This is a genomic window from Kribbella sp. NPDC051620, from assembly GCF_044453825.1.
Taxonomy (GTDB): Bacteria; Actinomycetota; Actinomycetes; order Propionibacteriales; family Kribbellaceae; genus Kribbella.
The window spans coordinates 549875-602288 of record NZ_JBITDB010000003.1 but is presented as its reverse complement, the minus strand read 5'-3'; the positions used below and the strand labels follow the sequence as shown (position 1 = coordinate 602288).

Sequence of the window (52414 nt, the reverse complement as noted above, 5' to 3'; positions counted from 1 at the left end):
GTGCAACAGAGGGTCCCCGGTCGGCTTGTGGTTGCTTTGGGTGCCGGGCTGATAGCTGACTGGGTGCTGTGGGCAAAGGCCAAGTGCAACGGCGAAGTGCATCAAGCAAGAGCGACAGACAAGAGCGAGACAAGAGCGACAGACAAGAGCGACAGACAAGAGCGACAGACAAGAGCGACAGACATTCCCGGCCGGCGCGGTGGTTGAGGCGGTGCCGGGGCGACAGGTGGCGGTGGGCTAGCTGTTTGCGAGGTCGTCGGCATTGGCTACGGCAATTTGCTGCCTGGTTGGCGATGCGAGCAAGGGTCACTGAACCTGCCGCCGGTGCTGAGGGTTGAGGCTGTGTCTGGGTGCGCGATGCGGCGTTGGGGGGACTGGACGCAAGGTTCGTCAATAGTTGCCCCTGCACCAGTTGTCTGGCTGGAGATGCCTGGAAGGCTGCCGCAGCTTCGCCATCGCGGGCCCCGCGCGTTCCGGTCTCCGTTCGTTCGCCGAGGCCGGCATTCGGCCGCGCGTGGCCTGGAACGTCGGTGCGCTGCCCAATCAACCTACAGGTGTTCGGTCGATGTGAAGTGGTGAGGAATTCACCTTGTGGATAAGGGCTTTCCGGCCCGAAACTGTCGGCGGCGTCGTCTAGCCTTGTGGGTATGGATGATCGGGCGGTGGAGACGATGAGCGGCGACGAGCTGCTGTCTGACTCCGACGCCATTGAGGAAGCGATCGAGAAACTGCTCGCCCGCCGCCACCAGGTCCTCCACCGCATGGACGAGATGAAGTACGCCCAGGAGATCGGTGCACACGACACCGCCCGGCTGATCGAGAAGCGTTACCGCCTCGACCCGGCCGAGGCCCGCCGCAGAGTCCGGTTGGCCGTCGCGCTCCCGAAGTACCCGGCCGTCGCCGGCGCGCTCCCCGCCCCCGGAAATGTCATCGCCGACGACGCGGTGGTGCTGTTTTCGGCGCAGGCCGACGCGATCGTGTCCGCGTTGGAGAAACTCCCGAAACGCGCCAACGTCCCCGTGGAAGAACTGGACGCGGCGACCGGTCAGATGGTTGAGGCGGCTCGGCATATGAGCCCTGGTGATCTGCGCAGGATGGGTGAGCAGGTCCGCAACATCCTCGACACCGACGGTCCCGAGCCGCGCGAGGACGCTGCCCGTGCCCGCGAAGAGGTCTGGCTGGCCAAGGCCGAGGGTGGTGTGAAGTTCGGCGGCTATCTGGCCGGTGAGAACGCCGAAAAACTCCAGACCGTTCTCCAGGCCGGCGCGAAACCCCACAAGACCCCCGACGGCGACCACGACCCCCGGCCGCGCGGCAAACGCCAGGCCGACGCCCTGGTCGACGCCCTCGACATCGCGCTGGCTTCTGGTGACCTGCCCACCCGCGGCGGCATCAGGCCGCACATCGCGGTCACGATCGACCTGAACGACCTTCTTGAGGCGGGGAGACACGCGACCGGTGACCTGACCTACGGCGACGGCCTGTCCGCTGCCGCGATCCGCCGGTTGGCGTGTGACGCCGGAATCATCCCGATCGTGCTCGGCTCCGACAGCCAGCCGCTGGATGTCGGGCGGGAGTTCCGGTACGTCACCAACGGCTTGCGTAACGCGTTGAACCAGCGCGACAAGGGCTGCGTGATCTGCCATGCCCCGCCGATCTATTGCGATGCGCATCATCTGACCAGCTGGGCCGATGGTGGTGTCACCAGCCTCGCCAACCTGGTGTTGCTCTGCCGCGTCGACCACAACTCGCTGCACGACGGCCACTGGACCATCACCATCATCGACAACCAGGTCCACGTCACCCGCCCATCCTGGGCCGACCCGCCTGCGCGAAGTACCGGGCGAAGACTCGACCAGCCCAGTACCACCTCCGCGACCGCACCCGCGGCGGGAGCCACTGAGACCTGGTCACCGTCCACCACCACGGACACACCACCCGCGACCACGACGGCCACAGGCCCCTGGCCTCCAACAGCCACAGGCCCCTGGCCTCCAACAGCCACCACGACCACATCACCTGCGACCACGGCGGACATTGATCCCTGGCCTTCGACAGCAGCTACAACCCCACCGCCCACGCCCGCGGCGGGCGCTGAACCTTGGTCTTCAACAGCCACCACGGACGCGCGACCTGCGGCGGTGGCCACTGAGGCTTGGCCGTCGTCCACCAGCACGGACGGACGGCTCGTGCCGATGGAGGCTGAGTCCTCGCTCTCACCGACTGATGCGGAGGTCGATGGCAGTACCGATGCCAAGCCGGCCACGACATCCGTGCGGGCTGCTGCTTGTGGGCTGGCTTCGGGTTCGGCTCAGGTACCGGGACCGAACTGGACCTACGGCGGTGATGCTGGCTGGATCACCGCCGAGGAAACGGCAGCGCTCGATCCCTGGGGCGAAAATGCCGGCAGCGAAGGAACTCCGCCCTCCACACCGGGACCGACAACCATCCGCACGCGGGGCGGGTTCACCGACGCCCCGTGGACCACCCCCGAAGAAGCAGCCGCCCTCGACCCATGGGGTGACCGGCCTGGGGGTGCCGTGGCCTGACGATGGGCCACGCAAACTCGCGGGTGAGGATCGCGTCGTTGGACCCTGTGCATGCCGGCTGAGGTCAGCGCCTGGGCCTTCGATCGGGTGCAGTTGTCCGCCCCCGGAGTGGCGGTGGTGGTAGAGCGCCGTCGCGAGATGCCCGTCGGAGCGGTGTTCTCGGTAGGCCGTTGAGGCGCATGGAGGTTGGTGGGTGCATGCCGTGGGTCGGGGATGGCGGCGGCCGACCTTGATCGGACTCGAGGAGGCGTCCGCCCTTGATCCATGGGCAGGATCGAGACGATCGTCGCCAGCACCAGCACCAGCACCAGCACCAGCACCAGCACCAGCACCAGCACCAGCGCCAGCGCCACTACCAGCGCCAGCACCAGCACCTGTGTCAGCGCCAGCTCCACCACCAGTGTCAGCGCCAGCGCCAGCCCCAGCCCCAGCCCCAGCCCCAGCCCCAGCCCCAGCCCCAGCCCCAGTGTCAGCGTCAGCGTCAGCTCCACCACCAGTGTCAGCGCCAGCTCCAGCGCCAGCCCCAGCCCCAGCCCCAGTGTCAGCGTCAGCCCCAGCCCCAGTGTCAGCGTCAGCGTCAGCTCCAGCTCCAGATCCAGTGTCAGCGCCAGCGCCAGCCCCAGCCCCAGCTCCAGCTCAGCGTCAGCTCCAGTTCCAGTGTCAGCTCCAGCGCCAGTGTCAGCGCCAGCTCCACACGCAGCGGCGGCGCCAGCGCCAGCTCCAGCGTCAGTGTCGGCGGGGGCGGCAATTGCGCGGGCGTGGGAACTGGACGGCTCGAGGCGCGGGCCGGGCTGGTCAGGTACCGGCTTCGACCGGGGCTGGGTCCGCTAGGTGGGCAACGGCGGATTCTTCACGCTGGTCATGCAACGAGCCCTGCCAAACCGACCCGACAGCCGTGCCGGCATGGAACGGTTTGCTGATGTCGCGTGGACCGGCGCGCACAAGCTGGTCGGGGCGTTGGAGGTCTTCAGCGAGATACAGGTGAACGATCGGCGGTGTCTCGACGCCGGTGCGCGCCCGAAGGAGCGGACGCTTTGGATCCGTGGAGTGACAGGTCTGGGGTGCGGGACATCGGACCCAATACAGGCCGCCTGATGTCGGGGCTGGTGCAGGCAGGCTGGTGTCGGGGGCAGTGCGCGTTGTCTGAGTTGGCCTGGGGTTGTGGGCTTTGCGGGTTGGTGGGGACCGCTGTCACGGCGGCGGCGGGGAAGGTGCGCCAGGGGTGTGAGTCAGCCGGTGGAAGGAAAATCGGCTGACGTTTGGAGGGGGAGGAATTACTCTGACGGCATGGCTACTTGCCTCTGTGTCTAGTTGTGGACTCGCTTTCGCGCCAGAAGTGTGTCCAGTAGGTATTACAGAGAGTAGTCATCATGATCACCGTTCGCGGTGTGGATATTCGGGTCGGGGCACAGTTGCTGCTGGCCGATCTTTCCTTTCACGTCAGTCGTGGGGACCGGATCGGTCTGGTCGGGCGTAACGGTGCTGGTAAGACGACGCTGATGAAGGCGCTCGCCGGTGAGGATCGGCCGGCGGCCGGGACCATCGCGTGCACTGGGTCTGTTGGGTATTTGCCGCAGGACCCGCGGGCGGCTGACCCTGACATCAGCGTGACCGCGCGCATTCTGTCCGCGCGCGGACTCGACGAAGCAGTGCAGCGACTGCGGAAGGCTGAAGCGGTCATGAGCACCGCGACGGGCGAGGCTCAGGAGCGCGCAATGGCCGCGTACGCACGCGCCGAGACGCAGTTCCAGGCGGCTGGAGGTTACGCGGCCGAGGCGGAAGCGGCCAGGCTTGCCGCGGGGGTTGGGTTGCCGACGCGGGCGCTTGAGCAGCCGGTCGGGGAGTTGTCGGGCGGGCAGCGGCGCAGGGTCGAGTTGGCGCGGATTCTGTTCGCCGAGCACGACACGTTGTTGCTCGATGAGCCGACCAACCACCTGGACGCAGACTCGGTCGGCTGGCTGCGGTCGTTCCTGCTCGGGTACGCCGGTGGGCTCGTCGTGATCAGCCACGACCGCGACCTGCTCGCCGCGACCGTCAACCGCGTCTTCCACCTCGACCCGAACCGGACGACGATCGACATCCACAACACCGGCTGGAAGAAGTACCTGACCCAGCTGGAGCTCGACGAGCGTCGTCGTACCCGCGAACGCCACACCGCCGAGCGCAAAGCCGCTGTCCTCAACGCCCAAGCCGACAAGATGCGCGCCGGCGCCTCGACCGCGATGGCCGCCAAGAACATGGCCAGGCGGGCCGAGAAGCTGCTCACCGACCTCGAGCCGGTACGCCGAACAGCCCGAGTAGCCAAGATCCGCCTACCCGATCCGGCACCCTCCGGCCGCACCCCACTCACGGCCAACGGGCTGACCAAGTCGTACGGCGCTCTGCAGGTGCTCAACGGCGTCGACCTGGCCGTCGACCGCGGCAGCCGACTGGTCATCCTCGGCCTCAACGGCGCCGGCAAGACGACCCTGCTCCGGATCCTGGCCGGCCGCGAACAACCCGACAGCGGCCAGGTCGTGCACGGTCATGGGCTGCGACTCGGCTACTTCGCCCAAGAGCACGACACGCTCGACCTGGCCAGTACCGTCCGGCAGAACCTCTCGACAGTCGCGCCCGGCCTGACCGACGGCGAGGTTCGCAACGTCCTCGGCTCCTTCCTCTTCACCGGAGACGACGCGGACAAGCCTGCCGGCGTACTGTCCGGCGGCGAGAAGACCCGACTGGCCCTGGCCGGCCTGGTCCACTCGGGTGCCAACGTCCTGCTCCTCGACGAGCCGACCAACAACCTCGACCCAGCGTCGCGCAAGGAGGTACTAGGTGCTGTCGGCAACTACCCCGGCGCGATCATCATGGTCACCCACGACGAGGGCGCCATCGAGGCCCTCCGGCCGGATCGCGTACTGATCCTGCCGGATGCCACCGAGGACCTCTGGACCGACGACTACCTGGATCTGGTCTCCCTCGCCTGACCCACGACAAGCGACTTTGAGCACCCGGCAGTCACCACATCGCGAGAAGCGTGACCGCTGGGTGCTCAAAGTCGGGGTTCAGCGGCCCTGGAGTGACTTCACGTTGTCGCCGAAGGTCCAGTTCTTCGAGCCGTCCCAGTTGATCGACCAGGTCATCAGGCCCTTGAGTTGGCCGTTGAAGCTGTTCCATGACTGGGAGACGAGCGACGGCGACATGTACCCGCCACCGGCGCCGTTCTGCGCGGGCAGGCCGGGTACCTGCTTGTCGTACGGGACGCGGATCGTGACGCCCTGGATGACGAGGCCGGTGTTGAGGCAGGTCGTCTGGGCGACGAAGCCCTGCACGGTTCCCGCGGAGTACGAGTCGCCCGAGCAGCCGTACATGCTGCCGTTGTAGTACTGCATGTTCAGCCACCACAGCCGGCCGTTGTCGGCGTACTTCTTGATGATCGGCAGGTACGAACCCCAGATCGACCCGTACGTGACGCTGCCCCCGGTGACGTACGCCGTCTCGGGCGCCATCGTCAGCCCGAAGTTCGACGGCATCTGCGCCAGTACCCCGTCGATGATCCGGATCAGGTTGGCCTGCGAGGTGGACAGCTGGCTGATGTTGCCGCTGCCGGTCAGGCCGGTCTCGATGTCGATGTCGATGCCGTCGAAGTTGTACTTCTTCAGCAGCGGCACCACCGTCGCCACGAACTTGTCGGCGACGGCGGACGAGCTCAGGTCGATCCCGGCGGCCGCGCCACCGATCGACATCAGGATCGTCTGCCCGGCGGCCTTCGCCGCGCACATCTCAGCAGGGGTGGCGACCTTCACGCCCGCGTCCATGCCGTCTTCCCACTTCACCGTGCCGTCGGACAGGATCACCGGGAACGCCGCGTTGATCACGTTGTACCCGTGTTGCGCGATCCGCGAGTCGGTGATCGGCGTCCAGCCGAACGGCGGGTGCACGCCGTTGGACGAGCCGTCCCAGTTCTCCCAGTACCCGTGCAGCACCTTCCCGGCCGGCCGCGACTTCACCGGACAGGTCGTCGACCCGGGCGGCGGCGTAGTGGGTGGCGTCGTCGGCGGAGTGGTCGGAGGTGTTGTAGGAGGCGTTGTGGGTGGGGTCGTAGGAGGTGTGGTCGGGGGAGTGGTGGGCGGAGTTGTGGGTGGGGTGGTCGGCGGGGCGCCGTCGCATGCGCCGAGGTCGAGCCAGAGGGAGGCGGCCGCGACCGGGTTCCAGCCAGAGCCCGGCGGCGCGGTGTGCGCCTGCCGGGCCTGGTACGTCCTGCTCTGGTACGTCACCTTCGAACCGACGGCGTAGGCAACCCCTTCGGCCCACGCGGGCGCAGTACAAGCTGCCTGTACGGCCGCCTGCGCCGACTGACCGGCCTGGACCGCCACCACCCCGGCCCCTGCGAGGAGCAACCCCGTTGTGATGGCACCCGCGAGCAAACTGCCGAGCCGTCGGTTCATGGCCACTCCGATCTAATACGCAAGGACCTTTCTTTTATTCACGGTAGGGGTTGGGCCGATCGCCTGCCACGACATGTCGGAAACCCGCCATCAGCGCAGGCCGAGCTCGGAGCTGACCCAGGCCAGCCGGTCGTCCTTGGCCTGCTGGGTGAGGAAGTGGTCGGACTTCTCGTAGAGGCTGACCTTCGCGTCCGGTTTCGCCGCGCTGAAGGCGGCCCGTACCTCCGGCGTGACGAAGATGTCGCGGCCGGCCCACTGGAAGTAGACGTCGTAAGCGCGCGCGACGTTGTCGACCGGGTCGAGGCCGGCGAACACCTTGCGGTAGGCAACGGCCTGGTCGGGCTCCAGTCCCAGCCAGTAGGTGTCGAACCAGTTGGCCCAGGTCGCATCGCCCGCCATGAAGACCATCGCATGGGCCCGCTTGGCGATGAGAGACGCGTACATCGCGCCGTAATCGTGCCCGATGACGGCTGTGCGCCGTGAGTCGACGCCGTCTTGCGCGAGCAGTGCCTGGTACGCCGCTTCGACCGCCGCGAGCTGATTGGTCACCTTCACCCGATCCGTCTCGTCGCCGACCGGGTCGGCGCTCCACGGGAACGTGAGTTGCGGCAGGATCGCGACCGCGCCCTTGCTCGCCAGCGCGACCGCCTCGGACAGGAACTCGGTCCGGTTCTGCGTCGAGCTCGGCGGTTCGAACCAGTGCAGGTAGAGCGCCCCGACCAGGCTCTGATGCTTCTTCGCCACCGGCCTGACCAAGTACGCCGTGACCGGCGCCTGCCCATGTACCGGGATCTGGATGTCCGTCACCACCACCGGCTGCGGCTTGCGCGCATCCGTCGCCGCCGAAGATGCCCCGGCTGCCGCCACCCCGAGCAACAGCGCCCCGATCATCGTCGCCACCGCGAGTCTTCTCATCGCCCACCCCTCGCAATCTATCAGTTGATAAACTCTCTTAACAACTGACGACCGTAGAGCGGCTGGGCCGAGCGGTCAAGACGGTGGAGGATGTGCGGAATGAGCAGCGTGCCGGCGACCGACCCCTGGCTGGGGTTCGTGCTGGACCTCTGCAACACCTACGACCTGCTCGAGGACCCGCCCGACCGGCTGACCATCCCGCTCGTCGCGCGCCTCGCCGCCCACCACGAGCTGACGGACCCTGGACTCACCGACGCCGACCTCGAGCCGGTGCGCGCGGTACGCGACCGCCTCTACCGGGTCTTCGCCGAGGCTGACGCGCAGGCCCAGTACGGCGTACTGAACGAAATCTTCACCCGGTACGGCGCAACGCCACGTCTTGTCCCCGGCCCACGTCTCGCGGCGACAGGTGGCGACGACCCGGTCGCGCGACTGGCCGTATCGTCCGCGGACGCCCTCGCCCGAGCGATCGCGGACGGTGCCGCCGACCGACTCCGGACCTGCGCCGCCGACCCTTGTCGCTGCGTGTACGTCGACCGCACCAAAGCCAACCGCCGACGCTACTGCTGCGAACTCTGCAACGACCGAATAGCCTCCGCCGCCTACCGCAACCGCAAGAGCTAGCGGCATATCAACCCACGGGTGGAGGCCGGAGATCCATCCGGGTCACACCCGGAGACCGACGTACCGGCGGCCGAATCCGACGACGCTGGAGTCATCCGGCTGGAGCATCCAGCCGGAGCCGTCCAACTGGAGGCTTCCGACCGGAGGCATCCGGCTGGGGTCGGAAATGGGTGCCGGATTTGCCGGTTATCGTCGGAAGGACAGTGCAATGTCGGTCAATCTTTTGCTGGGCATCCTGATCGGGGTCCTGGTCGTGGTCCGGGTGATGGGCCGTCAACTGCGCGGTTCGATGGTGACCCAGCGGTCGCTGGTGGTGATGCCGCTGGTCCTCGTAGTCGTCGGTCTGCTGTCGGCTCGCGACGCCTTCAACACCGCCTCGCCCGGCGAACTGGCCTTCTTCGTCTTCGACGTCGCCGTCCTGATCCTGATCGGCCTCGCCCGCGGCGCCAGCACCCAGCTGACGGTCCGCGACGGCGGCCTGCACCAGAAGGGCACCGCTGCCACCTTGGTTCTGTGGCTGCTGACCATCGGCATCCGGGTCGGCGCAGGCTTCGCCGGTGCGGCGATGGGCCTCAACGGCTCCCTCACCACAGCCGCTCTCCTGCTGACCTTCGGCCTGAGCATCGCGGCCCAGAACGTCGCCGTCTACCTCCGCGCCCAGCGCCTGCACATCCCGCTGGCAGCCGAACGGGCATGATGTTGCCCATGACCATCCCGGACCGGTCGACCCCCGAACGTCCAGTGGGCGTTCAGGGGTTGCCGTCTGCCACCTGGCAGCGGGTCGTCGATCTCTGGGGATCGCCCGGCCTCGCCACGTTGCTGCGGCTGGTACCCGCGGTCCTGGTGGTCGTGACGGTGCCCCTCGCATGGGGCTCACCCGAGACCAGGAAGTTGCCCTTGGCCCTTATTTTGGTGCTGGCGGCAATCATTGTCGGCGGCAACTTGATGATCATCCGATACGGCGAGAAGTCGACCGAGCGTACCGCCGGACTACTCGTCTTCGTGGTGGTCGGATCGCTGCTCTGGTACGCGCTGCCGAACAGCGCGCTGATCGTCCTGCCGTTCTGGGCGGTGCGAGCCGCCGTGAGGTATCACCGACCCGGCCGCGGTGAAGCGCTGGTAATCCTGCTGGGCATTCTCGGCGCCAGTCTCCCGGTGCTCGCGGCGAGCGGTTCGCCCAGCGGCGCGATCGGTATCGCGATCGGCGTGATCGCCCTGCTGCTGGCCTCCACCAACCGTCGCGCACGGGAAGAGCAACTGGACGAACTCCAGGTATCGCTCGCCCGCAAGCAGGCTGCGATCGAGGAGCACAGTCGCGCTGCAGCATTGGCCGAGCGCGCAAGGATCGCTCGCGACGTGCACGACGTACTGGCGCATTCGCTGGCCGGCTTGTCGCTCAATCTGCAAGGCGCGCGGCTGATGCTGGTACGGGACGGCGCATCCGAGGAGGCGATCGAGCAAGTGACTCGTGCGCAAGGGCTGGCGGCGGACGGGTTGGCCGAGGCTCGTCGAGCGGTGGCGACGTTGCGAGAGGATTCGGTGCCCGACGCGCGGGCGATGGCCGATCTCGTCGCGGCGTACCGGCTGGAGACGGGGAGCGAGGCGACGTTCGACATCTTGGGGCAGTCGCGCGAGTTGGCGCCCGAGGCGATGGCGGCGCTGTATCGCGGATTGCAGGAGGCCCTGACGAACACCCGCAAGCATGCGCCGGGAGCGCCGATCGATGTCGTACTCCGGTACGCCGACGCCCACGTCGTCCTCACGGTCGACGACCACCCCGGCAAGCCGCCGGCCCGAGCCGTCAGCGGGGGCTACGGTTTGCTCGGGATGCGCGAGCGGGCCGAGCTGATCGGCGGCAGCCTCGAGGTCGGCCCGACGGATGACGGGTGGCGAGTTGAGTTGGTGATACCGGGATGAGCGAGCTGCGAATTGTGCTGGTGACGGCGGGATGAGCGCGCTGCGGGTGGTCGTTGCCGATGATCAGACGGTGGTGCGCGACGGGCTGGTGACGTTGCTGCGGTTGTTGCCGGGGATCGATGTCGTCGCCGCCGGGTCGGACGGGGTGGAGGCGGTTGAGCTCGTTGCGGAGTACAAGCCGGATGTTTTGCTGGTGGATCTGCGGATGCCGCGCTGCGATGGGGTGGAGGCGACGCGGCGGGTGCGCACGGAGTACCCGGGCACTGAGGTGGTCGTGCTGACGACCTACAGCGATGACGATTCGGTGCTCGGCGCGCTCCGGGCCGGTGCGCGGGGATTCCTCACGAAGGATGCTGACGCGGAGTCGATCGGTCGCGCGTTGCATGCGGCCGCGGCCGGGCAGTCGATCATCGACGGCGAGGTGCAGCGACGGTTGATCGAGGCAACGACCGCCGTACCGGTGCCGCAGGAGTCGGACGGTCTCACCCCGCGCGAGCTGGACGTCCTGCGACTGATCGCGGCCGGTCTGTCGAACACGGAGATCGCCCGCCGCCTGGTGGTCAGCGAGGCGACGGTCAAGACGCACATCAATCATCTGTTCGCCAAGGCCGGCTTGCGCGACCGGGCTCAAGCGGTCGCCTACGCCTATCGCCTCGGCCTCGGCTAGCTCGCCTCCGTGCCGCGCGAGTCCCAGATCAGTCTTCCGTCCGGTGCAAGGATGGCCGGGTGACTTCTTCTCTGAGTATCCGGCGCGGCGAGCTGGGCGACGTACCGGCTGTTCTGGGGCTGCTCGACAAGGCGACCGAGTGGCTGGTCGCGGCCGGGCGGACCGATCAGTGGGGGACCGAGGCGCACTCGACCAATCCGCGGCGGATCGCGCAGATCGAGGAGTTCGCGTCCGGTGACGGGCTGTGGGTGGCGTCGCTTGACGGACGGGTGGTGGGCGCGCTGGCCGTTGGCGATGCGATGTCGTATGTTCCGCCGGCGACCGAGCCGGAGCTTTACGTCCGTTTGCTCGTGACGGATCGCGCGCTGCAGGGCAGTGGCATCGGGACGGAGCTGCTGGATCATGCGCGGATGCTCGCGCGCGGTCTTGGCGTCGGGTTGCTCCGCGTCGACTGTTTCGGCGGTGGCGATGGGGCTCTGATCAGGTACTACGAGAAGCAGGGGTTCACTCGCGCGGAGCCTTTCGGAGTACCGGTCAGTGACTCGGTCTGGCCTGGTCAGGTGCTGTTCCAGCGGTTGTGATCTCGATCGGGCGATGGACGACGCCGTGCGCGTCGCTGCAGTGAGCGTCCTGTACATCGCCTGACGCGTGGTCGACCTGCAGCGTCGAGTGGGTCAGATGATGGCGGTCGGCGAGCAGCGTCTCGATCTGGCTGCGGATCAGGTGGCAGTCGAGCCCTTCGCTGACCAGGATGTGCGCCGACGCGGCCGGCTCGCCGGAGGTGATCTCCCAGACGTGCAGGTCGTGGACCTCGACCACACCCGGTACTGCGCACAGCTCGGCGCCCACGACAGCGGGGTCGATGCCGGCGGGGGCTGCCTCGAGGAAGATCCGGCCGGAGTCGCGAACCAGCCCGATGCCTGCCTTGAGCATCAGCGCGGCGACGATCAAGGCCGCGATCGCGTCGGCCCGGGCGAAGCCGGTGAGCAGGACGACGAGCCCGGCGATCGCGGTCGCGACGAAGGCGAACAGGTCGTTGAGGATGTGCTGGAACGCGCCCTCGACGTTCAGGCTGGTGCGGTTCGCCTTGCTGATCAGCCAGGTGGCGATCAGGTTCACCACGATGCCGACGACGCCGGTGATCAGGACGAGCGCGCCCTGGACCTCGGGCGGGTGGATCATCCGGTTGACCGACTCGTACACGAAGAACGCGGCGAGCAGCAGCAACGTGATCCCGTTGGCCTGCGCCGACAGGATCTCGACCCGCTTGAGCCCGTACGTGTACCCGCCCGCCGGCGGCCGCGCCGACAGCCGGATGGCGATCAGCGCGAGGGCGATCGCGGCCGCGTCGGTGAGCATGTGCGCCGCGTCGGTGATCAAGGCCAGCGACCCGGCCGCAAACCCCACGATCACCTCAGCCGCCATGAACGCCAGAATCAGCGCCAGCGCACCCCCCAGCAACTTCCGATCCGCATCAGCGCCAACCCCGTGCCCGTGCCCATGACCGTGCCCGGCGGCCTTGCCCGGCGCCGTACCGTGCCCGGCAACGAGCCCGTCCGGGGTGTCGTGCCCGGTGAGGTGCCCGTCCGGGGTGTCGTGGTCGGTGGTCATCGGGTTCGTTCCGGGTGGATGGCGTCGGTGTGTTCGGTGTGGGCGACGGCCAGGTCGACGAGCATCCGGACGTGGGCGTCGTCGAGCCGGTAGTACGCCATCCGGCCGTCGCGGCGTACCGAGACGACTCGGTGAGCGCGGAGCAGCCGCAGCGCATGCGAGGTGGCGGACTCGCTCATCCCGGTCACCGCGGCGAGATCGCAGACGCACAACTCGCCGTCCAGCAAGGCGACGAGCAGCTTCAACCGCCGAGGATCGCCGAGCAGCCCGAACACATCGGCCGTATCGACGACATCCTGCTCAGAAGGCATCCTGGCATGGACGGCCGCCACCCGCTCCGGGTCGACAAGCCGGACATTGCAGCCGTCGATCACCACAGGCGCTTGCACATCTGCAGAACTCTTCATATGTCCACTGTAGGCTATCCCTCCGTCCCCTGCCCATCACCGAGAGGAGCGTCACGTCGATACCCCCGACCGATCCACCGGAACCCCCGCCCCCCAAATGGTGACGCCCGAGGTCGGCGCGGCCCGGATCCTGACGCCCGATGCCGTCAACCCCGTCCCGTGGCGCAACGGAGCCGGCTCAACCCGGCAACTCGTCGACGACCCGGCCGGCTGGCGGCTCAGTGTCGCGGATCTTGAGCAGGATGCCGACTTCTCGTACTTCCCAGGCCTCGACCGAACCTTCCTCCCCCTCGTCGACGTCCTCCTGCTCATCGACGGCGAGCGCCGACCGGTGGCTCGCGGCACAGCTACCGAATTCCCCGGCGAGGCAACCGTGGCGATGGAACTGGTCGCCGGCCCCGGCCAAGCAGTCAACCTGATGACCATCCGGGGAAGCAGCAGCGGAGCCTTGACAGCGATCTCGCGACCGGAGTGGGAGCAACGCGACCGCGACCAGCCCGGGCTGTTCGTCGACCTGGGCGAGTTGCTCGTCGAGGTGCGGGTGCAGGTCTGTGGTGACTAGCCGAGCTTCAGCTCGTACTCGACCTGCGCGATCTCCTGGCCGTCGCCGAAGTCGCGGGTGGTGGTTGCGCCCGTCTCCGTGAAGCCTGACTTCGTGTAGAACCGGCGGGACTGGGGAGTATCGCGCAGAGTCCACAGGTGGACGCCGTCGAACCCCTCGGCCCGCAACCGGCGCAGCGTATCGCTCATCAACGCTGCTGCCACGCCCGTACCCCAGCCGTCCGGATGCGCGTAGAAGCTGTTGATCTCGGCGAAGCCCGGCCGGCTCGACGACGGCACCGACCAGGAGAAGGCCAAAACGCGTCCATCGACAGCGGCGACCAGTACCAGCCCTTCTGGCGACGCGACCCGCTCATGCCAGCGGGCCAACCGCGACTCGACCTGCTCCGCCGCAAACGACGCGTCGAAGAACGGCGCATAAGCCGCCTCCCAAGAGGCCGCATGCACCACCCCGACCGCCTCACCATCAACCGTCGTCGCCCGCCGCACCTCGATCATCCGCGCGCCCGCCTCAGCTTGCGAGGGACTTGAGGGCCAGCGACAGCCGGTCGGTCATCCAGTCCAGGTCGTCGGTCGTGATGACGAGCGGCGGCGACAGGCGGATGGTCGAGCCATGCGTGTCCTTCGCCAGTACGCCGTACTCCGCAAGCTTCTCGCACAGCGCCCGCCCGTTCCCGAGCGCCGGATCGAGATCCAGTCCGGCCCACAATCCGTGCACCCGCAAGCCGGCCAGCCCCTGCGCCCGCAACGGCTCCAGTCGCTCGCGCAGTTCCGGCTCCATCGCCAGCGCATGCGCCTGCAGCTCACCCGGCTCGAGCAGCTTGATCACCGCCCGCCCGATCGCCACCGCGAGCGGGTTCCCGCCGAACGTACTGCCATGCGTGCCCGGCGTGATCACATCCATCACCACCCGATCGGTCACCACGGCCGACAACGGCATGATCCCGCCACCGAGCGCCTTCCCCAGTACGTACACATCCGGTACCACGCCCGCCCGCGAGCAAGCGAAGGTCGCACCCGCCCGCCCAAGCCCGGATTGGATCTCGTCCGCCATCATCAGCACCTGGTTCCGGCTGCACACCGACCGAACCGCCGCCAGATACCCGTCCGGCGGCACGACGACACCAGCCTCGCCCTGAACCGGCTCGATCAGCACCGCGACTGTAGTCTCGTCGATCGCCGCCTCCAGCGCGGCCGCGTCGCCGTACGGGACCGACCGGAAGCCAGGCGTGTACGGCCCGAAGCTGTCGTGCGCCTCGGCGTCACCCGAGAAGCTGATGATGCTGATCGTCCGCCCATGGAAGTTGCCATCAGCAACGATGATCGTCGCCTGCCCGTCCGGCACGCCCTTGACCAGGTACCCCCAACGGCGGGCCAGCTTGAGTGCGGTCTCGACCGCCTCGGCGCCCGAGTTCATCGGAAGTACCGCGTCCTTGCCCGAGAGTGCGGCCAGCTCGGCGCAGAACGGCCCGAGCTGGTCATGGTGAAACGCGCGACTGGTCAACGTGACCCGGCCCAGCTGTTCCGTCGCGGCAGCGATCAGCGCAGGGTGCCGATGCCCGAAGTTGAGTGCCGAGTAGCCCGCCAGGCAGTCCAGATACCGCTGTCCGGACGTGTCGGTCACCCACACGCCTTCCGCCGTCGCGACGGTGACGGGCAACGGGTGGTAGTTGTGCGCGCCGTAGCTGTTCTCCAGCGCCATCGGATCAGTCATGGATCGGCCTCTCGGTCGCAAAGCTCAGACGACCAGAGCCTAGAGCCCAATCCGACCCAAGCCGACCCCAACCGTCAGATTGTCCGACATCTGGGCAATGTGCGGCCTGACTCACGGCAGCTCCAGTACCAGGTGCGGCTGGGCCCAGGTCACCCGGCCGCGGGGCGGCAGCAGTCCCACCCGCGTGGCGCCCATCGCGAGGTAGAACCCCTCCGCCGGCGGGTGCGAGATGATGTGGATCCGAGGGAGTCCGAGCGCCTTGGCCTCGACTCGCAGGTCGTCCATCAGCATCCGCCCGATTCCTGCCCCCTGCCGGTCATCGGCGACGAACAGGTAGTCCAGCTCACCCTCGCCCGGCCCAGCACGACCTGGGATCGCCAACGTGTAGAAGCCTGCGACGCCACGGTCGTCCTCCGCCACCCGGCCCGGGTTCTTCGCCAGGTACGCAGCGTCGATCGTCTGCTCCTCGATCATTGCCCGATACATGCCGTCGTAGGCGGCGGAGGTTCTGGCCAACCGGGTGAGCACGGGTCCGTCTGCTGCAACCGCGGCTCTCAAGGTCAACGTCACTCCGGCATCATATGCGACGCCGTCGCATCTAGCGATGGACCGGTGTGAGGTCTTGCCGTAGGCAGCGGAGTGTGCGGCAATGTGACTAAGTGTGACGACCGGTGAGCTGTGGGGGCGAATGGGCAATGGTCGCAGTGGTGGGGGAGCAACCGGCAGGAAGTGAGCCGGTGGAGCAGGAGGTTGTGGAGGAGGCGCCTGAGCCTGCCGACTTCCGGTGGGTGGGGGCGATCCTGGCCGCCCTGGCGGCGGTCTGGCTGGCGATGAACGAGATCAGCCTGCTGGCGGCGGGATTCCTCGCCGAGGGCGGCAAGTCGTGGGCGTTCAACGGCATGAGCGGACCGCTCGCCATGAAGCAGTACGGCGGCTGGCACGACAAGCTCACCGGCGAGCAACTGGACGACTGGTTGCCCTTGCTGGCGATCTATCTGGTGCTGGACCTCGTCTTCATCGCCATCTACGTGCCCGCCCTGCGACGCTTCATTGCCACAGGGCCAGTGCTTGTACTAGCTGGCCTCGACGTGGTGGAGAACATCCTCACGTACTGGCTGGGCAGCCAGCGCTGCGACGCGGGCGACTGTGTCCCGGCCGCGTCCGCGGTCATCCTGGCGGTGATCACGACGCTGAAATGGCTGGCGTTCCTCGCCATCGTCTACTTCCTGATCCGCGATCACTGGCAGACGATCAAAGCGGCCGTGCCGCGGATCCGCCGCGCGCTGTGGATCCAGCGCTTCAGCCTGCTCGCGTTCCTGCCGCTCGGCCTGCTCGCGATCGTGCCCGGCACCGACGTCCTCGACCAACTCCCGGACGTCCAGCGCAGCTGGCTCGACAACGGCACCGGCGTCGGCCAAGCGCTCATCGCCGCTTTCCTGTACTACGCGGTGCTGTTGCCCGCGATCTTCCTGCTCGGCCGGCTCCGCGCCGACTGGGCCGTCCGGCGAGTCCGCGGTGAGGACCACGAATGGCCCTTCTACAACCAGAACGGGGCCAAGCGCCGGCAGAACCTGGTGCTCTGGGTCGTCGGGCCGATCCTGTTGCCGGCGATCGCGGTCGTGATCGCTGTCTCCGGCCAGGGCGAGGTGTTCAAGCGGCGGCTGGTCGTGTTCTGTCTGATTCCCCTGCTGGTGCTGGGATTGTCGCGCCTTCTCCGGGACAAGCCCGGGGTACATCCGAAGGCGTTGCGGCCGGTCGGCAGCTGGTTCCCGCGCGACGTGATGATCGCCGGCGACATGATCTCGGTGACCGCTGTGTCGCTGGGTGGCCTGGGAATGGTCCGCGCCTTCGCCGCCCTGGCGGCAGGCGATGCGGTCGGGTTGTTCGATTCGTCGTACGCCGTGCATCCGACGGTGGCGCTCGTGACCGGCGTGGTGCTGGCGATCGGTACCTGGCTCGTCTCCTGGCCGGTGCTCAAGGCAATCAAGCGGTGGGGGCAACCGGAGACGACCGGCGTACTCGGCTGGTACGGGCGGATCGCGACGCCTGGCGTGAACCCGAGCGGTGCGACCGTGGTCGACGTGGCGCCGCGGAGCAAGGTTCGGGCCGGGTTCGTGCTTGGTGCCAGTGCGGCGATGCTGCTGCTGGGGTCGTTCCCGAGGCGGTTCGCTGACGTTCTCGGCGTACTGGCGTCGACCCTGCTCGCGTTGGCGACGCTGGTGATCCTGATCGGGGTGATCGTCGCCTATGCGCAGGAGCGGCAGCCGCCCGAGATCTTCCAGACCAAGTGGTTGCGGATGCGCGCGACACCGATCATCAGCCTGCTGGTCTTCGCGATGGTGGCGACGGCGCTGATCGGCGGCAAGACCGAGGTGCATCCGTTGACGGCCACCGCGGCGCTGCCTGATCGGCCGAGTATGCAGCAGGCCTTCGATGCATGGGTGGCTCAGCCGGGCTGCACGGTGCCGTTGGATGGTGGGCTCAGGCTGCGGCCGATGATGATGGTGGCCGCGGAGGGTGGTGGCATCAGGGCGACGTACTGGACTGCTTCCGCGCTCGAGCGGCTGAGCATGACGGGCACTGGGTGCGCGAAGAATTCGGTGCTGTTCTCGGGTGGGGCGAGTGGTGGCGCGTTCGGGCTGACCGTTGCGCGGTACACGGACAAGCCGTTGACGGCGGTCAAGGCGATGGCGGGGCATGAGGCGCTCGGTGCTGCGACGATCTCGCTGATGTCGAGTGATCTGCTGGCCAGTATGGCGGGGTTGCGGTTCGATGCGGCCGCGGAGTACCGGACGCCATCGCGCCAGCCGTTGGACCGGGCCGGGTTGATGGAGACGGCGTGGGAGCGGAAGGTTCCTGAGCTGCGGCGGCACTTCCTGCCGGATGACGGTAAGGCCGATGGTGCGATGACCGGGCAGCTGATTCTGACGACGTCTGCTGTTCGCAACGGGTGTCGCGCGTTGATGAGCCAGGTCGATCTGAGCGACGGAGCCCGTACTGCGGATGGCGCGCCGGTCTGTGGAGCCGGGGTGGCCGGGGCGCACGACTACGACCTCTTCGCGGAGTACGGCCGTACTGCGGAACGCACCGACGCGGGCTGCCTCGGCAACCCGCAAGCGCTGACCGCTGGGTTGCTGGCGTCGCGCTTCCCGTATGTGACGCCGTCCGGGGTGGTCGGCAGCTGTGGCGACCTCAAGCCGGCGCAATTGGTGGATGGCGGGTACACGGACAACACCGGCATCGGCACGATCGTCGATCTCGCGCCGTCGTGGGGTGCTGTAGTCCGCTCACACAACGACAAGGTGCTTGCCGACGGCACCGGGGAGGTCATCCTGCCGCTGGTCGTCTACATCGAGAACGGCACCGGCAAGGACTACAGCGTCGGCAACGACGACCCGGTCGACGGCATCGGCAACACCTTCAAACCCGGTACCAACCTGCCGGCCGTACCGGAACTGTTGGTGCCCCCGGCAACCAAACTCATCTCCGCCAAGGAGGACGGCACGAACGACCGCGCCCTGCTCCGGGAAGCCCGGGCAGCCGCGACCGCCCAGCTCTGCACGGAGTCATCCGCGTGTGCCACCCTCCACTCCGACCTACCCAACCTCGTCTACGTCATCAGCCAAAGCACCCAGCCGTCGCTGTCCGCCCCACTCGGCTGGACCCTCTCCCGATCCAGCCAGAACGACCTGGACCTGGATCTGACCCTGCAAGCCGAAAAGCAATGCGGCCCAGCCTGCCCCGGCTACGGAACCCTCCACGACCTCATCGCCACCCTGGGGCAGGACCCCGACGCATGATCGGCGCTGCCCGCGCGGACCAGCTTCAGCCGAAGATGGCGGCGAGGGCGGGCCAGCGGTCTGCCTTGCAGTAGACGGGGACGACCTCCAGCGGGACGTCTCGGGTAACCAGGCCGGGTTGGACGGGGTCGCCGGTCCAGACGTCGATCCAGTCGCCTTCGGGGAGGTACGTCGTCCAGGTGGTGGCCTCGGGTTCGAGGACCGGGTTGATGAGGAGGTCGTTGCCGAGGAGGTACTGGTGGGGGTGGTTCCAGATCTCCTCGTCGGAGGGGTGGTCGAAGAAGAGGGGGCGCATGAGGGGGCGGTCGGTGGTGATGGTGAGGGCGGCTTGTTCGGTCAGGTACGGGACCAGGCGTTCGCGGAGTTCGGCGTACCGGCGGAAGAGCGGGACGATGCGGTCGTCACCGGTGGTCTCGGCGACGTGCCACGGGGTGCGGTCGCGGAGGGGGAGTTGGTGATGGTTGAACTCCGAGTGGTACTGCATGATCGGCATGAAGACCGAGGCCGCGGCGGCGCGCAGGTAGAGCTCGGCGTCGGGGACCGGGCCGGAGAAGCCGGCTAGATCCCAGCCCCAGTAGACGATTCCGCAGGACGCCGCGGAGAGTCCGGCGGTGACGGAGGCGCGGAATGCTTCCCAGGTGGAGTCCTCGTCGCCGGCCCAGAAGATGCCGTGCGCCTGCGAACCGGTGAACCCGGCGCGAGAGAAGGTGACGGGCGCCTTGCCGACCGAGCGGAGGAGATCACCGAAGGCGCGGGCGTAGTGCACCGGGAACAGGTTGTTGCCTTCGTCACCGCGTTTGCCGTCGGCGTACTGGAGATCGTGTCCCCACGCGTGCTCGCCACCGTCGGTCTTGAAGCCGTCGACGTCGAGGTCGTCGACGAGGTACCGCCGCTTCTCGGTCCACCAGTCGCGAGTGCGCTGGGTGGAGAGATCGGGCATCAGCGCCTGGGGGAACCACCAACCGCGATTGTGGTACGCCGTACCGTCGGCCTCCAGTACTGCGTGCCCGTCCCGCACCATCGCCGCCGCGTCGGCCGCTACCTGGCCAGTGCTGAACTCCGTCTTCTGCAACGGAATCTGCCAGAGAATCACCTTGATCCCGCGCGCGTGCAACTCATCGATCATCGCCTTCGGATCAGGCCACGCACCATCCGCCCGGTACTCGAAGTCGGCCGCGCTGTGTGCACTCCCATCCGCGTTGACGTCATACCGCGCATCCCGCCAGATGGTGATGCCCTCTTCGTCGCTCCACGCCTCGATCACCACCGCACCGACCGGGATGGACAGATCGCGATGCGCGTCCATCCGCGCCATCACGAGCTCCTGGGTGTTCCACTCGTTCCCAGAGGCCCACAACCGGAACACCCACTCCGGCAGCTCCTCCGCCCGCCCTACCTCGTCCAGGAACTGCTTCAGTACGACGTCAGCCGACCCCTCATAAATCCCAAGGTCAACCACCGCTTCGTCGCCCAAGGCAACTTCCACGACAAGCTGGTCTCCCTCGGAGGAGTACCAGGTCCGCCGCGACGTCCGCACATGAAACCCCCATCCCGGCCCACCCACCACATGCGCGAACGGCATCGGCAGATAAGTCCGCCCATGCACCCCCTGCGACTTGTACTGCTCGAACACCACCGCATCCAGCGTCTTCCCCCGCTGATCCAGAGCGTCATACCGCTCCCCAAACCCCACCAGATGCTCACCATCAGCAAGCGGCAGGGCGAACCGAGCCCGATGCACCCCGGCGGCGGACACCAGCCACTCAACCTCACGGACGCGCTCGCCTCCACCCCGAACTTCTCCACCAGTCGCCGTCCACGTCGCCGGACTCACCTCAAACCACTCCGAGGTCTCGGCGACGGCCTCGCCGGCGGGCGGTTGCGACGCGAGGCCCCTCGCGATGTCAGACTCGGCGAAGCCGGCAGCCGGCTCCGCCCCGAGCGCAGCGGACGCGAAGCGATCGCCCCCCACGCCAGCGCCTGCCGCCCCGGAGGCACCCGCACCCGCACCCGCACCCGCGCCGGCACCCGCGCCACCCGCGCCCGCGCCCGCGCCACCCGCGCCCGCGCCACCCGCGCCCGCGGGGTCGCGGTAGGCGTGGAAGCGGTACTTCACCGGCTCCGTGATCGGCGGCGTGGCGACCGACCAGCCGCCGTCGCCGCCTAGGGCGGTGGCTTGGGCTTCTGCTAGGTGGCCTTCGCCGCCTGCCAGCGCCGCGGCGTCGGCGGCGTTTGCTTCGGTGGGGGAGAGCATCAGTTCCGTGGAGCCCCACTCGCAGACGACTCGGGTGATGTCGGGGGAGACGACCACGCCCAGCTGCACCTGCTGGCCGGTCAACGGCTGGACGGGGATGCGTTGGTCGGGGGAGGTGGCGTACGGGTGTTCGATGCCGTACGGGCGGTGGGTGAGCATCAAGCGTCCTTGGTGGTGATGCCGAGTTCGTCGGCGAGGATCAGGTACATGCCGTGGGACCACAACAGGGGGCTGGCGACCGGCCCCCAGCGGGCTATCCATTCGTTGCGAGAGCCGGGGTGCAGCAGGTGGTGGGGGACTTGCTCGGGGAGGTCGCGGTGCTCGTCCACCTGGTCGGCGATCCAGCGGAGGTGCCTGAGGGCTCCAGCGGTGTCGCCCGCGGCAGCCAGGTTCCAGCCGAGGAGGGCGGACAGCAGGATCCACTGGCCGCCGCCGTAGAAGACGTCGGCGGTGAAGCGATGCACCCCGCCGTCGAAGTCCAGGTCCTTGGCGACGGCCGCTCGCGTCATGGCCGCCAGTGAGTGGTCGGCAGAGACCAACCCGAACGGCACGATGCAGGCCGGCAACGACCCGTCGACCGCCGAACTGCCGAGCCACTTCACCAGATGCCCGTCGACGATCCCCTCCGCCGTCACCAGCGACCGGATGTCGGCCGCGACCTTCAACGCCGCCGCCGACCAGGGCGCCGACCGCAACGACGAACAGGTGCCAACAGCAACCAATCCACCATGGATCGCCCCGAGCGTCGACACGTGCCGATGCTCGACGTGCTCCTCCCACCAGTCATAACAAGGCCGATCCCAGAACGCGACCAGGTAGTCGACCGCGACATCGATCCCCTCCCGCCAGCGCGACAGATCCAGCCCGTGCCGCGCCGCGTGAGTGACCACCGACCACAGCCACATCCCGTAGCCGTCGGTCTGGAAATCCCACCAGGGATCCGACCCGTCCTCACCGTCGAAGGTGAACCGCGTCGGCAGCATCGCCTCGTTCGACGGCACCTCGCCCCGGGCGAGCGCCGCGCGCAGGTCGTCCACCTGCCCGCGACGACGCCGCAGTACACCATCGACCCAGTCGTGGAACCGATCAGCCGAAGCGACATCGCCGTACCGCGAGATTCCCTCGGCGGTGAACGAGCCGTCGCGCAACCACGCATACCCCTTGTACGCCGAAAACGTAGGCGAAGCGGGATAGGCGCCACCGGCATCCTGGTGCTGCGTGATGACGGCGTGACTGTGTTCGGCCAGCGCCCTCAGCCGGGTCAGCTCTTGCAGGTCAGGGGCGGGAGAGATCATCGGTTCCTTCACTTCTTGAGCAGGCCGTTGACCTTGGTCTGGGCATCCGCGAGCGCCTTCTCGACCGGCTTGCGACCGGCCGCGGCAGAGGTCAGCTCGGCGGTGACCAGGTCCTGCATCTCCTGCTGACGCTCGATCACCGGCGGCAGTACGGTCTCCTCCAGCGCGGCGAAGACGGCCTTGCGGTTGGCGGGCTTCTTCTGGTCGAGGTACGGCGCGAGCTTGGCCTCGTCAGCCACCGGCGGCAGCTCCCACGAGGTCGCGAGCCGGGTCTTCGTCGTGTCGTCCGAGGAGGCCAGGAAGGTGACCCACTTCTGCGCGGCGTCCGCGTTCTTCGAGGCGGCCGACACGACCAGCCCGTTCACGAACATCGCCGACGCCTTCTTGGTGTTGCCCGGCTCGACCACGACATCCCAGTCGAACGGCGCCTCCGCCATCGGGGTGAACATCCAGATCCCGGTGTGCCACATCGCGAGCTTGCCCGACTTGAACAGCTTCGAGTCGAAGTCCGGCGTACCGGCGCCGTCGGCCTCGGTCGGCATCGTCTTGCCGACCTTGTCGATCAGGAACTTGGCCGCCTCGATCCCGGCAGGGGAGTTGAAGGTCGCCTCGGTCCGGTCGGCGTTCAGGAACTCGCCACCGTTCTGCGCGAGCACCTTGTAGAACTCGTTGTACGACACGGGCTGGTAGTCACCCCACACCTTCGCGCCCTTGTCGGTCAGCTTCGCGGCCGCCGCCTGCTCGTCCTTCCACGTCCACGCGTCGGTCGGCTCGGCCACGCCGGCCTTCTTGAACAGCGCCTTGTTGTAGAACAGCACGACGTTCGAGAACGACTCCGGTACGCCGTACTGCTTGCCGCCGTCGTTGAACGCGTCCACCAGCGACTTCTTGTACGCCGCCGTGTCGATCCCCTTGAGCTCGGCCAGCGAGCCGTTCTTCGCGTACGTGACGAAGTTCTCGTAGTTGAGTTCGAACGCGTCGGCCGCGGTGCCGCCGGCCACCGAGGTCTGCAGCTTGGTGAAGTAGTCCGCGTACGGAACGGTCTCGACCTGGACGGTGATGTTCGGATTGGCCGTCTGGAAGGCGTTGACGATCGCCGTCAGGTCCTTCTCGTGGCCGTCGTTGGAGGAGAAGTTCATGTACCGGACGACGCTCTTGCCCTCCGGCGCGGCGGCTTCCTTGGTCGCCGAGCCCTGCCCGCAGGCGGTCAGCGTGAGTGCGAGCGCGGCGGTCAGTCCGAGGCCCACGGTCTTGAGATGGCGCATGGCGGTTTCCTTCACTCTCTTGCTTGAGGCTTACTTGATGCCGGTGTGGGCGACACCGGCGATGATGTGGCGCTGCGCGAGCAGGTACACGATGGCGATCGGGACGATCGAGACGACGGAGCCCGCCATCACGACATCCCACTGGGTGGTGAACTGGCCCTGCAGCGTGGACAGGCCGAGCGGGAGCGTCATGAACTCCGGCGACCTGATCACCACCAGCGGCCAGAGGAAGCTGTTCCAGCTGCCCATGAACGCGAACACGGCGACGGTCGCGAGCGCGGGCCGGATCAGCGGCAACACGATCGTGGTGAAGATCCGCAGATGGCCGGCGCCGTCGATCGTCGCCGCCTCGTCCAGCTCCATCGGTACGGCGGTCACCGCCTGGCGGAGCAGGAACACCCCGAACGCCGACGCGATCGTGGGCGCCAGCAGAGCGAAGTACGTGTCCTGCAGGTTGAACGTCTTCATCTCGATGAACAGCGGTACGACGAGCACCTGCAGCGGCACCATCAGCGTCGCCAGGTAGAAGCCGAACACGACGTTCTTGAGCGGGAAGTGCAGGCGGGCGAACCCGTACGCCGCCATCGACCCGGTGATCAGCTGGAGCACCGTGGACACGATCGCGATGCCGAGCGAGTTGACGATGATCCGCCAGATCGGGATCGCGTCGACCAGCGTCCGGTACGCGTTGAGCGTCGGGTTGTCGACGACCAGTTTGGGGCCGTCGGCCAGTGATCCCTCCGGGGTGATCGAGGTGATCACGGTCCAGAGGAACGGGAACAGCATGATCGCGGCGCCGACCAGCACGGCGGCGTACAGGGCGATCTTCGCGGGGAGGGACCTGGTGTCACGCATAGTGCACCCACCGGCGCTGGCCGCGGATCTGGAAGACGGTGATCAGCAGGATGACGGCGAACAGGATCCAGGACAGTGCGGACGCTTCACCAGCGCGTCCGTACCGGAAGGTCAGGTCGTAGATCTGCCCGACCACCACCTGACTGGAGCCTTGCGGGCCGCCGCCGGTCATCACGTAGACCTGGTCGAAGACCTGGAAACCGTTGATCAGCGAGATCACCACCACGAAGAAGGTCGACGGGGACAGCAGCGGGAGGGTGACCCGCCAGAAGCGCTGCCAGGCGCTCGAGCCGTCCACCTTCGCGGCCTCGTAGAGGTCGGAGGGGATGGCCTGCAGACCAGCGAGCAGGATGACCATCACGAAACCGAGGTCCTTCCACGCCGAGCTGAGGATGACGGCGGGAAGCGCCCAGTGCGGGTCGGTCCACCAGCCCGGCTGGGGGAGGCCGACCGCGCCGAGCACCTGGTTGACCAGGCCGTTCGTCGGGTTGAGCAGCCACTTCCAGACCAGCGCGACGACGACCCAGCTGGTGACGACGGGGAGGAAATAGGTCGCCCGCAGGAACGAGCGGCCCTTGAGCTTCTGGTTCAGCGCGAGTGCGAGGCCGAGCCCACCGGCGTACACGATCGGGAGGTAGCCGGCGACGTAGATCAGCGTGTGCAGGAAGACCCGGCGGGTGTTCTCGTCGGTCAGCAGGTTGGTGTAGTTGCCGAGGCCGACCCACTCCATCGGCGAGATCAGGTTCCACTTGTGCAGGCTCACCCACAGCGAGGAGACCATCGGCACGAGCGTGAAGACGAAGAGCGGGATCGCGCTCGGGAGCAGGAAGAACAAGACCCAGCCGAGGCGTTTCCAGCCACCCTTTCTCCGGGTCCTGGTGGGCGTCGCGTTCGCCTTCATCGGGTTTCCAGCCGGGCGCGGACGAGCCGGCTCTGCTCGCCGCCGTTGTTGGCGGAGTCGAAGGGGGAGGAGAGCACCAGCGACGCCGCGCCGCGGGCCCACTGGTCCTCCGTCCACGGCTCCACCACGACCGGTACCGCGCGCCGGGCCGGCAGCAACGATTGCCGGAACGACGGCTCGAACCCGGTCTGCCAGAACTCCCATCCGTCCACTCCCTCACCCATCAGCACGACGACCTCGGGGTCGACCGTGTGGATCACCCCGGCGAGCGCCCGGCCGAGCATGCCGCCGGCTTCCTCGAAGATCCGTTGTGCCGCGGTGTCGCCAGTACTTGCCGCCCGCAACAAAGTGGCGAGCGATCCGCGTGGGCCGATCACTTTGCGAGCGCGGGCCGTCCGGGCGATCCCGGCCGCGCCGATGTACGCCTCGAGGCAGCCGGCCGAACCACACGTGCACGGCGGTTGCTCCGTACCGGGCGACCAGACCGGGATGTGCCCGATCTCGCCGGCGCCTCCGTTGGCGCCCCGGTAGATGCCGCCGTCGACGACGATGCCGCAGCCGATACCGCGCCCGATCGTGACGACCAGGTACGACGAATGCGCCCGCCCGATTCCGTACAGCCGCTCGGCCGCAGCCAGGGTGTTGACGTCGTTGTCGACGAGGACGGGGGTGCCGATGGCGGAGCGTAGTACCGGGCCGACGGGCGCGGACTGCCAGCGGAGGGTCGGGGCGTCGACGATGCCTGAGGCCTGGGAATCGACGGCACCCGGTACGCCGACGCCGACCCCGAGCAGCCGGTCGTCGAGCTCGGCCACCTGCTTGGCGAGGCTCTGCCCGAGCCGCTCGATCGCGTCCGGGGCTCCCGGGTCGTACTCCAACTCGGTCGACGAGCGGACGGTCCCGTCCAGCTCGACGGTCACCACCGCGACGTGATCGGCCGTCACCTTGGCCCCGAGCGCGACGCCGGCGTCCATCACCAATCCGAGCAACCGGGCCGGCCGCCCGCCCTTGGACGGTACCGACTCCAGCTCCTCGATCAGCCCGCGAGCGATCAGATCCTTCGTCACCTGGGTCACCGTCGCGGGGCTCAGCCCGAGCCCCTTGGCGATCTCGGTCCGCGAGGTCGGCCCCTGGGTCCCCAGCAACCCGACGATCCCCGACGGCACCAGATCGCCCCGGGGAATCGGACCCTGTCCACTCGCCACAAGCACTCCCGACTTACTTCGCTACTAAATTTAGCCAAAAAGTAAGCCTCCTGGGAGAGCCTGTCAAGGGCCCGGTATCGCGCCGGGCTCAGCCGCCGGTCTTCGGGCAGTCGGGGCGGGTCTCGATCAGGGTGAGGCGGACCGTGCGGTTCTTGACCGCGAGCACCGGGTCGAGCCCGCCGCCGGGCAACTGGTCGTCGACGTACTCCGGGAAGTCCGTACCGACGCCCCGGGTGCTGATCATCGACGGGTCGACCTGCAGGAGGACGAGTTCCTTCTTGACCGTCTCGGCGCGGCCTTTCGAGCGCGCCACCCGCCTGGCGACCGTGTCGGCGCCGGCCGTCGTGCCGGTGACGACGACGCTGCGGTACGGACCGCCCAGTAGCCACCCGGCCACCTCACGCAGTACTTCCAGCGCCGCGGGCCGGTCGCGAAACTCGTTCGACTTCGGGTGGAAGCCGACCGGCGACGCATCGTCGTAGACCACCGTCGTCTTGGCGCATGGAGGCGGGGGTGGTGGCGGTGGCGGTTTCACCACCTTGACCGGCCGGGTGGTGAAGGATGTGGTGGGGGAATTGCCGGTACGGGGTGCCGGCAGCGGGACGACGGTCGCACCCGCGGTAGTGAGGAGCTTCGTCCAGAGTGTGGAGACTGCCTCGGACTGGCCGGCGGTGAGCGGTTCCTGTGGTGGTCTGGTGTAGCCGAAGCCGACCAGGGTGACCTGGATGCCCTTGAGATGAAGGCCGTCCAGCTCGGCGGCGATCGAATCGCCGAGCTCGGCCGGGTCGACCGCGAGCATGCCGGACCGGGTCATGTCGATCACCCCGGTGTCGGACAGCCCGGAGTCGATCACCACGATCTGGCCGTCCGCGGCACCGTTGACCCGAACGAAATCAGCGGCGATCTTCATCCCCGCGAAGAGATCGGAGCCATCGCTGTCCGCGCGGGCGCCTCGCACGCTGCCGACGACGGTCTTCAGCGCACGCTTGATGTCGTCCTTGCGTCGCGCCTCGTTGTCGGTGTCGATCTCGAAATGGCTGGGCATCGGCACGAGCACGGGGCTGCCGTCGACAGCCACCACTGCCAGTTTCGTGCCGTTCTCGACGGCGCCTTGCAGGAGGCAGGAGAGCGCATCGGGTACGCCGGGGGCGGGCTGGTTCTGGTGGATGCCCACCACCAGAACCAGCGCGCGTGGAGGCTTGGCGGGAGAGCACGCCTGGCCGCCTCCGTTGGTGCCACTGGTTGTGCTCGTGGTCGTGCTGGGAGCGCTGGTGGCCTTCCCGTCGTCGCCCCCGCCGCATCCGGTCGACCCGACGAGGAGAGCGAGGAGGACGGCCATCAGCCGCACCGCGGTCCTCATGCGTCACCCGCTGCCTGATCTGGGGACCGGTACGGTCGCAGCCGAGTGATACCGGTGGCCGCCGGATCGGCGAGATGGTGTGCGGACCGTACCCGGGAGTGCGCCTTCAGGTGCTCGATCAGACCGTCGACGGCGTCATGGGCGGTCTTCTCGGCGTCCTGCCGGGTTGCCAGTTCGTGGCCGTGGAGGGCGACGGTCTGGGCCAGACGGGTGAGCAGTGCCTCGGACTTGGCCCGCTTCTTCGTCAGCTGCTCGGCCTTCCGCGCGGCAGCCCGCCGGGTCGCGGCCGCGTCGTTCGTCAGCAGGTAGCCCTCCGCCCAGGCGAGGATGCCGGTGCCCAGATAGACGGCGGCCAGCACGATGGCGACCAACCGGTCGGTACCGGTTTCGTCGTTGACCGCGCCTTGACCTTCGAATCCGGCATCGCTGGGCAGCAGGTCGGCGGCGAACCAGCGCATCACCAGCAGCGAAGCGCCGATCAGGACCCACGCGGTCAGCAACGTCCACTGGATCGGCGCGGCGGTATGTCCGGTCGCCTGTCCGCGGCGACACAACTTGCCGGCGATCATCGGCAGATTCAGGGCGGCGATGGTGAGACCGGCCGCGATCAGCCAGGACCACTGGGGCTCCAGCCCGAGCAGCCGGTCGATGGTTCCCTTGATCATCCCCAGATCGGCTGAGGCGACCAGAGCCAGGGCGAGCACCGCGACGCCGACGACGAGGAGGTGCCGCTGCGGCGATTCGTACGCCGCGCGCGGGTTCTGCCAGCCGCGGGCCCTGCCTCCGTGCACCCGGACCGCGGTCGGCAGGTGGGTCGTCGCTTTCTCTGCCCGGCCGTCGTCCGGCACGGTTGCGTCGCCGGGGTCCATCGGGAGTACAGCCGGAACGACGGTGTCAGCGTCGGCCGGTGCCAGCAGGCGGTTGAGATCGGTGGCCGGAATGGGTCCGGCCGGCTCCGGCAGGTTCCGGGCAACGGGCAGGCTCAGGGGCGGCAGTGCGGCCTCGCCCAGAAGTTCGCGGCTCGCCTGCTGTTCGCCCCGGACGGCGTCGGCCTGCAACTCGGTCAGCCGCGCGAGTTTGTGCTGTTCGTTGACGAAGTTCTCGACGGCGACGCTGTACAGCTGAGCGGTTCGCCGGGTTCGCTCGGCCGCCTGCTGGTGGGCGTGCGCGTGCCAGACCGGCCCCCGGGTCTCGATGTCGTCGTCGAGCACGTCGTCGGTCCCGGCATCCAGCGCGTTGCGAGCCGCGAGCTGATCGATGGTCCGGGTGACCTCGTCCTCACAGGCGGACTGGACCGGCGCCGGTCCGGGCAACGGGTGATCCAGCGCGGAGACCGAGTCGATCCGGCGGATGTCGGTCAGCACCTCGCCGGTGGCGTTCCAGTCGCCGAGGTCGATGACCAGGCCGTTGTGGTTCGGGATGGGTCTGGGCTTGCGACTGTGCTTGCGCCCAGGCAGCAACTTGCGGAGGAGCCCGGAGAGGCGATCGCCTGCTCTGCTCATCTGATGCTCCTTACGGTGGTGATGGTGGAGGTGGCCTCGGGTTGCTCGACCGGCAGCCAGGGGCATGGCTCGGCGGTCCACTGCGGAAGGCGCAGCGGCGGTGTGGTGCTGAGCGGATGGTCCTGTTCGGCCGCGGGCTCCGCCAGCCTCAGTGCCCGGCAGTAGGACCTGCGGTACTGGGCGGCCCGCTGCTCGTGCAGCTCCAGCAGCTCGCGGGACCGATCGACTGCCTGTCCGAACCGCTGCTCGATCCGCGTCGTCAGGTCGGCCGCGGTGGCCTCCGCGACGGCGGCCTTTGCGCGCGCCGCTTCGCAGGTGCTCTCGAGCCTCGCCAGCTGCTGGCGATGCTCAGCACGTCGCCGGGCGTCGATCGTGTGCTCGCTGTCCTGGAGCTCGGCCGGACCGCGGCGCTGGAGGATCTCCGGCGAAGGTCCGTCCGAGGCGCCCTGCCAGCGAATGGTCGCGTCGGCCAGTTCGTTCCGCGCCTGAGCAGCATCCGTGCGAGCACGGGTCAACTGCACCAGCAACTCATCGACGGCAAGCCGGGCAGCACTGAACTCGTACTGGCAGCCCGCCAGCAGCCGGTGCTGGTTCTTGGCCAGCCAGTCGGTCGGTTGTCCCTCCGGATGAGGACTCCGGTACGACGGAACCGCGGCATCACGCTTGCCATCCCGCCGCCCGGCCCGAGAATCGCGGAACCGGTCAAGCAGCCGGTACCGCGTCGCTCCACCGCCTCGGTCTTCGTTCTTCATCGTTTTCTGCCCCTTCGCCTGGTCGGCGGATTCGATGCCGCTCATGTGAGACCCGACCCCATGAACGGAGCCACGGTCAGCGGGGTCGGACGGCGTACCGAGGTCCAGGCCGGTCGCGGCCGGCTGGTCAGGTGGTAGCCGCCACAGGCATCACAGTCGTAGCCGCTCACTACGTTCCAGACGGACCGGGAGCCGTTCAGGGCCGCTCTGCCTCGCAGTGTCCGGGCGGCGTGCAGAACGTTCTTCACGTCCTTGGGTTCGTCCAGGCGCTGTTTGCCGGTGACCCGGCAGATCGGCCAGTGCCGGCGGCCTCGCTTCTCGGTCGTCATCCCACACCCCAATTCGTCGTCCTGTCCGTCTGAACAAGACGATGCGCGCGATTCCGCGACCGTCGAGCCGAGTTCACCGAGTCCGTGGTGATCGGCTTCGTGGCCGGGGGCGTCGACGCAGTAGGGCAGTGGGACGGGTTCGTGGAACCGGTGGCCGGTGCATTCCGCGACACCGGCGACTTCGCGGAAACCACCTACCGCCGGCGGAATCGGCAGACAGGATGAACCTCATGGCGTGGATCGACGAGTTCAGGAAACTGGACCCACGGGTTCGCGAGACGCGGATCGCCTTCTACCAGGCGGCCGCGGCCTGGACCGAGGAACGGTACCCGCGAAAGGAGGAGCTGATCGCGACCTCGGGCAAGGGTCAGCAAGCCTTCTACAACCAGTTCGGGCCGGCCGTTCAGCGGGCCTGTATCGACGTCGAACGGCACGGGACCAGGGCGGTCATCGACCAGGCGAAGTCCTGGTTCGTCCAGCCCTGGCTGGACGGCTGGACCACTCAGGCACAGCGGCTCCGGCTCGGACCGCGCCGTCGGCTGGAGACGCTGGTGCAGATCTCGGCCCGCTGGGCGGAGGAGTACCGGTCGCTGGCCGCGCGCGACGACGCCGCGCTGCCGGAGTCGCTGGCCCAGGCCGTCGTCCGATGCAATCTGCGCAGCCACGGTCAGCCCGCCCCTCGGGCCGACCTGACCGTCGCAGGCGCCGACATCGTCCGCGCGGCCGTCTGCTTCGTCGTGCGCGAGAACCGGCCTGGCTCGGTGGTCGGAGCACTCGGGTCGGTTCGGGCTGCCATCGCGGCGCTCGACCTCGACGAGCACGGCCTGGAAGGGCATACCTGGAAGGTGATCGGCGCCATCTCGGACCTGATGCAGATCTGGTCCACCACCGACGAGGATCTCTCACCCCGACTGCAATGGGTGCTCGCGCTCGCCATTCAGCAGTTGCGGGAGGAGAGATCCCCGGTCCCCGGACCGGCGGTCCGACTGGTACCGCCTGCACTTCCCGGGGATCGACCTGATGCCGACCGATCCGAGGAAGCGATATGACGATTCCCGCCCGCAGCTCCGCCCCCGGCGCGCGGCCCTTCACGCCCGCCGAAGAAGTACTACTGGCCCGGCTGGAGGTGCTGCGCGTCGTCCTGCCGGTCGATCCGGCGGCCGGCATGCCCGAGCTCCGGGCCATCTGCAGCACGGCGGCCAAACAGTTCGGCGAGACGGCGCTGGTCACTCTCGAGGCGAAGTACATGGTGATCTACCACGAGGCGAAGAACCACGACGCCGCGACGACGGCGGCCCGCTTCGCCGAACTGGCCGCGACCTGTGAGCGGTGTTTGGGACCGGAGGCCTACCTGACCCGCCGCAGTGCGCTGGTACGGGCCCAGTTCGTCCGCAAGTCGGGTGACCCCGAGGGGATCAGGCTGTACGAGGAAGAACTCGCCCACCGGGAGCAGGCCGACGGCCCGTCCGCCTGGCTGAGCCGGCTGGCCAGACTGAATCTCGCGGTCGCGCTGCGCGACCGGGGCGAGTTGAACGACCTGAACCGCGCGGACCAGATCATCGAACGGGAGCTGACCGAGCGTGCCGCCGAGTACGGCGAGGAGCACCCGCGAACGCTCGTTGCCCTGGCCAACAAGGCGTTGCTGCTGCTGGCCCTGGTCGACGGCGGACATCTCGGTGGGGATGCCGAGCGGGCGCTGCAGTTGGCGACCGACGTGGTCCGGGTCCGTGAGACCGTCCTCGGACCGCTGCACGAGAGCACACTCAACGGGCAGATGATCCGGGCGCACGCGCTGATCGCCTTGCAGCGTTGCGACGAGGCGACCTGGATCCTGCTGCGAGTGCTCGCCGACCAGGCGGCCGCCGGTGCGAGTGACCCGGGTCGTGCGGAGGAGTTGCTGGCCCGGGCGCTGGCGGGGACCCATCGGCGGTCGGACCTCGAACAGGCCCGGCAAGTCGCTGCGGATGCCACGCGCCTCCGGTCGCGTCAGTACGGCCCCGACACTCCCCAGGTACGGCGTGTCGAAGAGCTCGAAGCGAGCATCCTCACCCAGCTCGCCGCGGCTTCGGCTCGCTGAAGGAGGCCCGAGCTGTTGACCTGGCTGGGGTGGCCGGGTTAGCTTCCGGGGACTTCCTTCGGTGACCTTAGTAAGGCGGGTGAGGTGGGTGCAGCCGGTTCGGGTGGGGAGCAAGGAGCTGATCCGGGAGATCAACTCGTCGCTGGTGCTGGGGGAGCTGCGCGGTGGGCTGGTGTCGCGGACGGAGCTGGCCAAGCGGACCGGGTTGAGCCTGCCGACGGTGTCCGAGATCGTGGCCGAGCTGATCGGCTCGGGCGTGATCGAGGAGCGCGAGACAGCGTCGTCCGGAGGTGGCCGGCGGCCGGTGCTGCTCGGGCTGAAGCCGGACGCCGGCTACGTGATCGGCATCAAGGTCACCGAGACCCGAGTCATCGCAGTGCTGACAGATCTCAACGCCGGCATCGTCGAGCGGGCGACCGCGACTCTCGGGCACGATGATGTGACCACCGTCGTACGGACGGTGGCGGCTGTGGTCAAGAAACTGAAGGCCAAAGCTGGACCTGTGTATGGCGTCGGGGTTGGGCTCGCAGGCGTGATCGACCGGGCCAATGGGGTGGTTCGGCATGCCACCTATGCCGACTGGCGTGATGTTGATCTGGCTGGGTTGCTGACCGAGCGGATCGGGTTGCCTGTGGTGGTGGACAACGACGTGAATACGTTGGTTGCCAACGAGCAGTGGTTCGGGGCCGGGCGCGGTGTGTCCGATGTGGCGGTGGTCAGCATCGGGCGTGGTGTCGGGCTCGGGATGGTGCTGGACGGGCGGCTGTACCGGGGCGCCGGTGGTGGGGCGGGGGAGTTCGGGCATACCAAAGTCGTTGCCGACGGCCCGCTTTGTGACTGTGGCGGGCGTGGCTGTCTGGAAGCTCTGATCGGCGAACCGGCCATTCTCGCGGCCAGCAACTGCGCCACCATCGAGGACGCCGCCGAGCTCGCCCGCGGCGGCGACCGAGCGGTGAAAGCTGTCTTCGATCAAGTCGGCCACACGCTGGGGACGGCCGTCGGCAACCTCGTCAACCTCTTGAATCCGAAGCTGATCGTGCTCGCGGGTGAAGGCACGCGGGTGAGCGATCTGTTCCTGCCCGGCTTCGAGGAAGCCTTGAAACTTGCCGTGTTCGACGGGCTCCAGCGCGAGCTGGACGTGGTCGTCGACGACTGGGACGACGAGGCCTGGGCGCAGGGCGCCGCCGGCCTCTTCCTGGGAGAACTCTTCCAGCCGAACCTCCGCCCGGACGAGGCCAACCGCCCGTCCCTCACCAAACGTTCCGCCTGATCTTTCTCTCTTTTTCTGTGAAGTGAGGCTCCAGCCTCACCTTCTTCTTTCTTTCCTTCCCTGAAGTGAGGCCTGTCGATGAGTCACGCCCTGAACGCCCCAAGAAGACGGGGGATTGCTGCGCTCCTGGTGCTCGCAGCAGTCATCTTCCAGCTGTCCCCGACCCCAGCTTTCGCCGGCACGCTGACCGGCGTCTTCCACGCCCCGTACGGCGCCGACGAGCTCTACAACACCGCCCTGACCGAACGCGCCCCCCGCGACCCGATGGCCGGCGAGGCAGTCCAGATCAAGGCGACCACCTGGCCGATCTCCTCAGGCCAGACCGTCTGGATCACCTGGACCAAGAACGGTGTCAACCAGACCCCGATCGGCGGCGCCTTCGACTACAACAGCGGCAACAACACGTACTGGAAGGTCCCGCTCGGCACCTTCGCGCGCGGTGACCAGATCACCTACACGGTGAACGCCGACGTCGACGGCGCCAACCAGAAGACCACCGGCCCGTTCTCCTTCGCCGTGACCTCGTACTCCGGTACAGGCAACGTCTCCGGCTTCGTCAACAACGGCACCAGCGTCGACGTCACGACGGGCGACACCGCCGGCAGCTTCACCCCGAAGGTCCGGTTCGCGTTCCCCGCGATCGACCGCTTCCACGTGCAAGTCGCCCCGACGGGCAGCGGCCTCAACATCACCGGCTCATCGGCGTACACGGTGACCGACAGCGCGGGCACCCTCCAGATCGCCACCACCAAGGTCGTCCTCAAGATCCAGAAGTCGCCGTACCGCGTCGCCGTCTACAAGGGCGACGGTACGACGCTCATCGCCAGGCAGTACGACCCAGCGACCTTCCGCAACACCGGCTGGGCCAGCGACGGCAGCACGACGGTGACGAAGGTCGAGGACCACTGGCTGTCCCCAGCCGGCGAACGCTTCGAAGGACTCGGTGAGCGGTACGACGCGCTGGACCAGCGCGGCAAGGACGTCCACAACTACGTCTACAACCAGTACCAGGACCAGGGCCCGACCGCCCGGACGTACCTCAGCGTCCCGTTCGTCACGAACACGGCCGGCTACGGCATCTACGTGCCCAGCACCCGGTACTCCGTGTTCAACCTCGGTACGCGTCTCACCGACATGGCCGGCTTCACCGTGGACACTGGTGGCGCCCTCAACTCGACGGTCGACTACTACTTCTTCACCGGTACGCGGGCCGAGATGCTCGACCAGTACACCGCGACGACGGCGCGACCCAAGCTGCCGCCGAAGTGGTCGTTCGGGCTCTGGGGCTCCGCGAACGAGTGGAACACCCAGGCCGAGGTCAACTCCGAGCTCGCCAACATGACCTCCAACCAGATCCCGCACACCGCGATGGTGCTCGAGCAGTGGAGCGACGAGGCCACCTTCTACCTCTGGCACGGCGCGACCTACACGCCGAAGCCGGGCAGCCAGGCGCTCAGCTACGCCGACCTGACCTTCCCCGCCGGCGGTGAGTGGAGCGATCCGAAGGCGATGGTGACGGCTGCGCACAACCAGGGCATCAAGATGGTGCTCTGGCAGATCCCGGTGCTGAAGCAGGATTTCGACACCAATCCGCCGACGGCGCCGCAGCAACACGTCAACGACCGCGACTATGCCGTTGCCCAGGGCTACGTTCTCGGCGACGGCGCGGGCGGCCCGTACCGGATCCCGTCCGGGCAGTGGTTCGGCAACAGTACGGTGCCCGACTTCACGAAGACGGCGGCCACGAACTGGTGGATGAGCAAGCGGTCCTACCTGTTCGACGATGTCGGCATCGACGGCCTCAAGACGGACGGCAGCGAGGCGGTCTTCGGTCGCAACGTGACGAGTGGTTCCGGTCGCAAGGGCGACGAGCTGCACAACGCCTACCCCAACGAGTACACCCGGGCGTACAACGACTTCGTCACCACCAAGAAGGGTGCCCAGGGCACCTTGTTCAGCCGCGGCGGTACTTCGGGGGCGCAGGCGAACTCGATCTTCTGGGCCGGTGACCAGGCGTCCACCTTCGATGCGTTCCAGCAGGCCGTCCGGGCCGGCCAGAGCGCGGGCGCGTCAGGCATCCCGTTCTGGTCGTGGGACATGGCTGGGTTCACCGGGACGTTCCCGAGCAGCGAGCTCTACCTCCGGGCGGCCGCGCAGTCGACGTTCTCGCCGATCATGCAGTACCACTCGGAGAAGTCGAACCCGGGCGTCTCCGAGGCCCGCACGCCATGGAACGTGCAGGCGCGGTCGGGCGACACAACGGTCATCCCGAAGTTCCGCAAGTTCGCGAATACCCGGATGAACCTGATCCCGTACCTGTACACCGAGGCCAAGAACGCTTCCACCACAGGCCTTCCGATGATGCAGTCGATGAGCATCGCCTTCCCTGGCGACACGACGGCAGCGGCGCAGGACCAGCAGTACCTGTTCGGTCGTCAGTTGCTCGTGGCACCGATCACCACCCAGGGCGCGACCAGCAAGAACGTCTACCTGCCCGCGGGTGAGTGGTACGACTTCTGGAACGGCGGCCGGGCGCAAGGAGCCGGCACGAAGGTCTACAACGCCGACACCGGCACGATCCCCGTCTATGCCAAGGCCGGCGCGATCGTCCCACTCAACCTGAACGCGAACTACGAGCTGGGCGGCGCCATCGGCAACAGCGTCGACAACTACACCAACCTGTCCTTCCGGATCTACCCGTCCGGGACGACAAGCTACGGGTACTTCGAGGACTCGGCGAACCAGACCCGGACGGTGACGTCGACGGAGAACTTCGCCGGTCATCAGGTGACGGTGAGCGTTCCGCCGCTGGCCACGAAGAGCACGCTGCAGGTGGCGTCGAGCAAGCCTTCGTCGGTGACGAAGGACGGTGTGGCGATGACTGCGCACGCGACTCTCGCCGCGCTGCAGGGTGCCACCGAGGGGTGGTACTGGGATCCGGTGCAGCAGCTCACGCTGGTGAAGACGGCATCGAGTGCGGCGGCGCGGAGCGTAGTACTGAACGGTGTCGACAAGGCGGCTTATGAGGCTGAGTTCGGGAGTAACACAGGTACTACGGTGAACACCGATCATGCTGGCTTCACCGGCACTGGTTTCGTCGATGGCTTCGAGACCGCGGGCGACGCAGTACAGGTCGACACCAGCGCGGCGGTCACCGGCAGCCACGTGATCAAGCTCCGCTACTCCAACGGCGCTGCGACTACCGCCACCCGCACGATCCAGGTCGATGGGGTGAGCGTCGGCACGATCAACCTGCCGAGCACCGGCAACTGGGACACCTGGGGAACGGCCACGCTGACTACCAGTCTCACCGCAGGAAAACGCGTGGTGAAGGTGCTCTACGGCTCAGGCGGAATCAACCTCGACAACATTGGGGTGGGACGCCCATGAAACGGTTGATGGCCTTTGTCTTGTTGCTTCCTCTGTTGGTTGTGTTGCCAACAGCAACGGCTCAGGCGGCCGTGCAAAGAGTGCAGTTCACTGCCGGGGGCAACTACTTGGTGGTGGAGTTTCTGGATGACGATCTGGTGCACTTCGAGATGGGTGCGGGGGCGGGACCGGGCACTGGCTCGCCGATCTTCACGACCGATCAGATCGCCAAGACGAACTATCCCGGGCCGACCAGTCTCAACCAGGCCGGCGGAGTGCTGACGACGCCGGGAATCAAGGTCGACGTCAACACGACGACCCTGTGCGCGACCGTGTACGACACCGCGCGCACACCGCAACTCCTGCTCAACACGACCTGCCCGCGCAACCTCAGTCAAGCGTGGAAGGGGCTGAGCTTCACCAAGTCGTCCATGCAGAACGCGTACGGGCTCGGCGAGCAGTTCTTCATGGGTGGCAGTGCCGACGGCGACTGGGTCGGCCGGCAGCGTACGAGCGGCACCTACGGCAACGCGATGCTCTACGACACGGACAACGGGCCGGTCGGCAACGCGCAGATCCCGGTGCTGTTCGCGGTCGGCGCCAACACCACCAACTACGGCATGTTCGTCGACCAGGTCTACAAGCAGGACTGGAACCTGACCGGCGACCCGTGGACGATGGACACCTTCGGCGATCAGCTGCGCTGGTACGTGATGAGCGGACCCGATCTGCCCGACCTCCGCAAGGACTATCTCGAGCTGACCGGGCGTCCGCCGGTGCCACCGAAGAAGGCGTTCGGGCTGTGGATGTCGGAGTACGGCTACGACAACTGGAACGAGATCGACACCACCCTCAGCGGCCTGCGCGCGAACAAGTTCCCGACCGACGGCGTCATGCTCGACGTCAACTGGTTCGGCGGCGTGACGGCCGGCTCCGACAACACCCGGATGGGCACGCTGGAGTGGGATCCGGTCAACTTCCCCAATCCGGCGACCAAGCTCGCGGCGTACAAGAACACCAATGGCGTCGGCGTGATGACGATCGAGGAGTCGTACGTCGGCAAGAACCTGCCCGAGCACACGTCGATGGCATCGTCGGGCTACCTGATCCGGGCGGGCTGTTCGAGTTGCAGCCCGGCGTACCTGACCGGGAACGACTGGTGGGGTCGCGGCGGCATGATCGACTGGACCCAGCCGGCCGCGAGCGCCCAGTGGCACAACACCCAGCGGCAGCCGCTGATCAACGACGGCGTCATGGGCCACTGGCTCGATCTGGGTAAGCCCGAGATGTACGACGCCGGCGACTGGACGTCTGGGTTGCTGGCGGGCAAGCATGCGCACTCCGACTATCACAACCTCTACAACCTCGAATGGGCTCGCGGCATCGCGAAGGGCTATACAGACAACGCAGTACAGCAGCGGCCGTTCATGCTCGCTCGATCCGCGGCCGGCGGCATCCAGCGGACCGGTACTGCGATGTGGTCCGGCGACATCGGCTCCAAACTGACGGCCCTCGCGTCGCAGCAGAACGTGCAGATGCAGATGTCCATGTCGGGCATCGACTACTTCGGCTCCGACATCGGCGGCTTCCGGCGGGAGATGCTGGACAGCGATCTGAACGAGCTCTACACCCAGTGGTTCGCCAACTCGTCCTGGTTCGACGTCCCGATCCGGCCGCACACCGAGAACCTCTGCAACTGCGCCGAGACCTCGCCCGACTCGATCGGCGACGTACCGAGCAACCTGGCCAACCTGCGTCAGCGGTACGAGCTCACGCCGTACTACTACTCGCTCGCGCATCGCGCCAACACCACCGGCGAACCGCTCATCCCGCCGCTGGTCTACCAGTACCAGAACGACCCGAACGTGCGAGAGGTCGGCCACGAGAAGCTGATCGGCAAGGACCTGCTCGTCGGCGTCGCGGCCGGGGCGAACCAGCGCAAGCGGGACGTCTACCTGCCGGCGGGTACCTGGTTCGACTACTACACCAACACCAAGACGGTCAGTACCGGCCAGAACCTGACCGACGTACCGCTGTGGCGCAACGGCAAGTTCCAGCTGCCGGCGTATGCCCGGGCCGGCGCGATCATCCCGAAGATGTACGTCGACGACCAGACGATGAACGTCGTCGGGAAGCGGGCGGACGGTACGACTCGCAACGAGCTGGTCGCCCGGGTCTACTCGGACACCACGTCCTCGTCGTTCACGCTCGCCGAGGACGACGGCTCGACGATCGGGTACCAGACCGGCGCGAAACGGACGACCGACCTGACCCAGTCGCGGTCGGCCAACACGGCGACGGTGGGAATTGCGGCATCGTCCGGTACGTACACCGGGGCGCCGTCGTCTCGTCAGAACGTGGTCGAGTTGGTGGCTGACACGCAGGCGTCGGGCGTGACGCTCAACGGGATCGCGCTCACGCAGTACGCGAACAAAGCGGCCTTCGACGCGGCGGGCAGCGGCTGGTACAACGCCGGCGGCAACCTGGTCGTCGCCAAGTCGGCGGCGCTGGCGGTCGGTACGGCGAAGTCGTTCGTCTTCACGCTCGGTCAAGCGGTCGTTTCGAAGACCTTCAGCTGCTCGGGTGGGACCACGACGAGCGGGCAGTCGGTGTACGTCGTGGGCAGCGCCCCGCAGCTCGGAGCCTGGTCGGTGGCCAGCGCCGTGAAGCTGGCGCCGACCGCATACCCGACCTGGACGGGGACGATCAGTAACCTGCCGCCCAGCACGACCGTTGAATGGAAGTGCATCAAACGCCAGGAAGCGAACTATCCGGCGACGGCCGACCAGTGGGGTCCGGACCCGAACCTCTCGTTCACGACCCCGGCCACGGGCAGCGGCGGGACCACGTCGGGCGGGTTCTGAAGCATCCCCGGCAACGCGCTCTCCGGTATCCGGAGAGCGCGTTCCGGGTTCTGGACAGTCGTCCAGTTACTGGCACAGTGATGCCAGTGTCACCGGCTGTCGCGCCCTCTGAGACCATCGTCACGTGCAGGTATGTCCTGAGTAAGGACTGTGTGAAGAATCGCTGCTGACGGCTGTCCGGGCGTGGTTCGCACGCCGCGGGACCGTAAGTTCGGAGAGGTGTCGGTCGAAGTCAGGAGTGAACGAAGTGCAACGGGGCAGTCGGGCCGTGCCGTCGGCATGCCCGTCAGAACAGGCATCGTCAGCGGTGCCGGCATGACGCTGATCAACAAGATCCTGATCGCCGCCGGCGTGATCCTGCTGCTGGCCGGCCTCGGCCTCGGCTTCCGCTCGGTCTCCGCCGCCGGCACCGACTGCGGCTCGGTCTTCCAGCCCGCCGCCGGCATCACCCCAATGGCCTGCGACGCCCGCCTGAACAACGCAGGCACCCTGGTAACCCTGATCCTGATAGCCGGCGGCCTCTCCCTAGCCGCCGCCCTAACCGTCAAGGTAGTCCGCGACCGCGTCACCGCCTGACCTCCCGCATCCTCAACCGCCCGTGACGTCCGCTCAGGTGCCCCGGGCTTTGGGGTCAGTACGGGTGGGTCCGGGCGAAACCCATCACGACCCGGCCCCCCGGGGTCGAGTTCGGTGGCCAGGCCAACCCCCGGGGTGGCTTGCCGCTCAGCTCCAGATCCATCTCGTCCCCCGCTCCCGGAGCCTGAACTATGTGAGCCCGGAGTAGACGACAGAGTTGCACAAGGCAATGAATTCTCGATGACACGGACCGCAGGGGTGTGTCCGCTGACCCCAGGCGCCTTGAGGTGCAGCTCGGTTGTGGTGGGGTACGGCGTACCAGCCCGGCGCGTTCCTGCCGCCTCCCGCGCCTGGTGGTGCACGTGGTAGGGCAGCCGCCCTATGGCTCCGCTACGGATGGCAGCTGTCGCTAGTGGTGGTGGAGGATCAGGGGTCCTATGGGGATGTTTTGCTTAGTGCGTTCATCACATCCGCCACGTGTGTGCGGGCGACTCGGTCGATGGCCCTGCAGCTCAACTTGTATTGCAAATACGCCCGGATGACGTACACCACCAGACCGGCCAGTCCAAGTGCGAGCAGGGCGCCCCATGGCATCCCCGAGGCGGTGCCTATTGCTGTCACTGCACCGCCGGCACCCAGTGGAATCCATCGAGTCACGAGCCGTCCTTCCGTGACCATGGGGCGCTGATCATGCTAAGTCACCGCATCTCATCGCGAATGGATTGAAGCCGCTTACCGGTTGAGGTAACTGTCCAGAAGCCCCAGCCGTTGCGATTAGGGCTGACTGATGGGTTCAGTGCGGAGACGACAGCGATCGCCGCAGCGCTGGGTGACCTGTACTTGTGACCTTCTCCCGGGCCCTTTGTAATCGTCAATGCGAGGGAGGTGGGGTTGTATGCCCCTTCCACTCGAATCTCCTTATATACCGCATGTACGGGGACAGAGTCGCCGCCACTGGATCCCGCCGGAACAAGAGTGCGGTCGCGTCTGAATTCGTCCAGCAGGCGGTCCACAACCTCGCCCTCAGTCACCTTCCATGCTCTTGCCAACAGCTCTATTTCGGATCCAGTGCGATCCCCGACCGGTATGTTTCTCACGTTGAGCACCTCCTCTACTCAGAGTAGCACGGTTCCTCAGAGCAGCACGAGATGCTGGGTCGACACCAACTCATCCACGTTCTGCGGGCAGACTGCCGGGGCTGATCGCCTGCTCACTTGCCGATGGGGCCTGGTCGATACAGGGCGAGGCGTGCGGCGTAGAGGACCAGCAGGGCAAAGCGCTGGGGTTAGCACTACGAGCGCCGCGAGCGATTGGCTGGTTATCCGGGTGCATCGGGCGATGTCCTGGGGGAGGGTGTTGCTATGAGCATCGAATCGTTTCGGGTGGAGATTTCGCAGGCTGAGGTTGATGAGCTGCGTCGGCGGCTTGAGGTGGCTCGGTGGCCGGAGGGGTTGCCGGGGGTTGGGTGGGCGTACGGGGTACCGGTGGAGTATCTGCGGGAGCTGGCCGAGTACTGGCGGGATGGGTATGACTGGCGGGCGGCTGAGGGTCGGTTGAATGAGTGGGAGCAGTTCACGACCGTGATCGATGGGGCTCGGGTGCACTTTGTGCATCTGCGGTCGCCGGAGGCTGATGCGACGCCGTTGCTGGTCACGCATGGGTGGCCGGGGTCGGTTGTCGAGTTTCAGGAGATTGCTGGGCCGTTGACGGATCCGCAGCGGTACGGCGTGGGTGGTCCGGCGTTTCATCTGGTGATGCCGAGTATTCCTGGATTCACGTTGTCGGGGCCGACTCGGGAGGCGGGGTGGGAGCAGGTCCGGGTGGCGCGGGCGTTTGCTGAGTTGATGGCGCGGCTTGGGTATGAGCGGTACGGAGTACAGGGTGGGGACTGGGGTGCGGCGATCTCTCGGGAGATCGGGCGGCTGTATCCCGAGCGGGTGATCGGGGTGCACCTCAACCTGATTCCGGGGGCGGGGGCGACCTCAGAGCCCACGGAAGACGAGTTGGCGGTGCTCGACCCGAAGGAGCGCGAGCGGACGGTCGCGTCGTGGCAGCGCTTCGCGGGGTGGTTGAAGGAGTCGCAGGGGTATGCGGAGCTGCAGTCGACTCGGCCACAGACGGTTGCCTATGCCTTGACCGATTCGCCGGTCGGGCAGTTGGCGTGGATCGCGGAGAAGTTCGAGGAGTGGTCAGGCGACGATCCGATCGACCGGGATCACCTGCTCACCAACGTGTCGCTGTACTGGTTCACCAGGACGGCGGGGTCGGCCGGCCGCATCTACTACGAGCGCAGTCACGCCGCTTACTGGGGACAACCGCTGCCGGTATCCACCGCGCCGACTGGGTTCGCCGACTTCCCGGAGGACAACTTCATCCCGTTGCGGCACATCGCCGAGCGGACGAACAACATCGTGCGCTGGACCGAGTACCCGCGTGGCGGCCACTTCGCCGCGCTCGAAGTACCTGACCTCCTGGTCACCGACATCCGCGCCTTCTTCGCCAGCCTCTGAACCCCGCCGGCAACCAACTGCACCTGGGCGGGAATCTCAGCACACCGGTCGCCCGCCGGCGTTGGAGGCCGTAACCGGGTGGGGAGGGGCAATCGACGGGGGTAGTGGGTCAGGGGCGGAGTACCAGCTTGCCCGTGGTGCGGCGAGCCAGGAGGTCGGTGTGGGCTTGGCGGGCTTCGGCCAGGGGGTACTCGGCTATTACCGGCTCGAGTTTGCCGGTGGCGACCAGGTTGAAGAGTTCGGCGAGGGGCTCGCGGTACATGCCGGGGAGTTGGAGGGCGGGGCGGAGCCAGAAGCCGGCGACTGTGAGGTTGTGGTCGGCGAGCAGGGCGGGGTCGAGGAGCGGGCGGCGGCCTTCGCGGGCGGCGTTGCCGTAGGTGACCAGCCGGCCGAAGCCGCCGAGCGCGCCGAGCGCGGCGTTGAACGTCGCGCCGCCGGTCGATTCCAGGATCACGTCGACCGGTTGATTGTTGTTCGCGGCAACAACCCTGCTCGCGTACCCGTCAGGATCGCTGCCGATCGCGGCGTCCGCGCCGAGCGAGAGCGCCAGCTTGCGCTTGTCCTCCGTCGACGCCACCGCGATCACCCGGCCCGCACCGAACAGCCGGGCGAGTTGGATGGCCAACGTACCGACTCCACCGGCGGCGGCGTTTACCACGACAGATTCACCGGGTGACAGGCGGGCGCTGTTGCGGAGAAGGTGCCACGCGGTGAGGCCTTGGACGAGCAGGGCGAGCGCCTCGGCGTCTCCGACCGGGCCGGGCACATCCACGGCGTCAGCGGCCGGTACCACGGCCAGTTCGGCGTACCCGCCGCCATCGAACGTCGGGGCGAGGACTCGACGCCCGTCGCCTGTTCGGCCGATGACCTCGGAGCCGGGGATGAAGGGCAGCGGGGTGATGGTGGTGTAGGAGCCGTCGGTGCGGTGGGTGTCGGCATAGTTCACTCCGGCGGCGTCGACCTCGACCAGGAGCCCGTCCGCGGCCGGGGTCGGCGCTGGGACCTCTACCTGTTCAAGAACCTCGGGCCCACCGTACCGACTGACCTGGATGGCGCGCATGGAATGGTTCCGTCCTGTCGATGGAGGTTCCACCGTAGGGCCGGAAACGTGCTGCTTTGCAGAGTTGCATCTTGTTGCAACAGTCCGCTTCCATGAGTGCCGTTCATGGAAGCGGCTAGGCTGCTCGAGTGGACCTGACCGCCGCCGAACTCCGCGTCCTCGACGCCGTCGAACGGGCCGGCAGTTTCTCGGCCGCGGCGGTGGCGCTGGACCTGACCCAGTCGGCCGTCTCGCACTCGGTCCGGATGACCGAACGCAAGCTCGGTACCGTCCTCTTCGACCGCGGCCGGCACGGCGCCCGCCCGACCCCGGCCGGCGAACGCGCGATCCTGCACGGCCGCGGCGTGCTCCGCCTGATGGACGTACTGCGCGCTGACGCGCGCGCGGCCGCGGGTGGCTCCCTCGACACCCGCTTGCGGATCGCGGCCTTTCGCAGTGCGGCCGCGCAACTGCTCCCACCGGCATTGACCCGGTTGACGGCTCGGCATCCACAACTCTCGTACGACGTATCGATTGTGCGGGATGTCGGCGGCGGCACGGCGACCGAGGTGGTCGAGGGTCGCGCCGACCTGGCGATCGTCAACCTCCCGCACCGTCTCCCCGCGTCGGCCGGCCTCGTCGGCGGCGAACTGCTCGACGAGCCGTACGTGCTGATCCATCCGGCGGATTGCCTGGATCCGCGTTCCCTGCCCCTGATCGACTGGACCGAGAACTGCTCGACCGAGACGGGGCACTGGTTCCGCACGCAGGATTGGTTGCCCCCGGCCACCATCAACGTAGCCGACGACACCGTCCTGCTCTCGATGGTCGCTCACGGCCTCGGCATGGCGGTGGTACCCGAAACGACCGCCGCTGACCGCGCCCCCGAAGTCGCCGTCGAGCCCCTCGGCCCAACCGCCCCACGCCGCACCATCGGCTACCTCACCACGCCAGCCCTCTCCCGCAGCACCGCCCTCCGCGAGTTGGTCGCCGAACTGCGAGCGACTCGACCGGGAGCTGTCCCGAGCGACAGGACATAGTCCCGGTACTGCGGTCGGCTGCCGCGCGTGTGAGCGTGGCGTCCGATCGATCGGCTGACTATGTCCTGTCGGTCGGGACAGACCCCACCGTGAGCTTGCCGTTGTCGACCAGCCAGGCGACGGCGTCGAGGGTTGCGGCGAGCGCGGAGTACGAGGGGCGGAAGCCGAGGAGTCTGGCGGCCTTCTCCATCGAGCAGTGCGGACTGTGGCTGAGGTGGTCGAGGGTGATGGCCGCGTCGCTGTCCGAGACCGTTTTGCGCCACTCCTCCCATGGCAGGAAGGACAGCTGTGGTTCCTGCCCGAACCAGCGGGCCACGCCCTCGGCGTACCCGCGCAGCGTCATCGCGCCCGCGGCGACGGCGTGGAAGCTCTCGCCGATCGCAACCGACCGGTTGGCGAGCGCGGCGAGGAAGACGCCGGCCACATCGGCCGCGTGCACGTGCTGCACCGTCTCCAGCCCGAGGTTGGGGAGTACCAGTTCGTTGCCATTGGCAAGAGTTTCGAAGACGCCGAGGTCGACGTGCCCGGCCGGGTTGATCGGCGCCCATCCCGGGCCGGTGATGTGCCCGGGCCGGATCACGGTGGCGGGCAGTCCGTCGGTGCCGAGCAGGTAACGCTCGATCGCGGCCTTGGCGATCCCGTACTCGCCGAACGGGACCGTCACGGCTTCTTCCGGCGTCGGTACGAGCGCGCTCGGTCCGTGCACCCAGATCGTGCCGCAGTGCAACAGGTGCCGCACCTGGCCCCGCAGCGCCTCACCCAACTGCCGGGCGCTCTCCTCGGTGAAGCAGATCAGATCGATCACCACGTCAGCACCGAGCCCGCGAACCCGGACCCCGAAGGTCCCGGCAGCGTCCTCCGCGTCCCGGTCGACCTGCACGCGCTCCACCCGATTCCAGGCCGAGCTTGCCCGGTACGGCGTACGCTCACCGCGGCTGAGCACGACGACCTGATGCCCCGCCTGCACCAACTCCGGGACCAGGTAGCTGCCGATGTGCCCGGTACCTCCGATGACCGCGATCCGCATACCGCCCAGCGTAGACGCGGCTCACGAGCGCGCCCCAGGCGGCGGGTGGGTTCGCGGGCGCGACCTGGGCGGGGTGGGTGGGTCGGCGGGCGCGACCTGGGCGGTGGGTGGGCGCGGGTGGCGAACTATGGTGGCGGGATGAGTTTCACCGGTTTCCCGGCGGCGGCGCTGGACTTCTACGACGATCTCGAGATGGACAACAGCAAGACGTTCTGGACGGCGCACAAGCAGGTCTACGAGGAGTCCGTCCGGGCGCCGATGGTCGCGTTGCTGGCTGCGCTGGAGGACGAGTTCGGAGCGGCCAAGATCTTCCGGCCGTACCGTGACGTTCGCTTCGCCAAGGACAAGACGCCGTACAAGACCGCGCAGGGCGCTTTCGTCGCGCTCGGTCCGTCCACTGGGTACTACGTTCAGGTGGCGGCACCTGGTGTGCGGGTCGGCGCCGGGTTCTACGAGGCGTCGGCCGATCGGCTGGCGCGGGTTCGTACCGCCATCGACGAGGACCGTCGGGGCAAGGAGCTCGAGAAGCTGCTCGCCAAGCTGCAAGCAGCCGGCTGGACCCTCGGCGGCGACAAACTCAAGACGACACCGCGCGGGTACACCGCGGATCACCCGCGGATCGAGCTGCTCCGCCACAAGTCGATGACGCTCGGCAAGTCCTACGGCTTCGAGCCGATCATCCACACCCCAGCCCTCGCCGACCAGATCCGCACCGACTGGCGCGCCACCGCCCCGTTCCTCGACTGGATCACCACCAACGCCTGACCGGCGGATCCCACGGGCTGGCGCCGCACCGCCGCGCCACCCTGTCCTTCCTGCTTGAGCGTATCCATTCAGCTCACTCGAACGGTCACGTTATCCACAGGTGGAGCGGTTCAGGTGTAGTCGTGGAGGATTGCGGCTAGTTTGTCGCGGGTTTTGCTGGGTGGGGGAGCGGCTACGCAGAGGGCTTCCATGGTGGCCGTGTACTGGTCGAGGTCTTCGAGCTTGTCCAGGTACAGGGCGCTGGTGAGGTGCTCGATGTAGACGATGTCCGGCAGGTCCTGCTCGGGGAAACGCAGGATGCTGTACGCGCCGCCGGTGGCTGCGTGGCCGCCGGAGTCGAACGGCATCACCTGCAGCGTCACGTTCGGCATGTGTGATGCCTCGATCAGCGACTCGAGCTGGATTCGCATCGCCTTCAGCCCGCCGATCGGCCGGCGCAGTACCGACTCGTCGACGACGGCCCACAGGCGGACCGGGTTTGCCCGCTGCAGGACCTCCTGCCGGTTGACGCGCAGCGAGACGCGGCGCTCGACCTCCTCGGCCGGGATCAGCCCGCGACCGAGCTGGACGACGGCCCGGACGTACTCCGGTGTCTGCAGCAGACCCGGGACGAACTGGAGCTCATAAGTACGGATCAGCTGCGCCGCCGACTCGAGCCCGAGATAGGAGTGGAACCAGCTGGGCAGTACGTCGCCGAAGCGGTGCCACCAGCCGGGGTTGTTCGCATCGCGCGCAAGAGCAAGCAGCCGCTCGCGCTCCTCGGGGTCGTCGATGCCGTACAACGTGAGCAGGTCGCGGACGTCGCGTTCCTTGAAGCCGACCCGGCCCAGCTCCATCCGGCTGACCTTGGACTCCGACGAGCGGATCTCCCAGCCGGCGTCGGACCGGGTGATCCCGGCCGCCTCACGCATTCTCCGCAGGTGTGCGCCGAGGATGATCCGCAGCGCGGTCGGCCCGCCTGGAGCGCCCGACTCCGTCACACTCACCTCCGACGCCCCAACTCGAACCCAAACGGCGGCCTGCCCACCCCGACGAATCATCTCACGGACGGACCGTGATCTGTCGAAGTTCTTACATAAGAGTCGTGGGTGCTGTCCACCGGCACGGCATCGATTCCAGGTTTCTCACTGTGCGTGACGGCCGGCCGATCGGCGACGGGATGCACGCGAGCAGTCCGGAGTACCGGTAATCGCTTCCCGCTCAGCCAGTTCGGGCCGTTCGGGGCCTGAATCGGCCTCTCGAGGGGGTTCGCTGAGCCTTCAGATGGTCACAAGTCGAAAACGTGCGGATGCACGTGCATCGGGCGCTTGCATTCGTTTCGTGCGACCGCCATGATTGCTTCATGCACAGAAGGTGAGCTGCATCTCGCGAAAAGTGACATCGCGTGATCCGGCAGGCCGGTTCTACAGATCCGTCGGGCGGTACGCCGGCATGACTGGTTGGGGACCCCGAGTCGATGAATGACGACGACACCGAAGCCGTCGAGTTCGCTGCCCGCCCTTCCGGCGAGCGAGCGCCCGGCGAGCTGACCGAGCGGGAGATCCAGGAACTGGTGGCGCGCTGCCCCGAGCAGCAGCGCTGGGCCTTCGAGGGCTGGCTCCGCGGCGAGCGCCTGCTGGACGGCGATCCGATCGTGAGCCTGGGATGACCACCGAACGAGCGGGAGGACGGAAAATGGTGCGGATCTGGCTGGGCGACCACCTGATCGCCGAGTACGTCGCGGAGCCCGACCGGGCCTCGCGTTACCAGCGGGTGATGACGCCGAAGTTCACCGGTCTGCGGATCACCGTGGACGGTGCGGCGACCGCGGGTGCCTCTGAGCTCCCCAGTGAGCAGCTCTGGCCGCTCACTGTGCAGTAAAGGCAGTAGCAGCAGGCAGTACTGGCAGCAGTAGTACAGCAAAAGGCCGGCCTCCTAGCGGAGGGCCGGCCTTTGCTGTGCTCTGCCGAAGACCAGCCGGTACGCCGTGATCGCGCGCGCCGGCATGTCGCAACGGAATCTTGTGCCGGCCGCGACCGGATCACGCGGTGCCCGTAACAGGCGGCGCCGGTATCAGCCAGCATCGGTATCAGGCAGCGTCGGCAACAGGCAGCGTCCGCAACAGACAGCGTCGGCAATAGAAAGGGGCCCCCGCACCACTCGCCTGGTGAAGGGGCCCCTCGCTCTGTGGAACGAATCAGGCGAGGTCGTCGAACTCGCCGTCGTGAACGCCACCGAGAAATGCTTCGATCTCGGCCTTGGTGAAGACCAGCGCCGGTCCGTCCGTGTGACGCGAGTTCCGCATCGCCACACCGCCGCCAGGAAGCTTCGCCACCTCTACGCAGTTGCCGTTCGGGCCACTCCGCTGACTCTTCCGCCAGATCAGCTCGTCGATCGCGTCGGCGGGCATGCCGTTGTAGAGAGCAGTCATCAGCTGCACCTTCCGTACGTCTTTGGCATATGCACGTGCATTTGGGCTTGCATTTGCATCGTACACGCTGAAGGGCGATGTGTCCGGTCCACTACCCACCGTGCTCAAACGCCCGTTGGAGGGGCCCGTTACATCGCTTTGCGTGACCGATTTCGGGGTCGCGGGAGGGTGTTGTCGGGTGTTCGGACGACGATCTGCCGGGCATTCGGCGTAACTCCGGCAGGGGTCTTCCCGTTGAGAAATCAGGCGGGTGTGCGGGCTGTGTTAAATCGGTTCCGGAACACTCCAGGAAGGGCCGGACCAGGCTGCCGCTGGTATGCAAATGCACTACGATGGCGGCAACGATTCCCTACGACACAAAGGCTGCGCCGATGGCGACTCCCGACAGCCCGGATCCCGCTCCGGAGTTCGACACCTCCCAACCGACCATCGCCCGCGTGTACGACGCGCTGCTCGGTGGCAAGGACAACTTCGCTGCCGATCGCGAGGGCGCGGCGACCTACCTGAAATACGTTCCGGACGCTGGCCGGTGCGCGATCGAGAACCGGGACGCGCTCGTCAAGGGCGTGCAGTACCTGGTGCGCCAGGCGGGGATCGACCAGTTCCTGGACATCGGCTCCGGCCTGCCGACACAGAAGAACACCCACCAGGCGGCCCAGGAGATCAACCCCGACGCCAAGGTCGCGTACGTCGACAAGGACCCGATCGTGCTCGCCCACGGCCGCGCGCTGCTGGCGACCAACGACAGCACCATCGTCGTCACCGCCGATCTGCGGCAGCCGAAGGAGATCCTCGACAACGAGGACATCAAGGCGCACCTGGACTGGGACCGCCCGATCGCGCTGATGGTGGTCGGGCTCCACATGCACTTCCACGACGACGAACTGCCGGACGAGTGGGTCCGCACGATCATGGACACGCTGGCCCCGGGCAGCTACCTGTTCATCACCGACTTCGTCGACACCGGCGAGCCGCTGCAGAAGGCGATGGAGCAGGCCGGCCTGGAGAGCCTGGGCAACGGCTGGATCCGGACCCCGGAGCGGATCACCGAGCACTTCCTCGGCCTCCCGCTGGTGCCGCCGGGCCTGGACTTCCTGGCCCGCTGGTTCCCGGAGGACCCGGACGGCGACGTACCGGACGTCGACGAGCTGCAGCCGTACCAGCGGATCCTGATGGCGGGAATCGCCAAGAAGGCCTGAGCCGCGGCCGATCGGCTTAGAAGGCGCGCACCCCTCGCGGGGTGCGCGCCTTCTGCGTTTCCGTGGTACTTCGTTGCCAACTCGCCCTTGTCGATTGTGACCACCGGCGCCGGGTACCTGCACAATGAGCAGTGAAACCCTCTCTAGTAACGGAGTACTGACGTTTCTGCGTTCCGGATGATCAGGACGGTGCCTGCCGACGCGGTGGCCATCGTGCGGTTCTACCCGCCGATGGTGATCTGCTTCGCGGCCGCGCTGGCCGGTACGGCGCTCGTCTTCGACGTCTTCTATCTCGCTGCGAACCCGGGCCTCGGGCTGGCCATGGTCTACACCGTTCCGGTGCTCGCCGGCCTGATCGCCGGTCTGGTCGCGGCGGCCGACGACGTCGAACTGGAACGCCGCGTGCTGGTCTGGACGATCGCGGCAACCGTTGCCGTCGGCATCACCAACGCCATCCTGGTGGCGATGATCGCGGCGATGCGCCGGACCGACCCGTCGGACTGGAAGTCGGGCGGACAGTCGGTCCTGTTCGCCGCCTGCCTGGTGGTCGCGGTCGCGGTGATGGTGGTGGTGATCGGTGGACTGATCAGCACGCTCGGCATCGACCTCAAAACAAAACTGCCGAAGAAGAAGTACGTCGCTCCGGCACCGGCCGCTGTCCTGCGACCGAAACCCCTGGTCAGCAAAGAAGCAGCCGCCCGCGCCAAGGTCCGCCCGGATTCGTCTGACGAGCTGGGCGGAGGCGACGAGCTGGGCGGATCGGTCGAACGGCAGGGCGGCCTCCGCGCCAACGCACCTGAGCACCTGATCGACGAGACCGGCGAAGCCGGCCGCCGAGTCGAGCCGGTCCCCGCCCTGACCCCACCTTCCTTCCTCCCACCCCTCCCCAAGGTCATCGACCTGGACGAGGCCCGCCCCGTCACCCCTTGGACCGAAGGCACCGGCCACGCCGACCGCCGCGGCTCCCGCACCCGCCGCATCCCAGCCGTCCCCCCCACCCGCCGCCCCGGCCGCCGCGGCAACCGCTGACCACCCGCGGCCCCGACCCACTCCCACCCACCGGCTGCGCCAACCCACTGCGTCCGGTACGCCGACTGGGCTAACCCACTGCGTCCGGTACGCCGACTGGGCTAACCCACTGCTTCCGGTACTCCGCCCGGGCTAACTAACTGCTTCTGGCACTCCGACTGGGCTGACTCACTGCGTCCGGTACGGCGGCTGGGCTGACTTACTGCGTCGGGTGCGTCGGCTGGGCTGACTTACTGCGTCGGGTGCGTCGGCTGGGCTGACTTACTGCGTCGGGTGCGTCGGCTGGGCTGACTTACTGCGTCGGGTGCGTCGGCTGGGCTGACTAC

44 protein-coding genes are annotated in these 52414 nt (G+C 67.6%); 22 read left to right on the top strand and 22 right to left on the bottom strand.

Annotated features, from left to right (window positions below):
• Window positions 1-647: 647 nt before the first annotated feature.
• Window positions 648-2549: a DUF222 domain-containing protein gene (locus ACIA12_RS15825; RefSeq protein ID WP_396367689.1), complete on the top strand. Its 1902-nt coding sequence runs from the start codon at window positions 648-650 to the stop codon at window positions 2547-2549.
• A gap of 601 nt (window positions 2550-3150) precedes the next feature.
• Here the strand turns inward: ACIA12_RS15825 and ACIA12_RS15820 are convergent.
• The gene (locus tag ACIA12_RS15820) at window positions 3151-3297 is read right to left on the bottom strand and encodes a hypothetical protein (protein WP_396367688.1); all 147 of its coding nucleotides are present in this window, start codon (window positions 3295-3297) and stop codon (window positions 3151-3153) included.
• 622 nt (window positions 3298-3919) lie between these two features.
• Here ACIA12_RS15820 and ACIA12_RS15815 point away from each other — a divergent pair.
• On the top strand, window positions 3920-5518 hold the full coding sequence (locus tag ACIA12_RS15815) for an ABC-F family ATP-binding cassette domain-containing protein (RefSeq protein ID WP_396367687.1): 1599 nt from the start codon (window positions 3920-3922) through the stop codon (window positions 5516-5518).
• 78 nt (window positions 5519-5596) lie between these two features.
• Here ACIA12_RS15815 and ACIA12_RS15810 read toward each other — a convergent pair whose 3' ends face one another.
• The gene (locus ACIA12_RS15810) at window positions 5597-6979 is read right to left on the bottom strand and encodes a glycosyl hydrolase family 18 protein (protein WP_396367686.1); all 1383 of its coding nucleotides are present in this window, start codon (window positions 6977-6979) and stop codon (window positions 5597-5599) included.
• 90 nt (window positions 6980-7069) lie between these two features.
• Window positions 7070-7894 (bottom strand): alpha/beta hydrolase family protein, encoded by an 825-nt coding sequence (locus ACIA12_RS15805; RefSeq protein WP_396367685.1) that lies wholly within the window; start codon window positions 7892-7894, stop codon window positions 7070-7072.
• Between the two features lie 99 nt (window positions 7895-7993).
• Between ACIA12_RS15805 and ACIA12_RS15800 the strand changes: the two genes are divergently transcribed.
• The 5 genes from ACIA12_RS15800 (at window position 7994) to ACIA12_RS15780 (ending at window position 11683) form a co-directional block, all read left to right on the top strand.
• Complete coding sequence (locus tag ACIA12_RS15800; RefSeq protein ID WP_396367684.1) at window positions 7994-8518, top strand: CGNR zinc finger domain-containing protein; 525 nt, start codon at window positions 7994-7996, stop codon at window positions 8516-8518.
• Between the two features lie 208 nt (window positions 8519-8726).
• Window positions 8727-9215 carry a hypothetical protein gene (locus tag ACIA12_RS15795; protein WP_396367683.1) on the top strand — a complete coding sequence of 163 codons (489 nt, stop codon included), beginning with the start codon at window positions 8727-8729 and terminating at the stop codon, window positions 9213-9215.
• Between the two features lie 8 nt (window positions 9216-9223).
• Complete coding sequence (locus tag ACIA12_RS15790; RefSeq protein WP_396367682.1) at window positions 9224-10435, top strand: sensor histidine kinase; 1212 nt, start codon at window positions 9224-9226, stop codon at window positions 10433-10435.
• A 31-nt stretch (window positions 10436-10466) separates the two neighbouring features.
• On the top strand, window positions 10467-11102 hold the full coding sequence (locus tag ACIA12_RS15785) for a response regulator (RefSeq protein ID WP_396367681.1): 636 nt from the start codon (window positions 10467-10469) through the stop codon (window positions 11100-11102).
• A gap of 59 nt (window positions 11103-11161) precedes the next feature.
• Window positions 11162-11683, top strand: a complete 522-nt coding sequence (locus ACIA12_RS15780; protein ID WP_396367680.1) for a GNAT family N-acetyltransferase — start codon at window positions 11162-11164, stop codon at window positions 11681-11683.
• On the opposite strand, the gene ACIA12_RS15775 is transcribed toward ACIA12_RS15780, so the two are convergent.
• Together ACIA12_RS15775 and ACIA12_RS15770 are read right to left on the bottom strand one after the other, a co-directional pair.
• Window positions 11637-12713 carry a cation diffusion facilitator family transporter gene (locus tag ACIA12_RS15775; RefSeq protein ID WP_396367679.1) on the bottom strand — a complete coding sequence of 359 codons (1077 nt, stop codon included), beginning with the start codon at window positions 12711-12713 and terminating at the stop codon, window positions 11637-11639. The genes ACIA12_RS15780 and ACIA12_RS15775 overlap by 47 nt on opposite strands.
• Window positions 12710-13120 (bottom strand): ArsR/SmtB family transcription factor, encoded by a 411-nt coding sequence (locus tag ACIA12_RS15770; RefSeq protein WP_396367678.1) that lies wholly within the window; start codon window positions 13118-13120, stop codon window positions 12710-12712. The genes ACIA12_RS15775 and ACIA12_RS15770 overlap by 4 nt, the downstream gene beginning before the upstream one ends.
• A gap of 97 nt (window positions 13121-13217) precedes the next feature.
• On the opposite strand from ACIA12_RS15770, the gene ACIA12_RS15765 reads away from it, so the two are divergent.
• Window positions 13218-13682, top strand: a complete 465-nt coding sequence (locus ACIA12_RS15765) for a HutD family protein (protein WP_396367677.1) — start codon at window positions 13218-13220, stop codon at window positions 13680-13682.
• Here ACIA12_RS15765 and ACIA12_RS15760 read toward each other — a convergent pair.
• The 3 genes from ACIA12_RS15760 to ACIA12_RS15750 form a co-directional block, all read right to left on the bottom strand.
• Window positions 13679-14179 (bottom strand): GNAT family N-acetyltransferase, encoded by a 501-nt coding sequence (locus ACIA12_RS15760; RefSeq protein WP_396367676.1) that lies wholly within the window; start codon window positions 14177-14179, stop codon window positions 13679-13681. The two genes, ACIA12_RS15765 and ACIA12_RS15760, sit on opposite strands and share 4 nt — an antisense overlap.
• Before the next feature lie 13 nt (window positions 14180-14192).
• The gene (gene rocD, locus ACIA12_RS15755) at window positions 14193-15395 is read right to left on the bottom strand and encodes an ornithine--oxo-acid transaminase (RefSeq protein ID WP_396367675.1); all 1203 of its coding nucleotides are present in this window, start codon (window positions 15393-15395) and stop codon (window positions 14193-14195) included.
• Between the two features lie 111 nt (window positions 15396-15506).
• The gene (locus ACIA12_RS15750) at window positions 15507-15965 is read right to left on the bottom strand and encodes a GNAT family N-acetyltransferase (protein WP_396367674.1); all 459 of its coding nucleotides are present in this window, start codon (window positions 15963-15965) and stop codon (window positions 15507-15509) included.
• Between the two features lie 167 nt (window positions 15966-16132).
• Here ACIA12_RS15750 and ACIA12_RS15745 point away from each other — a divergent pair, with 167 nt between their 5' ends.
• Complete coding sequence (locus ACIA12_RS15745) at window positions 16133-19195, top strand: hypothetical protein (RefSeq protein ID WP_396367673.1); 3063 nt, start codon at window positions 16133-16135, stop codon at window positions 19193-19195.
• A gap of 25 nt (window positions 19196-19220) precedes the next feature.
• On the opposite strand, the gene ACIA12_RS15740 is transcribed toward ACIA12_RS15745, so the two are convergent.
• The 10 genes from ACIA12_RS15740 to ACIA12_RS15695 all read right to left on the bottom strand — a co-directional run bounded on the left by ACIA12_RS15740 (window position 19221) and on the right by ACIA12_RS15695 (window position 30913).
• Entirely contained in the window at window positions 19221-21608 is a 2388-nt protein-coding gene (locus tag ACIA12_RS15740; RefSeq protein ID WP_396367672.1) for a TIM-barrel domain-containing protein, read from the bottom strand.
• Window positions 21608-22744, bottom strand: coding sequence for a glycoside hydrolase family 15 protein (locus ACIA12_RS15735; RefSeq protein ID WP_396367671.1), 1137 nt, complete (start codon window positions 22742-22744; stop codon window positions 21608-21610). The genes ACIA12_RS15740 and ACIA12_RS15735 overlap by 1 nt, the downstream gene beginning before the upstream one ends.
• An 8-nt stretch (window positions 22745-22752) precedes the next feature.
• Entirely contained in the window at window positions 22753-24009 is a 1257-nt protein-coding gene (locus ACIA12_RS15730; RefSeq protein WP_396367670.1) for an ABC transporter substrate-binding protein, read from the bottom strand.
• A gap of 30 nt (window positions 24010-24039) precedes the next feature.
• Window positions 24040-24864, bottom strand: coding sequence for a carbohydrate ABC transporter permease (locus tag ACIA12_RS15725; protein ID WP_396367669.1), 825 nt, complete (start codon window positions 24862-24864; stop codon window positions 24040-24042).
• The gene (locus ACIA12_RS15720) at window positions 24857-25765 is read right to left on the bottom strand and encodes a carbohydrate ABC transporter permease (RefSeq protein WP_396367668.1); all 909 of its coding nucleotides are present in this window, start codon (window positions 25763-25765) and stop codon (window positions 24857-24859) included. The genes ACIA12_RS15725 and ACIA12_RS15720 overlap by 8 nt, the downstream gene beginning before the upstream one ends.
• Window positions 25762-26970: an ROK family protein gene (locus ACIA12_RS15715; RefSeq protein ID WP_396367667.1), complete on the bottom strand. Its 1209-nt coding sequence runs from the start codon at window positions 26968-26970 to the stop codon at window positions 25762-25764. The genes ACIA12_RS15720 and ACIA12_RS15715 overlap by 4 nt, the downstream gene beginning before the upstream one ends.
• Window positions 26971-27058: 88 nt before the next feature.
• Window positions 27059-28330: an OmpA family protein gene (locus ACIA12_RS15710; RefSeq protein WP_396367666.1), complete on the bottom strand. Its 1272-nt coding sequence runs from the start codon at window positions 28328-28330 to the stop codon at window positions 27059-27061.
• Window positions 28327-29832 carry a hypothetical protein gene (locus ACIA12_RS15705; RefSeq protein ID WP_396367665.1) on the bottom strand — a complete coding sequence of 502 codons (1506 nt, stop codon included), beginning with the start codon at window positions 29830-29832 and terminating at the stop codon, window positions 28327-28329. The genes ACIA12_RS15710 and ACIA12_RS15705 overlap by 4 nt, the downstream gene beginning before the upstream one ends.
• Entirely contained in the window at window positions 29829-30629 is an 801-nt protein-coding gene (locus tag ACIA12_RS15700) for a hypothetical protein (protein WP_396367664.1), read from the bottom strand. Before ACIA12_RS15700 ends, ACIA12_RS15705 begins: the two co-directional genes overlap by 4 nt.
• Complete coding sequence (locus ACIA12_RS15695) at window positions 30626-30913, bottom strand: hypothetical protein (RefSeq protein WP_396367663.1); 288 nt, start codon at window positions 30911-30913, stop codon at window positions 30626-30628. The genes ACIA12_RS15700 and ACIA12_RS15695 overlap by 4 nt, the downstream gene beginning before the upstream one ends.
• A gap of 230 nt (window positions 30914-31143) precedes the next feature.
• Here ACIA12_RS15695 and ACIA12_RS15690 point away from each other — a divergent pair, with 230 nt between their 5' ends.
• The 7 genes from ACIA12_RS15690 (at window position 31144) to ACIA12_RS15660 (ending at window position 43579) form a co-directional block, all read left to right on the top strand.
• Window positions 31144-31962: a hypothetical protein gene (locus ACIA12_RS15690; RefSeq protein WP_396367662.1), complete on the top strand. Its 819-nt coding sequence runs from the start codon at window positions 31144-31146 to the stop codon at window positions 31960-31962.
• Window positions 31959-32990: a hypothetical protein gene (locus tag ACIA12_RS15685; RefSeq protein WP_396367661.1), complete on the top strand. Its 1032-nt coding sequence runs from the start codon at window positions 31959-31961 to the stop codon at window positions 32988-32990. Before ACIA12_RS15690 ends, ACIA12_RS15685 begins: the two co-directional genes overlap by 4 nt.
• A gap of 88 nt (window positions 32991-33078) precedes the next feature.
• Entirely contained in the window at window positions 33079-34260 is a 1182-nt protein-coding gene (locus ACIA12_RS15680; protein ID WP_396367660.1) for an ROK family protein, read from the top strand.
• A gap of 78 nt (window positions 34261-34338) precedes the next feature.
• Window positions 34339-37650, top strand: a complete 3312-nt coding sequence (locus ACIA12_RS15675) for a TIM-barrel domain-containing protein (protein WP_396367659.1) — start codon at window positions 34339-34341, stop codon at window positions 37648-37650.
• 113 nt (window positions 37651-37763) lie between these two features.
• Complete coding sequence (locus ACIA12_RS15670; RefSeq protein ID WP_396367658.1) at window positions 37764-40493, top strand: TIM-barrel domain-containing protein; 2730 nt, start codon at window positions 37764-37766, stop codon at window positions 40491-40493.
• Window positions 40494-40772: 279 nt separating this feature from the next.
• Window positions 40773-41069 carry a hypothetical protein gene (locus tag ACIA12_RS15665; RefSeq protein ID WP_396367657.1) on the top strand — a complete coding sequence of 99 codons (297 nt, stop codon included), beginning with the start codon at window positions 40773-40775 and terminating at the stop codon, window positions 41067-41069.
• Window positions 41070-42430: 1361 nt separating this feature from the next.
• On the top strand, window positions 42431-43579 hold the full coding sequence (locus ACIA12_RS15660) for an epoxide hydrolase family protein (protein ID WP_396367656.1): 1149 nt from the start codon (window positions 42431-42433) through the stop codon (window positions 43577-43579).
• Window positions 43580-43688: 109 nt separating this feature from the next.
• Here the strand turns inward: ACIA12_RS15660 and ACIA12_RS15655 are convergent, their stop codons facing one another.
• Window positions 43689-44639: a zinc-binding alcohol dehydrogenase family protein gene (locus ACIA12_RS15655; RefSeq protein ID WP_396367655.1), complete on the bottom strand. Its 951-nt coding sequence runs from the start codon at window positions 44637-44639 to the stop codon at window positions 43689-43691.
• Between the two features lie 128 nt (window positions 44640-44767).
• On the opposite strand from ACIA12_RS15655, the gene ACIA12_RS15650 reads away from it, so the two are divergent.
• A complete protein-coding gene (locus tag ACIA12_RS15650) occupies window positions 44768-45658 on the top strand; it encodes a LysR family transcriptional regulator (protein ID WP_396367654.1) in 891 nt (296 codons plus the stop codon).
• A 58-nt stretch (window positions 45659-45716) separates the two neighbouring features.
• Here the strand turns inward: ACIA12_RS15650 and ACIA12_RS15645 are convergent, their stop codons facing one another.
• Window positions 45717-46685, bottom strand: coding sequence for an NAD-dependent epimerase/dehydratase family protein (locus ACIA12_RS15645; RefSeq protein WP_396367653.1), 969 nt, complete (start codon window positions 46683-46685; stop codon window positions 45717-45719).
• 138 nt (window positions 46686-46823) lie between these two features.
• Between ACIA12_RS15645 and ACIA12_RS15640 the strand changes: the two genes are divergently transcribed.
• Window positions 46824-47450, top strand: a complete 627-nt coding sequence (locus tag ACIA12_RS15640) for a DUF2461 domain-containing protein (protein ID WP_396367652.1) — start codon at window positions 46824-46826, stop codon at window positions 47448-47450.
• 110 nt (window positions 47451-47560) lie between these two features.
• On the opposite strand, the gene ACIA12_RS15635 is transcribed toward ACIA12_RS15640, so the two are convergent.
• Entirely contained in the window at window positions 47561-48430 is an 870-nt protein-coding gene (locus ACIA12_RS15635) for a helix-turn-helix domain-containing protein (RefSeq protein ID WP_396368291.1), read from the bottom strand.
• Between the two features lie 476 nt (window positions 48431-48906).
• Here ACIA12_RS15635 and ACIA12_RS15630 point away from each other — a divergent pair, with 476 nt between their 5' ends.
• Window positions 48907-49098, top strand: a complete 192-nt coding sequence (locus tag ACIA12_RS15630) for a hypothetical protein (protein WP_363832330.1) — start codon at window positions 48907-48909, stop codon at window positions 49096-49098.
• A 26-nt stretch (window positions 49099-49124) separates the two neighbouring features.
• Window positions 49125-49310 carry a hypothetical protein gene (locus tag ACIA12_RS15625; protein ID WP_112249279.1) on the top strand — a complete coding sequence of 62 codons (186 nt, stop codon included), beginning with the start codon at window positions 49125-49127 and terminating at the stop codon, window positions 49308-49310.
• A gap of 316 nt (window positions 49311-49626) precedes the next feature.
• Here ACIA12_RS15625 and ACIA12_RS15620 read toward each other — a convergent pair whose 3' ends face one another.
• Complete coding sequence (locus ACIA12_RS15620; protein WP_328320804.1) at window positions 49627-49860, bottom strand: DUF397 domain-containing protein; 234 nt, start codon at window positions 49858-49860, stop codon at window positions 49627-49629.
• A gap of 371 nt (window positions 49861-50231) precedes the next feature.
• Between ACIA12_RS15620 and ACIA12_RS15615 the strand changes: the two genes are divergently transcribed.
• Window positions 50232-51059: an SAM-dependent methyltransferase gene (locus tag ACIA12_RS15615; protein ID WP_396367651.1), complete on the top strand. Its 828-nt coding sequence runs from the start codon at window positions 50232-50234 to the stop codon at window positions 51057-51059.
• A 189-nt stretch (window positions 51060-51248) separates the two neighbouring features.
• Window positions 51249-52088: a hypothetical protein gene (locus tag ACIA12_RS15610; protein ID WP_396367650.1), complete on the top strand. Its 840-nt coding sequence runs from the start codon at window positions 51249-51251 to the stop codon at window positions 52086-52088.
• The last annotated feature ends 326 nt before the right edge of the window (window positions 52089-52414 follow it).

What these genes read in the sequence shown, in the direction of transcription:
- ACIA12_RS15710 (WP_396367666.1), bottom strand. Translation starts at nt 28,330, where the DNA reads ATGAGGACCGCGGTGCGGCTGATGGCCGTCCTCCTCGCTCTCCTCGTC.
- ACIA12_RS15665 (WP_396367657.1), top strand. Translation starts at nt 40,773, where the DNA reads ATGCCCGTCAGAACAGGCATCGTCAGCGGTGCCGGCATGACGCTGATC.
- ACIA12_RS15770 (WP_396367678.1), bottom strand. Translation starts at nt 13,120, where the DNA reads ATGAAGAGTTCTGCAGATGTGCAAGCGCCTGTGGTGATCGACGGCTGC.
- ACIA12_RS15725 (WP_396367669.1), bottom strand. Translation starts at nt 24,864, where the DNA reads ATGCGTGACACCAGGTCCCTCCCCGCGAAGATCGCCCTGTACGCCGCC.
- ACIA12_RS15785 (WP_396367681.1), top strand. Translation starts at nt 10,467, where the DNA reads ATGAGCGCGCTGCGGGTGGTCGTTGCCGATGATCAGACGGTGGTGCGC.
- ACIA12_RS15700 (WP_396367664.1), bottom strand. Translation starts at nt 30,629, where the DNA reads ATGAGCGGCATCGAATCCGCCGACCAGGCGAAGGGGCAGAAAACGATG.
- ACIA12_RS15800 (WP_396367684.1), top strand. Translation starts at nt 7,994, where the DNA reads ATGAGCAGCGTGCCGGCGACCGACCCCTGGCTGGGGTTCGTGCTGGAC.
- ACIA12_RS15615 (WP_396367651.1), top strand. Translation starts at nt 50,232, where the DNA reads ATGGCGACTCCCGACAGCCCGGATCCCGCTCCGGAGTTCGACACCTCC.
- ACIA12_RS15730 (WP_396367670.1), bottom strand. Translation starts at nt 24,009, where the DNA reads ATGCGCCATCTCAAGACCGTGGGCCTCGGACTGACCGCCGCGCTCGCA.
- ACIA12_RS15760 (WP_396367676.1), bottom strand. Translation starts at nt 14,179, where the DNA reads ATGATCGAGGTGCGGCGGGCGACGACGGTTGATGGTGAGGCGGTCGGG.
- ACIA12_RS15815 (WP_396367687.1), top strand. Translation starts at nt 3,920, where the DNA reads ATGATCACCGTTCGCGGTGTGGATATTCGGGTCGGGGCACAGTTGCTG.
- ACIA12_RS15695 (WP_396367663.1), bottom strand. Translation starts at nt 30,913, where the DNA reads ATGACGACCGAGAAGCGAGGCCGCCGGCACTGGCCGATCTGCCGGGTC.
- ACIA12_RS15735 (WP_396367671.1), bottom strand. Translation starts at nt 22,744, where the DNA reads ATGATCTCTCCCGCCCCTGACCTGCAAGAGCTGACCCGGCTGAGGGCG.
- rocD (WP_396367675.1), bottom strand. Translation starts at nt 15,395, where the DNA reads ATGACTGATCCGATGGCGCTGGAGAACAGCTACGGCGCGCACAACTAC.
- ACIA12_RS15705 (WP_396367665.1), bottom strand. Translation starts at nt 29,832, where the DNA reads ATGAGCAGAGCAGGCGATCGCCTCTCCGGGCTCCTCCGCAAGTTGCTG.
- ACIA12_RS15675 (WP_396367659.1), top strand. Translation starts at nt 34,339, where the DNA reads ATGAGTCACGCCCTGAACGCCCCAAGAAGACGGGGGATTGCTGCGCTC.
- ACIA12_RS15720 (WP_396367668.1), bottom strand. Translation starts at nt 25,765, where the DNA reads ATGAAGGCGAACGCGACGCCCACCAGGACCCGGAGAAAGGGTGGCTGG.
- ACIA12_RS15775 (WP_396367679.1), bottom strand. Translation starts at nt 12,713, where the DNA reads ATGACCACCGACCACGACACCCCGGACGGGCACCTCACCGGGCACGAC.
- ACIA12_RS15790 (WP_396367682.1), top strand. Translation starts at nt 9,224, where the DNA reads ATGACCATCCCGGACCGGTCGACCCCCGAACGTCCAGTGGGCGTTCAG.
- ACIA12_RS15640 (WP_396367652.1), top strand. Translation starts at nt 46,824, where the DNA reads ATGAGTTTCACCGGTTTCCCGGCGGCGGCGCTGGACTTCTACGACGAT.
- ACIA12_RS15620 (WP_328320804.1), bottom strand. Translation starts at nt 49,860, where the DNA reads ATGACTGCTCTCTACAACGGCATGCCCGCCGACGCGATCGACGAGCTG.
- ACIA12_RS15660 (WP_396367656.1), top strand. Translation starts at nt 42,431, where the DNA reads ATGAGCATCGAATCGTTTCGGGTGGAGATTTCGCAGGCTGAGGTTGAT.
- ACIA12_RS15795 (WP_396367683.1), top strand. Translation starts at nt 8,727, where the DNA reads ATGTCGGTCAATCTTTTGCTGGGCATCCTGATCGGGGTCCTGGTCGTG.
- ACIA12_RS15655 (WP_396367655.1), bottom strand. Translation starts at nt 44,639, where the DNA reads ATGCGCGCCATCCAGGTCAGTCGGTACGGTGGGCCCGAGGTTCTTGAA.
- ACIA12_RS15685 (WP_396367661.1), top strand. Translation starts at nt 31,959, where the DNA reads ATGACGATTCCCGCCCGCAGCTCCGCCCCCGGCGCGCGGCCCTTCACG.
- ACIA12_RS15825 (WP_396367689.1), top strand. Translation starts at nt 648, where the DNA reads ATGGATGATCGGGCGGTGGAGACGATGAGCGGCGACGAGCTGCTGTCT.
- ACIA12_RS15805 (WP_396367685.1), bottom strand. Translation starts at nt 7,894, where the DNA reads ATGAGAAGACTCGCGGTGGCGACGATGATCGGGGCGCTGTTGCTCGGG.
- ACIA12_RS15810 (WP_396367686.1), bottom strand. Translation starts at nt 6,979, where the DNA reads ATGAACCGACGGCTCGGCAGTTTGCTCGCGGGTGCCATCACAACGGGG.
- ACIA12_RS15625 (WP_112249279.1), top strand. Translation starts at nt 49,125, where the DNA reads ATGGTGCGGATCTGGCTGGGCGACCACCTGATCGCCGAGTACGTCGCG.
- ACIA12_RS15630 (WP_363832330.1), top strand. Translation starts at nt 48,907, where the DNA reads ATGAATGACGACGACACCGAAGCCGTCGAGTTCGCTGCCCGCCCTTCC.
- ACIA12_RS15740 (WP_396367672.1), bottom strand. Translation starts at nt 21,608, where the DNA reads ATGCTCACCCACCGCCCGTACGGCATCGAACACCCGTACGCCACCTCC.
- ACIA12_RS15645 (WP_396367653.1), bottom strand. Translation starts at nt 46,685, where the DNA reads ATGCGGATCGCGGTCATCGGAGGTACCGGGCACATCGGCAGCTACCTG.
- ACIA12_RS15765 (WP_396367677.1), top strand. Translation starts at nt 13,218, where the DNA reads ATGGTGACGCCCGAGGTCGGCGCGGCCCGGATCCTGACGCCCGATGCC.
- ACIA12_RS15690 (WP_396367662.1), top strand. Translation starts at nt 31,144, where the DNA reads ATGGCGTGGATCGACGAGTTCAGGAAACTGGACCCACGGGTTCGCGAG.